Annotated in this window: 54 protein-coding genes, 2 tRNA genes and 3 pseudogenes (1 of these 59 running past the window's edge); 10 read left to right on the forward strand and 49 right to left on the reverse strand. The window is 46.0% G+C overall.

Annotation, left to right across the window (positions count from 1 at the left end; translation table 11 throughout):
* Positions 1-230 precede the first annotated feature (230 nt).
* Entirely contained in the window at positions 231-1001 is a 771-nt protein-coding gene (locus BLV54_RS03865; RefSeq protein WP_090568057.1) for a TIR domain-containing protein, read from the reverse strand.
* Between the two features lie 708 nt (positions 1002-1709).
* Here BLV54_RS03865 and BLV54_RS03870 point away from each other — a divergent pair.
* Entirely contained in the window at positions 1710-3038 is a 1329-nt protein-coding gene (locus BLV54_RS03870) for a hemolysin family protein (protein ID WP_090568059.1), read from the forward strand.
* Between the two features lie 247 nt (positions 3039-3285).
* On the opposite strand, the gene BLV54_RS03875 is transcribed toward BLV54_RS03870, so the two are convergent.
* From BLV54_RS03875 to BLV54_RS03910, 8 genes are all read right to left on the reverse strand, one after another.
* On the reverse strand, positions 3286-4494 hold the full coding sequence (locus BLV54_RS03875; protein WP_090568062.1) for a glycosyltransferase: 1209 nt from the start codon (positions 4492-4494) through the stop codon (positions 3286-3288).
* Positions 4495-4807: 313 nt separating this feature from the next.
* Positions 4808-6166 (reverse strand): APC family permease, encoded by a 1359-nt coding sequence (locus tag BLV54_RS03880; protein ID WP_090568065.1) that lies wholly within the window; start codon positions 6164-6166, stop codon positions 4808-4810.
* A 9-nt stretch (positions 6167-6175) separates the two neighbouring features.
* A complete protein-coding gene (locus BLV54_RS03885; RefSeq protein ID WP_256329104.1) occupies positions 6176-6943 on the reverse strand; it encodes a protein-L-isoaspartate(D-aspartate) O-methyltransferase in 768 nt (255 codons plus the stop codon).
* A 285-nt stretch (positions 6944-7228) separates the two neighbouring features.
* A complete protein-coding gene (locus tag BLV54_RS03890) occupies positions 7229-8224 on the reverse strand; it encodes a hypothetical protein (protein WP_143032412.1) in 996 nt (331 codons plus the stop codon).
* Between the two features lie 96 nt (positions 8225-8320).
* Positions 8321-9196, reverse strand: a complete 876-nt coding sequence (locus BLV54_RS03895) for a class I SAM-dependent methyltransferase (RefSeq protein WP_090568071.1) — start codon at positions 9194-9196, stop codon at positions 8321-8323.
* Positions 9197-9992: 796 nt separating this feature from the next.
* Positions 9993-10550, reverse strand: coding sequence for an elongation factor P (gene efp, locus BLV54_RS03900; RefSeq protein WP_046849733.1), 558 nt, complete (start codon positions 10548-10550; stop codon positions 9993-9995).
* 153 nt (positions 10551-10703) lie between these two features.
* Positions 10704-11900 (reverse strand): elongation factor P maturation arginine rhamnosyltransferase EarP, encoded by a 1197-nt coding sequence (gene earP, locus BLV54_RS03905; protein ID WP_090568074.1) that lies wholly within the window; start codon positions 11898-11900, stop codon positions 10704-10706.
* A complete protein-coding gene (locus tag BLV54_RS03910; RefSeq protein WP_090568077.1) occupies positions 11900-12082 on the reverse strand; it encodes a hypothetical protein in 183 nt (60 codons plus the stop codon). The genes earP and BLV54_RS03910 overlap by 1 nt, the downstream gene beginning before the upstream one ends.
* A gap of 309 nt (positions 12083-12391) precedes the next feature.
* Here BLV54_RS03910 and BLV54_RS03915 point away from each other — a divergent pair, with 309 nt between their 5' ends.
* Together BLV54_RS03915 and BLV54_RS03920 are read left to right on the forward strand one after the other, a co-directional pair.
* A complete protein-coding gene (locus BLV54_RS03915; protein ID WP_176969665.1) occupies positions 12392-13240 on the forward strand; it encodes a GNAT family N-acetyltransferase in 849 nt (282 codons plus the stop codon).
* Positions 13241-13672: 432 nt separating this feature from the next.
* The gene (locus tag BLV54_RS03920; RefSeq protein ID WP_090568082.1) at positions 13673-15040 is read left to right on the forward strand and encodes an exonuclease domain-containing protein; all 1368 of its coding nucleotides are present in this window, start codon (positions 13673-13675) and stop codon (positions 15038-15040) included.
* A gap of 357 nt (positions 15041-15397) precedes the next feature.
* On the opposite strand, the gene BLV54_RS03925 is transcribed toward BLV54_RS03920, so the two are convergent.
* The 17 genes from BLV54_RS03925 to mraZ all read right to left on the reverse strand — a co-directional run bounded on the left by BLV54_RS03925 (position 15398) and on the right by mraZ (position 34092).
* Complete coding sequence (locus BLV54_RS03925) at positions 15398-15859, reverse strand: hypothetical protein (RefSeq protein WP_090568085.1); 462 nt, start codon at positions 15857-15859, stop codon at positions 15398-15400.
* 392 nt (positions 15860-16251) lie between these two features.
* Complete coding sequence (gene ftsZ, locus BLV54_RS03930) at positions 16252-17400, reverse strand: cell division protein FtsZ (RefSeq protein WP_090568088.1); 1149 nt, start codon at positions 17398-17400, stop codon at positions 16252-16254.
* A 68-nt stretch (positions 17401-17468) separates the two neighbouring features.
* Positions 17469-18707, reverse strand: a complete 1239-nt coding sequence (gene ftsA / locus BLV54_RS03935) for a cell division protein FtsA (RefSeq protein WP_090568091.1) — start codon at positions 18705-18707, stop codon at positions 17469-17471.
* 19 nt (positions 18708-18726) lie between these two features.
* A complete protein-coding gene (locus tag BLV54_RS03940; RefSeq protein WP_090568093.1) occupies positions 18727-19503 on the reverse strand; it encodes a cell division protein FtsQ/DivIB in 777 nt (258 codons plus the stop codon).
* On the reverse strand, positions 19493-20410 hold the full coding sequence (locus tag BLV54_RS03945) for a D-alanine--D-alanine ligase (RefSeq protein ID WP_090568095.1): 918 nt from the start codon (positions 20408-20410) through the stop codon (positions 19493-19495). The genes BLV54_RS03940 and BLV54_RS03945 overlap by 11 nt, the downstream gene beginning before the upstream one ends.
* Complete coding sequence (murB, locus tag BLV54_RS03950) at positions 20410-21375, reverse strand: UDP-N-acetylmuramate dehydrogenase (RefSeq protein ID WP_090568098.1); 966 nt, start codon at positions 21373-21375, stop codon at positions 20410-20412. Before murB ends, BLV54_RS03945 begins: the two co-directional genes overlap by 1 nt.
* A 70-nt stretch (positions 21376-21445) precedes the next feature.
* Positions 21446-22864 (reverse strand): UDP-N-acetylmuramate--L-alanine ligase, encoded by a 1419-nt coding sequence (gene murC, locus BLV54_RS03955; RefSeq protein ID WP_090568101.1) that lies wholly within the window; start codon positions 22862-22864, stop codon positions 21446-21448.
* Complete coding sequence (gene murG, locus BLV54_RS03960; protein ID WP_090568104.1) at positions 22861-23928, reverse strand: undecaprenyldiphospho-muramoylpentapeptide beta-N-acetylglucosaminyltransferase; 1068 nt, start codon at positions 23926-23928, stop codon at positions 22861-22863. The genes murC and murG overlap by 4 nt, the downstream gene beginning before the upstream one ends.
* Positions 23929-23974: 46 nt before the next feature.
* Positions 23975-25135 (reverse strand): putative lipid II flippase FtsW, encoded by a 1161-nt coding sequence (gene ftsW / locus BLV54_RS03965; protein ID WP_090568106.1) that lies wholly within the window; start codon positions 25133-25135, stop codon positions 23975-23977.
* Positions 25136-25138: 3 nt separating this feature from the next.
* Entirely contained in the window at positions 25139-26548 is a 1410-nt protein-coding gene (murD, locus tag BLV54_RS03970; RefSeq protein WP_090568109.1) for a UDP-N-acetylmuramoyl-L-alanine--D-glutamate ligase, read from the reverse strand.
* Positions 26545-27630 (reverse strand): phospho-N-acetylmuramoyl-pentapeptide-transferase, encoded by a 1086-nt coding sequence (gene mraY / locus BLV54_RS03975; RefSeq protein WP_090568113.1) that lies wholly within the window; start codon positions 27628-27630, stop codon positions 26545-26547. The genes murD and mraY overlap by 4 nt, the downstream gene beginning before the upstream one ends.
* A gap of 83 nt (positions 27631-27713) precedes the next feature.
* Positions 27714-29096: a UDP-N-acetylmuramoyl-tripeptide--D-alanyl-D-alanine ligase gene (gene murF / locus BLV54_RS03980; protein WP_090568117.1), complete on the reverse strand. Its 1383-nt coding sequence runs from the start codon at positions 29094-29096 to the stop codon at positions 27714-27716.
* Positions 29090-30655, reverse strand: a complete 1566-nt coding sequence (locus tag BLV54_RS03985; protein WP_256329109.1) for a UDP-N-acetylmuramoyl-L-alanyl-D-glutamate--2,6-diaminopimelate ligase — start codon at positions 30653-30655, stop codon at positions 29090-29092. Before BLV54_RS03985 ends, murF begins: the two co-directional genes overlap by 7 nt.
* A complete protein-coding gene (locus BLV54_RS03990; RefSeq protein WP_090568120.1) occupies positions 30652-32379 on the reverse strand; it encodes a peptidoglycan D,D-transpeptidase FtsI family protein in 1728 nt (575 codons plus the stop codon). Before BLV54_RS03990 ends, BLV54_RS03985 begins: the two co-directional genes overlap by 4 nt.
* 2 nt (positions 32380-32381) lie before the next feature.
* Entirely contained in the window at positions 32382-32681 is a 300-nt protein-coding gene (gene ftsL / locus BLV54_RS03995) for a cell division protein FtsL (RefSeq protein ID WP_090568211.1), read from the reverse strand.
* Positions 32682-32685: 4 nt separating this feature from the next.
* Positions 32686-33630: a 16S rRNA (cytosine(1402)-N(4))-methyltransferase RsmH gene (gene rsmH / locus BLV54_RS04000; RefSeq protein WP_090568123.1), complete on the reverse strand. Its 945-nt coding sequence runs from the start codon at positions 33628-33630 to the stop codon at positions 32686-32688.
* Between the two features lie 15 nt (positions 33631-33645).
* Positions 33646-34092, reverse strand: a complete 447-nt coding sequence (gene mraZ, locus BLV54_RS04005; RefSeq protein WP_090568126.1) for a division/cell wall cluster transcriptional repressor MraZ — start codon at positions 34090-34092, stop codon at positions 33646-33648.
* Positions 34093-34412: 320 nt separating this feature from the next.
* Between mraZ and BLV54_RS04010 the strand changes: the two genes are divergently transcribed.
* On the forward strand, positions 34413-35048 hold the full coding sequence (locus tag BLV54_RS04010) for a DNA-3-methyladenine glycosylase family protein (protein WP_256329111.1): 636 nt from the start codon (positions 34413-34415) through the stop codon (positions 35046-35048).
* A gap of 46 nt (positions 35049-35094) precedes the next feature.
* Here BLV54_RS04010 and BLV54_RS04015 read toward each other — a convergent pair whose 3' ends face one another.
* Both BLV54_RS04015 and BLV54_RS04020 read right to left on the reverse strand, forming a co-directional pair.
* Positions 35095-36072: an ABC transporter permease gene (locus BLV54_RS04015; protein WP_090568132.1), complete on the reverse strand. Its 978-nt coding sequence runs from the start codon at positions 36070-36072 to the stop codon at positions 35095-35097.
* A 23-nt stretch (positions 36073-36095) separates the two neighbouring features.
* Positions 36096-38267, reverse strand: a complete 2172-nt coding sequence (locus BLV54_RS04020; RefSeq protein ID WP_090568134.1) for an ABC transporter substrate-binding protein — start codon at positions 38265-38267, stop codon at positions 36096-36098.
* 277 nt (positions 38268-38544) lie between these two features.
* On the opposite strand from BLV54_RS04020, the gene BLV54_RS04025 reads away from it, so the two are divergent.
* Positions 38545-39330 (forward strand): SDR family oxidoreductase, encoded by a 786-nt coding sequence (locus tag BLV54_RS04025; RefSeq protein ID WP_090568136.1) that lies wholly within the window; start codon positions 38545-38547, stop codon positions 39328-39330.
* Positions 39331-39345: 15 nt separating this feature from the next.
* Here the strand turns inward: BLV54_RS04025 and BLV54_RS04030 are convergent, their stop codons facing one another.
* The 9 genes from BLV54_RS04030 to BLV54_RS04070 all read right to left on the reverse strand — a co-directional run bounded on the left by BLV54_RS04030 (position 39346) and on the right by BLV54_RS04070 (position 44761).
* Positions 39346-41226, reverse strand: a complete 1881-nt coding sequence (locus BLV54_RS04030; RefSeq protein ID WP_090568139.1) for a SurA N-terminal domain-containing protein — start codon at positions 41224-41226, stop codon at positions 39346-39348.
* Between the two features lie 79 nt (positions 41227-41305).
* Positions 41306-41382, reverse strand: a tRNA-Asp gene (locus tag BLV54_RS04035).
* Positions 41383-41416: 34 nt separating this feature from the next.
* Positions 41417-41492: transfer RNA gene (locus BLV54_RS04040), tRNA-Val, on the reverse strand.
* 23 nt (positions 41493-41515) lie between these two features.
* Positions 41516-41788, reverse strand: coding sequence for an HU family DNA-binding protein (locus BLV54_RS04045; RefSeq protein ID WP_090568142.1), 273 nt, complete (start codon positions 41786-41788; stop codon positions 41516-41518).
* A 280-nt stretch (positions 41789-42068) separates the two neighbouring features.
* On the reverse strand, positions 42069-43058 hold the full coding sequence (locus tag BLV54_RS04050; protein WP_090568145.1) for an NAD(P)H-dependent glycerol-3-phosphate dehydrogenase: 990 nt from the start codon (positions 43056-43058) through the stop codon (positions 42069-42071).
* Positions 43055-43516 (reverse strand): SH3 domain-containing protein, encoded by a 462-nt coding sequence (locus tag BLV54_RS04055; protein WP_256329112.1) that lies wholly within the window; start codon positions 43514-43516, stop codon positions 43055-43057. Before BLV54_RS04055 ends, BLV54_RS04050 begins: the two co-directional genes overlap by 4 nt.
* Positions 43517-43528: 12 nt before the next feature.
* The gene (secB, locus tag BLV54_RS04060; protein ID WP_090568147.1) at positions 43529-44005 is read right to left on the reverse strand and encodes a protein-export chaperone SecB; all 477 of its coding nucleotides are present in this window, start codon (positions 44003-44005) and stop codon (positions 43529-43531) included.
* Positions 44006-44068: 63 nt separating this feature from the next.
* Positions 44069-44326, reverse strand: coding sequence for a glutaredoxin 3 (gene grxC / locus BLV54_RS04065; RefSeq protein WP_090568150.1), 258 nt, complete (start codon positions 44324-44326; stop codon positions 44069-44071).
* Positions 44327-44344: 18 nt separating this feature from the next.
* Positions 44345-44761, reverse strand: a complete 417-nt coding sequence (locus BLV54_RS04070; RefSeq protein ID WP_090568153.1) for a rhodanese-like domain-containing protein — start codon at positions 44759-44761, stop codon at positions 44345-44347.
* A gap of 384 nt (positions 44762-45145) precedes the next feature.
* On the opposite strand from BLV54_RS04070, the gene gpmA reads away from it, so the two are divergent.
* The 4 genes from gpmA to BLV54_RS04090 all read left to right on the forward strand — a co-directional run bounded on the left by gpmA (position 45146) and on the right by BLV54_RS04090 (position 49468).
* On the forward strand, positions 45146-45895 hold the full coding sequence (gene gpmA / locus BLV54_RS04075; protein WP_090568155.1) for a 2,3-diphosphoglycerate-dependent phosphoglycerate mutase: 750 nt from the start codon (positions 45146-45148) through the stop codon (positions 45893-45895).
* A gap of 62 nt (positions 45896-45957) precedes the next feature.
* On the forward strand, positions 45958-47175 hold the full coding sequence (locus BLV54_RS04080) for a murein hydrolase activator EnvC family protein (RefSeq protein ID WP_090568158.1): 1218 nt from the start codon (positions 45958-45960) through the stop codon (positions 47173-47175).
* A 46-nt stretch (positions 47176-47221) separates the two neighbouring features.
* Positions 47222-48649 (forward strand): S41 family peptidase, encoded by a 1428-nt coding sequence (locus BLV54_RS04085; RefSeq protein ID WP_090568161.1) that lies wholly within the window; start codon positions 47222-47224, stop codon positions 48647-48649.
* Positions 48650-48691: 42 nt separating this feature from the next.
* A complete protein-coding gene (locus BLV54_RS04090) occupies positions 48692-49468 on the forward strand; it encodes a HesA/MoeB/ThiF family protein (RefSeq protein ID WP_090568164.1) in 777 nt (258 codons plus the stop codon).
* Between the two features lie 27 nt (positions 49469-49495).
* Here the strand turns inward: BLV54_RS04090 and BLV54_RS04095 are convergent, their stop codons facing one another.
* The 6 genes from BLV54_RS04095 to BLV54_RS17170 form a co-directional block, all read right to left on the reverse strand.
* The gene (locus BLV54_RS04095) at positions 49496-49669 is read right to left on the reverse strand and encodes a hypothetical protein (protein WP_218132307.1); all 174 of its coding nucleotides are present in this window, start codon (positions 49667-49669) and stop codon (positions 49496-49498) included.
* Positions 49669-49896, reverse strand: a complete 228-nt coding sequence (locus tag BLV54_RS15425; RefSeq protein WP_143032413.1) for a hypothetical protein — start codon at positions 49894-49896, stop codon at positions 49669-49671. Before BLV54_RS15425 ends, BLV54_RS04095 begins: the two co-directional genes overlap by 1 nt.
* Positions 49897-49929: 33 nt before the next feature.
* On the reverse strand, positions 49930-50784 hold the full coding sequence (locus BLV54_RS04100; protein WP_090568167.1) for a polysaccharide pyruvyl transferase family protein: 855 nt from the start codon (positions 50782-50784) through the stop codon (positions 49930-49932).
* Positions 50785-51129: 345 nt separating this feature from the next.
* Positions 51130-51273 carry a hypothetical protein gene (locus BLV54_RS15945; RefSeq protein ID WP_176969666.1) on the reverse strand — a complete coding sequence of 48 codons (144 nt, stop codon included), beginning with the start codon at positions 51271-51273 and terminating at the stop codon, positions 51130-51132.
* A 22-nt stretch (positions 51274-51295) separates the two neighbouring features.
* Positions 51296-51628 carry a hypothetical protein gene (locus tag BLV54_RS16370; protein ID WP_143032414.1) on the reverse strand — a complete coding sequence of 111 codons (333 nt, stop codon included), beginning with the start codon at positions 51626-51628 and terminating at the stop codon, positions 51296-51298.
* Positions 51576-51947, reverse strand: coding sequence for a transposase zinc-binding domain-containing protein (locus BLV54_RS17170; protein WP_218132308.1), 372 nt, complete (start codon positions 51945-51947; stop codon positions 51576-51578). Before BLV54_RS17170 ends, BLV54_RS16370 begins: the two co-directional genes overlap by 53 nt.
* 357 nt (positions 51948-52304) lie before the next feature.
* Between BLV54_RS17170 and BLV54_RS17175 the strand changes: the two are divergent.
* Positions 52305-52660: pseudogene (locus BLV54_RS17175) on the forward strand (ThiF family adenylyltransferase).
* Positions 52661-52751: 91 nt separating this feature from the next.
* Here the strand turns inward: BLV54_RS17175 and BLV54_RS04125 are convergent.
* From BLV54_RS04125 to BLV54_RS04155, 6 genes and pseudogenes are all read right to left on the reverse strand, one after another.
* A pseudogene (locus BLV54_RS04125) lies at positions 52752-53183 on the reverse strand (ATP-binding cassette domain-containing protein); the annotation flags it as partial.
* A 544-nt stretch (positions 53184-53727) separates the two neighbouring features.
* The gene (locus tag BLV54_RS15435) at positions 53728-54621 is read right to left on the reverse strand and encodes a hypothetical protein (protein ID WP_143032416.1); all 894 of its coding nucleotides are present in this window, start codon (positions 54619-54621) and stop codon (positions 53728-53730) included.
* A gap of 10 nt (positions 54622-54631) precedes the next feature.
* Entirely contained in the window at positions 54632-55405 is a 774-nt protein-coding gene (locus BLV54_RS04145; RefSeq protein ID WP_143032417.1) for an FkbM family methyltransferase, read from the reverse strand.
* A 3-nt stretch (positions 55406-55408) separates the two neighbouring features.
* Positions 55409-55525: pseudogene (locus tag BLV54_RS17180) on the reverse strand (IS481 family transposase); the annotation flags it as partial.
* A 48-nt stretch (positions 55526-55573) separates the two neighbouring features.
* Complete coding sequence (locus BLV54_RS04150) at positions 55574-57523, reverse strand: glycosyltransferase (protein ID WP_090568194.1); 1950 nt, start codon at positions 57521-57523, stop codon at positions 55574-55576.
* 4 nt (positions 57524-57527) lie between these two features.
* Positions 57528-57671: the 3' portion of a glycosyltransferase family 2 protein gene (locus tag BLV54_RS04155; RefSeq protein WP_090568197.1), read on the reverse strand. It continues 771 nt past the right edge of the window; 144 of the gene's 915 nt are visible here — the last part of the coding sequence; the start codon falls outside the window, past its right edge; it ends in the stop codon at positions 57528-57530.

Below are 57671 nucleotides of genomic sequence, written 5' to 3' on the forward strand. Positions count from 1 at the left end.
TCGAATATTGAGTGCGCTTCTTACTCATCGTCATTAAGCTCCTTTTTAATTTTGTCAGAGCTTAACAATCTGTACAGTTTTTGGGGACCACTTCAGATTGTTTTCTGGGAAATTCTCTTTAAGAATATCTATAGCCTTATTTAATTCACCTTCATTCTTATAACATTCTGAAATTATTTCAATAAGGCCATTATCTAATGGTTTCTCTTCTAAAGCTGCTTTAGCAATCTCTATTGCTTTTTCGTTATAATCCTCCCAGTGCAGAAATTTGCAAATAAGCTTAAGAACTTCTGAGTTGTTTTTATTTTTTTTGCTAATTCATCTAAATCGTGAAGACCTTCTTTATTGTTTATTTTGAAATTGATATAAGAAAGCGAAGCTTGGCATTTAAGCAATTCGACTCCAGATTTCTCACTCAAAGCTTTCTCAAGCTTTACTTTTGCTAATTTATAATCTTTGTTAATAAAATTATTTATCCAATCATCTGTTGATTCATTTTGTCTTTTGGTTGAATCTTCTGCTATATCCTTTTCGGTCACAGGTCTGATAAGACCTAATTTTTTAATCTGATTTCTTATCTGACTACATACAGCCCCAGATGCAGCCTGTAAGCTTCCATCTTCTCTATGAGGATTATATTTACCTGGTGTTATGCCAATTAAATCACTAGGTATGTGAATGTTAACTCCATCTGGAATAACAAAAAATACCCTATCTCTACCTAACTTTCCTATGAATAGCCCTAATTCAAATAAAACATTATCCCTAATCGTTTTGGAATTTTTTCCCCTCATCTTGATTTCATCATCAGGATGGAATACGAACACACCGAAATCAACAATATTTAATACTTGATCCAAAGACTCGATTGTAGTTTTTGATAATTCGAATACTCCCTGATCCCATACAGTTGCCTCTGCATCGTATGTTAAGTTCTGTTGTATTGCATATGCGACATTCAAACCCTCAACTGAAGAACCAATAAATATCTTTGGTTTCATACCAATCCTTCTGAAATTAATTTGCTGAATATTTACCCACTAAAGCATCTACGAACCATATTTAGAAAAATATGATACAAAGCTTGAATGAATTATTAGTTTTTATTGCAAGCTGCTAATTGTTAATGATAAATCTCTTGAGTTACTATTGCCATTTAGTAATACTAATTTTCAGAACCAAATCAATACTTGATAGTCTTAATAGATGGGGTTAAGCTTATTTTTATTACCACTGAGGAAATACTACAAATTGCCACAAAAACAGCATAGGTAATCACAGTATGGTTGATTTATTAGAAATAGCTGAAGGTTCAATTCTCGCCGCCTCTACCATTAACAAACACTAACCATTTATCTTTTCGGTTTTTTGTATCTTCTCCCGCGTGTCTGCGCTGGTTCTTAAGGGTTCTTGCATACTTCGAGGTTTCAAGAAATCCCATAAATTTGCTCATTTCTTCTCTCTTTGCACCATTTTTCTCTCTAGCGTCGCTGCCAAGAAATGTGTGAAGTCCACATAGAGTAAAATAATATTATTAAATATAAATAGCTTACAATCTTACTAATCAACTAGTTTTTTTCTTAGCATTGGTAGGCGAAGGAAACAGCTTGCTTATAGAAAATAGATGTGGTTAATAAATTAATAATTTTTATTAATATTTTAGAAATTACTGATTTGTTAACACCTGAGCGCAACTGGGCGCTCTAATTATGGAAATTGCGCTACTTTTTGGGCTTATTATTCTTAACGGCATTTTTGCCATGTCTGAAATTGCTCTTGTCATGGCTCGCAAGGCTCGTCTGCAAAAGCTCATCAATGCAGGCGATGGCGCTGCCAAAGCTGCTTTGGAACTAGGCAACGACCCTAATAAGTTTCTCTCCACCGTGCAAATCGGTATCACCTCGATTGGCGTCATGAATGGCATTATCGGTGAAGCAACATTAGCCGGACCTTTGAGTGCCTGGCTCACTACGCTAGGCATACCCTCGCCCCATGCCGGCTATCTGGCCACCGGCCTCGTGGTCGTGACCATCACCTACTTCTCTATCGTGCTGGGCGAACTCGTTCCTAAGCGTTTAGGGCAAATTAACCCCGAACCGCTTGCGCGGTTGGTGGCTCGTCCCATGATGTTACTTGCTACCCTAGTGAAGCCCTTTGTATTTCTGCTCTCGGCTTCAACGCAACTCTTATTGCGTCTGTTCGGTATTAAAGATACTGGTCGACAAGCGCTGACGGCGGAAGAACTGCATCTGATGCTGGAGGAAGGCTCCGAAGCGGGCATTATCGAGCAGCAAGAGCACCAAATGGTAAAAAACGTATTCCGCCTGGATGATCGCCAGATCGCATCGTTCATGGTGCCGCGCAGTGAAATCATCTATTTCGATGTCGAAGAAAGCCTGGAAGAAAATCTGCAACGTTTTGAGATGAGTCCGCATTCCCGCTTCCCGGTAGTGCGCGGTAACTGGAGCGATATCTTGGGAATAGCAAACGCACGCCAAATGCTGGCACAGACCTTACGTGGCGAAAAGCCGAATCTGATCGAAGGCTTGCAACCCGCCATCTTTATTCCGGAATCACTCACCGGTATGGAACTGCTCCAGGAATTCAAGAATTCCGGTGTGCAGATGGCCATAGTGGTGGATGAATATGGCGAGGTGCAAGGTATCGTCACGTTGCAAGATGTCATGGAAGCGATTGCCGGTGAATTCAAGCCGCACGCAATTGAAGAATCTTGGGCAGTACTGCGTGGTGACGGTTCGTGGTTACTTGATGGCCTGATTCCGATTCCTGAGCTTAAAGACCGGCTTGAGATGAATGCAGTGCCAGAAGAAGAGCGCGGCCGCTACCACACGTTAAGTGGCATGATCATGTTGCTTTTGGGAAAAATCCCACAAACTGGGGATCGGTGTGAGTGGGAAAAATGGACCTTTGAAATCGTCGATCTCGATGGTTTGCGTATCGATAAAGTCCTAGCAATGCCTAAAGCCGCTTTTGATAAAGAAAGTGATGCGGACAAGGCGGAACACCTTGAATTGTAATCCAATTTTTACAACTCACGTACCCTCGCACTATAGAAAAACGATCAAGCCATTCGCAAGGTAATCTGGACAACTGCACTCGAACGCGCCAATATCCTTTACCGCGCAACCCTACCAAACTTGCCACACTTTCGCCCCCACGCTCCTTTCAAGAGGCGAAACCCTTAAGCTTTTGCACACAATAGAATGACAAATCACAGCGTGCATGGCGCGTAAAAAATAGAGTACTTTGGCTAAATTTTGTTATTCAACCATGTCTACCCACGCCCTCCAGCAGCCTGCGATAACCCGCGACGGTAGCGTCGACTGAAAACTCGGCAGCACGTGCTCGTAGGCGTGCAGCATCCGGCGGAGCTGCCAAGGTCGCAAGCATTGCATCCGCCATCGCTTCAGGGTTTCCGATCGGCACCAGCGCACCATAGGTATCGTCCTGCAGGATCTCACGCGGGCCGTTCGGGCAATCGGTACTGATCACGGGGCAACTACTTGCCAACGCTTCGAGCAGCACGAGTGCAAACCCTTCCCATGCCGACGACAAGACGAATAGCGAGGCGTGACTCATCCAGGCGAAAGGATTGTCGACGAAGCCAGGCATGAGGACGTCGCCCTGCACGCCAAGCTGATGGCAAAGCGTATCGAGCACCTTGCGCTCGCTGCCCTCGCCCACAATGACCAGTCGCAGATCGCGTTCCTTGCGCGCAATGGCAAAGGCGCGGATAAGCGTAGGGAAATCCTTCTGGCGGTGCAAGCGCCCCACACCGAGAATGAGCGGACGTGAGCGGTCAGTAAGCCAGGGATGCTCGACCGGCATCTGACCGGCGCGAGCGACCGCTTCGGCATCGACAGGGTTATAGACCAGCGTAATCAGTTCCTCAGGAAGGTGTGCTGTCTGAGCCAAGTCCCGCGCGACTCCGCGAGATACAGCAGCGATTGCGTCGGCTTCCGGGTAGAAGCGTCGAATGAGTCCAGGGTAAGCCCGCCGGAAGAGACCGTGGCCGTGATGTGCCACGACTGACAGCGTATTATGCTCGCTGACCACCAGCCGAGCAGGAATACCAGCGGCAGCGCGCGCAATGATTGCCGCAAGATTGGACTGGGTTCCTGCTGCTAGAATAGCATCGGGTTTCGCGGTACGCAGATACTCGATAAACGCAGGCAGGCGCCAGAATATGTCTGGCTTCAGGGGGGTCAGAAGTGGCAACAGCTGGAGCGCGTCATGAGGACGCGCCTTGAGTAATGCAAGACTGCTGGTGAGTGCATTGCTGTGGGGCAGACATCGAATACTCACGCCTGGCGGTAGTTTGAATGTTGCTCCAACGCCATGGCCCGTCACGACCTCCACCTGAATACCGCTCTTCGCAAAAGCTTCAGCCAGCAGCAGAACGATGCGCTGCATTCCACCACCCTCGAGTGTGCGCACAATCAGTGCGAGCGAACGAATTGGCAGAGCCGCCATGATCGTCAACCTCCAGGGTCAACAAGTGGAACTTTAGCAGCAGCGCCTCGGCGTAGAAAAGATATAGACGCCCCTTCTCCCTGAGAATTGGGAGTTACCCTTGCTGCTAGCTGTCTCTGGGTGGTATAAGCTCTCACGTTTAAATCAAATAGTTATTAAAAGGAGGCTTCTCTGGAATAAACTATACTCCAGGTGAATTCAGATGTCGATGATACGCAGCATCATGGTTCAGCATTGAACAAAGCGGTCGATCAGCTCGTCCGAAATGGGCGTTTCTTGATTAATGCGACAGAGACGGCATCTTTGCCGCGAGTCACGTGCCTCCTTTCTCGGCACGACGGAATCGACGCCAGAGCAGGTATAGCGGTGTTCCAGCTAAGACAGTCGCGATTCCAACACCACCTTCTAACGGTCGTTCATAGAGCACGCTCCCAACGATGACAATTGACACAACCAGATAGAATACCGGGATAAACGGATAAAAAGGGGTACGATAAGGGCGGGGTAAGTCCGGTTCCCGTCGACGCAGAATCAGTACTGCTCCCACTGCGAGTGCGCTGAAAATTACCAGCGCGAAACCGCTATAAATCACCAGTTGCTCAAAACTTCCCGATAAAATCAGGGCTGAGGCCCAGAGGCTTTGTAGCAGAATGGCGTTGAGCGGGGCGCGTTGCCTGCCAGAGATGTTCGCAAAGACGGAGGGAATCAACTCGTCTTGTGCCATGGCATAGTAGACGCGTGATCCGACCCATACCATGGCGCTCACGGCTCCTGCGATCGAAAGGCACAGGATAGCAGTCACGAACCGGCTGGCTTCGAGACCCAGCATGGCTCGCGCAACTTTATCCGCAACGGGCAAGAGCGGCGGCGTGGCTAGCTCGGTCACTGGCAGAGCGTAGAAGTAGAATCCATTTAGCAAGAGATAAAGCAGAGCAACGAAGAGCGTGCCGCCAATCATCGTCCGGGGAATAGTGCGGGCAGGATCAGTGATCTCTCCCGCCAGATACGCCGCGGTATTCCAGCCAGAATAGGCATAGAGGACAAAGATCAACGACACGACATAGGATCCAATGGTGAGGGCAGGCTGAGTATTTGTGGGAGCAAGATGGGCCCAGTCGCCCGTCCCGAACATCAGCCCTGCTATCATGAATAAGAAAATAGCACCCACCTTCAGCACCGTCAGACTTCGCTGGAGAGCGCCTCCTGCCCCACCGCCAGCCAGGTGGAAGCCTGTGATAGACCAGAGAAGGGCTAAGGCTAAGGCGGTAGATAACGGGCCTCTCTCGTCATCAAGCGAAAAGAGTTGGAGGAAGTAGGCGGCAAAGCTCACTGCGCCTGCTGCAATGGCGGCGCTGAAACCGATGGTGAAAGACGTCCACCCACTGAGAAACCCGACGAACGGTCCATAGGCTCGGCGAAGATACGTATATTCTCCGCCGGCGACTGGAAAGGCTGCGCCCAGCTCACTATAGGAGAGGGCTCCTGCGAGCGCGATCAGCGCCCCTACCAGCCAAACTGAGAGGATCAACCCCGGATGGCCAAGGTCACGGGCCATGAAGCCGGTGGTGGTAAAGATGCCGGTACCGACAACGCTGCTGACAAGGACACAACTGGCCGTAAACCAGCCGATGTGACGGGGAAGTGTGGACGGATCTCGCTCCGATCTCTCCATCGGCACGGTCTACTCTTGTTGTCTCTCGCGCACCAGCGGGACAAACCGCACGAGCGTGATAATTTTGCGCTCATAACCTTTTGCAGTTCGGCGATGGATCTCCAAGGTCTGGTAATTACGGCCAACCGGTAGAATCAATCGTCCTCCAACGGCGAGTTGATCAAGCAGCGGTTGCGGTACATGATCGGATGCAGCGGTCACGATAATGGCGTCGAAAGGAGCTTCTTCCGGCCAGCCTCGATAGCCGTCGCCAACGCGTGTGTGGATGTTGCGGTAACCTAATTCTGCCAGTGTGCGCGCGGCCTTTGTCGCCAAGGGTTCGATGATTTCTATGGTAAAGACATCAGATACAATCTCAGCCAGAACCGCAGCTTGGTACCCTGAGCCGGTTCCTACTTCAAGCACCTTCTCGGGCACCTTCTTGGCTCCTTCTAATGCGAGCGCTTCGGTCATAAGCGCAACGAGAGAGGGTTGCGAGATAGTCTGGCCATGGTCAATCGGGAGAGGAATGTCATTATAGGCCATGGCAGAGTAGCGGGAGGGAACGAACTTATGGCGGGGAACACGGCGCATCGCGGCGAGGACCTTTGGATCCTTGATGCCATGGGAAATGATCTGTTCATCCACCATCTTGTCGCGTTCGGCTTGGCGCGTTGGATCTTTTAACAGCGAGCCGCCACGAGAAACCCCGCTGCACCCGGTAATAACAGCCAGGCAGAGGGTGAGTATGACGCTGGTCAGCCATAACGATGTCAACGCACGAACTGGAGAATTCATAAGAAATACAGAGTCCAGGTAATGAACTCTGACAGAATAAACAAGCCTGTGTCTAGAAAAATAAAAATCATTTTCTATTAAAGCAAAATATAAATAAAGCCAAATATGTAGGCACCTATTCTGTTAAACGATTCCAAAAAATCCTCTCTTTTTCGCTTTAAGGAGCATAAAAAATCGGGTTATGGCTTCGAGGCAAACGAGCTCAATACCCTTTGCAGGAGATTGCGACGGTACATCATCATTCTCTTCTGATAGGATAGCTTTCTTTTTTTCTGACCGACGTAGTCAATCTACTGGCAGTTGGCATTCGATCCCGTTCTCCATACTCTTCATGAAAGCACTGACCGCATGGCCGCTGATGTCGATCCTCTGCATGCGGTTTTCTAGCGACAAGCCGAAACCGCCCCGTTCCTTTTCCGTGCCGTTGTGGGTGCATTGCAGTTTGAGCAAGTATGCCAATCCCGTGCAGATGCAGTGGTGATAGCGTTTAGCGCGCTTATCGCCTGAGGCGGATACCAACGCGTAGGCGTCGTTGAGGCCTTCCAGGGCGCAGGCTATCTCCACTGATACCTGCAGGGTCGGATGGTGCTCGATGTTCTCGTAGAAGCCCTGTTGAATTATCTGGTCGTGCATGCGGCAGACATAGTCAGTGATGTCCTGCTTGATTTCGGCGCTCTGAGTGTATTCGAACAAGAGACGGCAGGCTTGGGATTGCCAGTTGGCAAAGAAAACAAGTATATTCTCTGCAACGCGAGCATGCTGGAAGTACTGCCTATCATAATAGGAGAAGGCGCATTCCACGCTTTGCAAGTAGCGAGCATCCTTCAACTGCCGGTAGGTTTCCAGAAGGGCGAGCATGGCTTCGCCGGCGTACAGCTCTTCGCCCTCATCTGGCAGATCATGGAAGTACACTTTATATGAGCCATCTGACCTCTGCTGCCGCAGTATCCCCTGGGCAAGGGCGGAGATCTGCTGAATCCTGCGGGGTGGAGGGGCATGTAGCAGAGCCAGGATCATAAAGGCGCTATGTGCGATAGACGAAGGCTCCTCTAAACGAATGGGGGCGAGGATCAGGTATCCTTCGCGTTTCATGAGGCAATCACCGTAATGCTGCAACGAGTTCTCGATCAGTGGCCGGAGCTCATCCTTGTTGAGGAAATCGCTAAGCATTTCCACATCCCACACAGAGGCGATGTCCCGGATGGGGGATTTCTCATGGACGAAAGTATCGGTCTGGGGGAAGTAGAGGTATTCAAACATCCCCGTATCCGGATTAACCATGCTCCTATACCACCGGTACACGAGCTGTAAACGCTGCCTTAACAACTCTGCCGTTTTCATGGTTTATCTCTTTAGTCATCTAACTCGAATGTTGCATTAGAGTTGGAGGAGATCTTCTGTTTCTTTTCTTGCTCTAGATTTCTTATATAGACCTATATGGATATGGATTTCATCATCATATGGAATGATATGACCCCAGTCTTTAGCGAATTTCTCCGGATTACCAGCGCAGCCCAAGAGCTCGAATAGCTGATAGACCCAGCCCTGCTCAAAACCGAATCGATAGACATCGTCGATAGAATCGAAGATCATACGTTTGCGGATTTCGATAGAATCGGCTTCCTTAAATCCTAAATCAGTCAGCTTGCTCCTCAATTCTTCTGAGCTCTTGGGTATGTAGTGCTTAGCAGAGCTGGGACTTAATCCCAGTGACATTCCGAGTTTTTGTCCTTTAGGCCAGGAGCTGAGAAGAGACGACGCTATTGAGATATACCCATCCGGCTTAAGCAGCTGTGAGACCAGCGGCAGAAGCTTATCTATGGATACATATGACAAGAGAAAGTGAATAAAAACCAAATCAACTTTATGATGTATGAAATTCGACATACTCAGTGCGCTAGCCTGGACCGTCTGCATTGGAGGATACTTTTCTTTGGCAATTTCCAGCATCTTACGGGAAATATCGATTCCATATACTTCATCCAAGGATCCAAAAAAATTTTTTGCCAGCAGAATATTCTCACCCGTGCCAGTCCCTACATCGACAATCGAAGGAGAACTCAAAGGCAACTGTGAGAATTGAATTTCAATCTCATATTTAACGCGCTTAAAAATCCTACCGTAATCATTGTCATAACCCGCCGCTATCTGGTCGTAGATTTGGCTGTTCGCCGTTTCGTCTTCCTTTCTCTGGTATATACTGCTCGTCGCAATCTTAGCGAGATTCGTGATCGTACTGGGCTTAACTCTCATTATGAATTCCCTTTTATGAATTCCCTTTCAACAATCAAGAAACGGAAAGTCGCTCCCAAGAGCAGGGGAACGCTACGAAATCAGGAGCGACAACAACTCAGCAGCGCTCCTTTTAGCCTTCAATATCTTTCTTGAGATTACCAAAAACCCCCTGGAACTTAACGATGTTCTTTTGAACATTTCATTCAATCTTCAATATTTATCGTTCAGTATCACGCCGATGACTTCCCTGATCTTACCTTTGATTATTTTGCCTAAATTTTTTTGATCCTTTTATAGAATCTTTGTTCAGAAAATCACCTGATTATTAATTTAGTCATGGCCAGAGGATGAAATAATGTTTCTCATCGACAAATTGAATTATTACGCCTAAACTAAACTTGGCCAGCGTTGCAACGAATGGCTACGTATTAACTCTACGCAACTACTATTCGACTACTATTTCTCTTTGATCTAAAAAACGTCTAACTTTAAACATTGAAAGTCAAAGTCTCCGTCTAAAGTTGTAGTTTTTTACCTTTTGAGAGAAATAAACTGATTGAGAGACAATTTATCCGTTATTCAGAAATCCCAGATTGGCGGGACGGATATGTCAGAAAAAATGAATATCCAACGAACTCCAAAGGACTAGCTTAATTCATCCGCGAATCTCTGGAACGATTCGTATGCGCATGGTATCAGAGGGAGGAAATAACTTTTTCAGCAAACTGATAAAAAAACATTTTATTTGTACTCATACCCTGAAAAAACAAAGGAGCCTATTGGCTCCTTGTATTTTTTTCTGTGAGCGGGGAAATTACTTGGCCCGGCTGCGATATTCCAGCGTACGGGTATCAATTTCGATCTTGTCGCCGATTTCGCAGAATAACGGTACCGGCAATTCAAAGCCGGTGGCGATTTTAGCAGGCTTCATTACCTTGCCGGAGGTATCGCCCTTGACGGCGGGTTCGGTATAGGTGATTTCGCGTACTACCGAGTTGGGTAGTTCGACCGAAATGGCCTTATCATTGTAGAACACCACTTCGCAAGGCATGCCATCTTCCAGGAAATTGAGCGCATCGCTCATGGTTTCCGCTTCAACTTCATACTGGTTGTATTCAGCATCCATGAATACATACATGGGCTCGGCAAAGTAGGAATAGGTAACCTCCTTCTTATCCAGCACGACTATGTCGAATTTATCATCTGCTTTGTACACTGCCTCACTGGGTGATTCGGTAAGCAGATTCTTGAATTTCATTTTTACCACGGAAGAGTTGCGGCCGGATTTGGTAAATTCTGTTTTCAGAACGACCATAGGGCTATTGCCAACCATAAACACGTTACCTACACGAAGTTCCTGGGCTGTTTTCATCTAATAATTCTAGGGATAATAAATATTTATATTATACTCCGAGCACTTTTAAAAATTCAATTCTCATTATTATACGAGCCATGCTCACAGAGAATTACTCCTACATATCAAACACATAGCACACAAAAATTTTTCGTTCACATCTTACCCAGCTTAAAAATTTGAATTTTTAGAGGATATTTGATTCTTGCAAAAACTTACCAAGTTAGACGCGAGATCAGTGATTTTAGCAAGCTGCCCGGCCCAAGCCATAGCATGGTCTTGCAACACCGTGCGATGCTGCCAGAAATCATCCCAATCCAAGCGCCTACCGCTGTTCCAGTTATAGTAAAAAATGCGCAATGCGGCAGCGGCCTCTTTTGCTAATCCCTGGCAATAGCGGTCAAGAAAAGCATTGAGCTTGACCTGGTGCACGTTGTCCTGTTGCGGGTAGATTTGCCAGATTAATGGTCGTGCTGCCCACTGCGCTCGCACGAAGGAATCCTCGCCGCGCACGAAATTGCAGTCGCACGCCCATAGCAAGCGATCATAATCTTCCTGCGGCATAAAAGGGGTGACGTGCAAGACCAAATTGCCACGCTGCACGCTATCGCCTACTGCCAGGCTTGTTCGTCCAGCCCAGCTCGCTATCTGTTCTAATGCTTTGCCCTCTGGTAACAGGCAGCGTACCGCTGTGGTTGAAACCGCCCAAGCATCCAGCAGGTTTCCTATCGGCGCACTGTCATAACAAAACAGCGAAACGATGGTTTCGGGGGAAAGAGGAAAAGGTAGGCCAAATCGATCCCACAACTCTGCCAGATTGTGTTGCGATACATTCCGTTGCGCCAACAGTCCTTTCTCTCGGAGCAACCCACCATTAGCTGGAGTGAAGCCGGGGAAGAAGAAATATTTGGTCATCGGTAAGCGCGGATGTGGCGAAGGCAGGCCATGACAACCTTCCACCCATTGCTCCGCCGATAAGTATTCCAGATTGATCCATACCCGCTTTACTTCCTCTCCCCGTGCAGGAGAAGGTCTACCCCACACGTGGTTTGTGGACTGAAGTATGGAGGGGGCCATCGCCGCCATATAATTCTCCGGCAACTCGCAACCAAATGCCTCAATCACCACTTCAGCCGGCACCAAGTCAGGAAATGGCTCAATCCAGCGCCACACTTCTACTCCTCGACAATTTTGCACTTCCAGGGTGGCATCGACATCCGGGCAAATGCGCTGCAGGCTAGCTACATCATCTACCCACAGCCGCACTGCTATGCCATGCTCTGCTGCTAATTGCCGCGCCAATCGCCAGCACACACCGATATCGCCATAGTTATCTATGACACGACAAAAAACATCCCAGCGTACCATCAACTTTGTGTTTGATAAGGGGCTTGCAACACCTTGTATTTTTCTACTCCACCTGCTGTTTTTAGGTTGAAACAGTGCCTTTCACTTTTTTCATCAGCACGTGCACCCGCAGTAAGATCAAGCTGATACAGCCTTTGGATAAATCCAATTGCCCTGGCCGAAGATGCGATAAAGATGGGCATGTTTGATATAGCGGTGAAATAAACATCTTTTTCAACAACATGAATTTATCGATAACTTTATATGCTATCAAATACACCAATGAATGGTTCAAAAAAGTAACTTTTCTAATAAGATAGCGGAATATTCGAACGATTTTGCTATGCAGCAACCTTTATTCAAACAATAAATTGCTGTGAAATACCCTTGGAGATACTGAGCCCAAATACCTCTAAAATACAGTACCAGAGTCATTTCAACAGCGAACTTGGCATCAAGAGTTATGTAACTTTTTTATTTAAATGCAAACCCAATGAGCAAAGGAGAACATCATGAACGACACCTACGTTATAAGAAGGATGAGCAGAAAAGAGTTCGATTTCGCGATTGAATTAGCCGCATCTGAAGGCTGGAATCCTGGTTTGAATGATGGCGATTGTTTTTACGCAGCCGATAACAGCGGTTTTTTCTTAGGCTTACTTGACAATGAACCTATTGCCTGTTTGTCTGCAGTTAAATACAGCGATTCCTTTGGTTTTATTGGGCTTTATATTGTTAAAAAGTCGTATCGTGGCAAGGGTTATGGCAGCAAGATCATGAATGCGGGACTTGATTATCTTAAAGGTTGCAATATCGGGTTGGATGGTGTGCTTGCACAGCTGGATAATTATAAAAAATACGGTTTTCAGCAGGCATATCGCAATATTCGTTATCAAGGGCTAACAGGTGGTAAAGTTCCAAATAATTCAGGAATAATTAAACTTACAGATATTCCTTTTGAGCAGATTAATTTATACGATTCAGTATTTTTCCCCACTGATAGAGCTACATTTCTAAAATTGTGGCTTGCTCAACCAGATAGCGTAGCACTTGGCATTATTCAAGAAGACAAGCTGGTTGCCTGCGGAGTAATTCGCGCTTGCCGCGAGGGCTATAAAATTGGTCCACTGTTCGCAAATAGCCCAGAATTCGCTGAAACTTTATTTTTAGCACTCAATACAAATGTAAAAGCAGGGCAGCCCGTTTTTCTGGATATTATGGAAAAAAATCCCAATGCGCTTGCACTTGTTCAGCGCTATAAGATGCAACCAGTTTTTGAGACGGCAAGAATGTACACCCAGCAAACTCCTGCCTTAGATTCTGAGCGATTATACGGTGTAACCAGTTTCGAACTGGGTTAGTTTGCGTTATCCTAAAAACAGCAGTTGGATGGAGTGGAGCGTCATACGATGCACCCCGTAGCGGCTTCCCATTCTGGTGAATGGTAAAATTCAGAGAATGCCTCTATATGTCATGGATTTAACTCTCCAATCAAGCGGTCAGCTGCGGTTTTTAGAGTTATATGCCATCTAAGCGAGCTAACCTTTGACGTGATATACTTTGCCAGGGTAATTCAGTCAAGTAGTTTTTTCAGTTTCGCTTATTCAATTTTCACCTGGATTCCAGTAATTCAGAGTTATGTATGTAAATGATGTTTGCTGCACCACAAAGCAAAGTAATGGAGCTCACCTTTTCTGGTCTCATTTCCTCATCAGGAGTAGCGATTTATTCAGAGCTGCTTCATGACTTTTGGTTACTGTTTAGTTGTTCAAGTTTAGCGGAGAATCCGGCCAATGCGGCCCCTAGCCTTCGTTGATCTTGAAACCACTGGCACCACCGCCTCTGTCGACCGGATCACCGAAGTCGGCATCATCTTGGTTGATGGTTCGGACATTCAGGAATGGAGTTGTCTGATCAATCCGGAGACTCGAATCTCTGCATTTATCGAGAGGTTGACCGGAATTACGAACGAAATGGTAGCAGATGCCCCAACTTTTGCGGAAATTGCCCATCAAATATTCTGCATGCTGGAGGGTCGTCTTTTCGTTGCGCACAACGCCAGATTTGATTACGGATTTCTGAAACAATCATTTAAACGCGAAGGTTATGATTTCCAGGTAACGACGATCTGTACTGTTAAACTTTCCAGACGGCTATTCCCGGGCTACCCTAAGCACAATCTGGATTGTCTGATTGAACGGCATGGCTTAAAGGTAAACGGTCGTCACCGGGCACTGGCAGATGCGCAACTCATTCATCAGTTTTGGCAAAAGATTCAACAACAACTCCCTGCCAACCAAGTTACGGCTGCGATCAAAGCCTTATCTGGGCGCCCAAGCATACCGACCTATTTGAACGAACAGATGCTGGATAGCCTCCCTAAAGGTCCTGGGGTCTATCTATTCTACGGAGAGAATGAGCTACCACTCTATGTTGGCAAGTCAAAGAACCTTCGCCAACGGGTTCTTTCCCATTTCACCGGCGACGTTTCGTCAGCAAAAGAAATGAGCCTTTCGCAACAGGTACGGCGAATTGACTATATCGAGACAGCGGGCGAGATCGGTGCACTGCTCAAGGAGGTCGAGCTGGTGAAAAAGCTTCAACCGATGCATAACCGCAAGCTTCGGCACAATAATGAACTCTGTTCGATCTCGCTCAAGGAAACTGAAGCAGGATTGAATGTCAGCATAGCTTATGCGCATGATTTAGATTTTGGTCGGCAATCAAATCTTTATGGTCTATTCAAAAACTTACAAGCAGCCAACAAGGCACTGGCCGAACTGGCAGACGAGCATGGACTTTGTAAGGCAATCATTGGACTGGAGAAGGTTAAGGCTGGCAATCCCTGCTTCGCTCGGCAACTCAAAAAATGCCATGGTGCGTGTGTTGGAGAAGAACCGTTAGTTATGCATGCACTGCGCCTGATGGAAGCCCTGTCCAAACTACGCCTCCATGCCTGGCCATTCACCGGCCCCGCCTATCTCAAGGAAAATGATGATCTGATCGTAATAGATAACTGGGCTTATCTTGGCACTGCCAAAACAAAGGAAGAACTCTGGCAACTGTTGGACTCACCAAAACCTCAATTCGACAAAGACTCCTATCGAATATTACAGAAAGCCATAAGGTTATTGCAGCCTATTTATGATCCAGCCAAGTAAAGTTTCAGTTATAAGAGCCGTTATAAATTACTCAAGAGTCAATAGTTTCCTTACACTCCTTATAAAATTCGAAGCCCCACCGGATTGCTGTGGATCTGGTGGGGTTTTCTTATTGGAGCAACTTTCCAGAACTAAAAGAATCGCTGACCAAAATTCGCATTAACCTGTTTACCACTAGCATATGCTCACTTTTAAAGCGCTTAGAAAGAATCAGTCAGAAGAGCAGTGCCATCAGATGCATCAACTCGGGAATACTGGCAGTAATTCACAAGTTAACAATAACGAACAAAATGGAATTTATGCATGAGCCAGCTTTCTCAAGGATCATGCTTGAGAAGAATTGCAGGCTCATTTCCCTTAATGATTATTACCTTTACTGGTATTGGCAGTCATACTACTATCTTCTTTGCTCTGCTGGTCAATCGTATCTGGGCGCTCAGGACGTGTACGACCAGACTTTATGAGAAGTTGCTGATTGATGCCTGCACTACCACTCGTATCTACAGCTGCACCAGTATCAGTACCAAAAGATTGCGATTTGACATCAGGATTGGGAAAAGAAATAGAATCGATCAAATCGTTATTTGTTTGCTGGGGCGCTGTTAGATTGCTATTTTGAGAAAATAGGATGCCAAGCGCCATACCGGTTATGCCAAGTACAAACAAATAATTAATACCTTTCTGCAACTGCTGCTTTGATTTACGGCTGTTCAGATTATTAACTGATAGCATCTTCAACAGACTAACTACTATGACCAGTACCAATCCGGTCAATATCCAAATATTATCCAGATATTTCCAGAAATTAGAAGCTTCCATTTGCTGCCCTCTTTACTTCTTCGATCGCCTAATTTTGCCTGATTGAGGCACAATTACGATAAAGCAAAATAATTAACTATTTTTTAAAAATATTCTCATCTTACACTGAACGATAATTCTCGCCTTCAGAAAAATTACCCACTCCGAAGAACGGTCATTTCTTGTTATATTTGATAAAACTTAAGAGGAAAAGTTTGACAAAACTTTGTGCTTAGTGGTTTAGCTTAGCGATCAGCTGGCTATTTTATTGGTTCGGATAAATTAAGGTGCCAGTAGCAATACTGCCTCTACTGTAATCAGTAGAGGCAGCGTAACATGTGTTTAGGAGCTACAAATCCAGAATCAGACTATCAAGTTTCTTTCAGGTCAGGTATTGATTTTAAAGCCAATTTTCAATCTGCTTGCCTTCTCAGGAACGCGGGAATATCCATCGGATCGACACCTGATTGCTGCATTGCCGCTACCGTGGCACTGCTTCTCCTGCCGGTACGCATCACAGCCGGCTCCTCAATGTGCATAGTGGAGGTTCTGTCGTCTGTTCCAGTACGAGTATGGATAACGGTAAGAGGTCGGGTTTGGGTTTGAGTAACGCTTCCCAATCCAGTGGCGACGAGCGTTACACGCAAGTCATCGTTCATTCCTTCATCGATTACTGTTCCGACAATAACGGTCGCATCTTCAGCTGTCAGCTCTTTAACCGTATTCATTACTTCATGCACTTCACGCATTTTCATGCCTGAGTTGGCGGTGATATTCACCAATACCCCGCGCGCCCCTGATAGCGTTATTTCCTCCAGTAGCGGACTAGCGACTGCCTGCTCTGCTGCCATGCGTGCACGGTCGACTCCACTTGCCACAGCTGACCCCATCATGGCCATACCCATTTCCGACATGACGGTTTTAACGTCAGCAAAATCGACATTGACAAGCCCAGGGCAATTAATCACTTCGGCAATGCCCGCTACAGCACCGTACAGCACGTCATTGGCTGCCTTGAACGCGTCCAGCATACTGATATCGTTACCCAGCACCATCATCAGCTTATCATTGGGAATGACAATCAAAGAATCAACATGCTGTGCCAGGGCTTCCATGCCAGCTTGGGCTGTTTTCAGGCGTTTTCCTTCAAATGAGAAAGGTTTGCTGACCACGGCAACGGTAAGGATACCCATTTCCTTGGCTATTTGTGCTACCACCGGTGCAGCCCCTGTTCCGGTACCACCACCCATGCCGGCTGTTATAAATAGCATATCGGCACCTTGAATCAATTCCGCAATGCGGTCTCGATCTTCCAAAGCAGCTTCACGCCCGACTTCCGGATTGGCGCCCGCTCCCAATCCTCTGGTAATACCTGTACCGAGCTGAAGCAAAGTTGGGGCACGACTTCCTTTGAGCGCCTGCGCATCAGTATTAATGCAAATGAATTCAACCCCTTTTGTTTCATTCTGGATCATATGATCGACTGCATTACCACCACAACCTCCCACACCGATCACTTTAATGACTGCTTCCTGACTATCGGTATTCATGATTTCAAACATGATACTTCTCCTTTAGCATGTTAAATTTTGGACAACTTCGTTTTAATGCGCTGTTGACAACGCTATGCTCAAAAATTTTTCTGAAACCAACTTTTCATTCTTGCGAAGACCTGCTTAGCTGCCCCCCCTTGTAAATGATTGTGATGATGGAGCCTATGCTCCTCCATACCAGCCATAATTAAACCAATACCTGTGGAAAATCTGGGGGTTCGAACAACTTCCTCCAGGCTTCCTTTATAATCGGGTATCCCCAAGCGTACAGGCATATGAAATATTTCTTCACCCAGTTCTACCATTCCCTGCAAAGAGCTACTACCACCGGTAATGACAATTCCCGACGATAACAGCTGTTCAAAACCGCTACGGCGTAATTCAGCTTGTATCAACAAATAAAGCTCTTCTACGCGTGGCTCAATAACTTCTGCGAGCGTTTGCCTGGAAAGCTGGCGTGCTCCTCGATTACCTACGTCCGGCACTTCCACCACCTCACGCACATCAGCTAGCGTGCGTAAAGCACATCCATAACGACATTTGATATCTTCGGCATCTTTGGTCGGTGTCCTTAGCGCCATAGCAATATCATTCGTGATTTGATCGCCGGCAATTGGAATGACTGCAGTATGGCGAATTGCCCCATTGGTAAATACCGCGATATCAGTTGTCCCTCCCCCGATATCCACCAGGCACACACCTAAATCCTTTTCATCCTCAGTTAAAACGGCAATAGCCGAAGCAAGTGGTTGCAAAATCAAATCGCGTACTTCCAACCCACAACGATGAACGCATTTAATGATGTTTTGTGCAGCTGATACTGCGCCAGTTACTATATGCACCTTTACTTCAAGCCGTATCCCACTCATGCCAATAGGTTCTCGCACATCTTCCTGCCCATCGACAATAAATTCCTGATTAAGGATGTGCAGAATCTGCTGATCAGCTGGGATATTGACTGCTTTGGCAGTTTCCATCACTTTCTCCACATCCAGCGCCGATACTTCTTTATCCTTGATCGCGACCATACCGTGTGAATTGAACCCCCGAATATGACTGCCTGCAATTCCGGTATAAACCCCACTAACCTTACAGTCTGCCATCAATTCAACTTCTTCGAGTGCGCGCTGGATTGCAGTGACCGTTGTTTCAATGTTGACCACAACCCCTTTCTTCAATCCACGTGATAGATTACTCCCTAAGCCAATAATTTCAAAACCACCCTCAGGTTTTACTTCAGCAACAATGGCCACTATCTTTGAAGTGCCTATATCCAGACCAACGATCAGGTCTCTGCCTTCTTTGGCTTTATTCATTTAACATACCTCCCTGAGTTCACAACTTCTTCCCGGCACCGGTCTTACGCGGAACCTGTGGTATTGCTTCAGACAGTCGTATAGCAAATCCATTTGGATAACGCAAATCCACATAATCCAGAGGAATTGACTGATTCATGTTCACAATACTTTGGCTATAGACTGAAACATAACGCTTCAGCCGAGTTTCAATTTTTTCACGACCCAGTTTTAACAATGTTCCATTTCCCAGACGAACAAGCCAAGCATGCCGTGGTGATAACGTAATCTCTGCAACACTTTGCTTGATTGGCTCTAATAATTTGTTGAAAATCTCATATTGATCAATAATCACGAATACGCTTTCTTCGCTAGGACCGATAAAAACTGGCAATATTTGGTCAGTCGAGGCGCGAAATATTTCTCCTTGCCTATTCACTAACGCAGTATCGCCCCAGTACGCAAACGCGCTATGTTCTTCAAGCATCACTTTCAGTCCTGATGGCCAGGTGCGCTGAATCTTTGCTGCCCGCACCCATGGCAAATTTTTAAACGCCTCGCGTAATGCATCCAAATTAACTGTAAAAAAATTTCCTTTCACTTCATTTTGAACAATACTTTCAATCTCTTGGCGAGTGATATACCGCAGTTTAGTACTTTCCAATTGATTGGCACTCATTCCTTCCACACTAATTTCCCTTAATGTAAACAGGGGTAATTTTATCACCCTTGAACCAAGGACATAAATTGCAGCCAATATCACGCCTGTAAACATCATGTTGGCAAATAAATTCAGCATCCGATGATTATTCCACATAGGACAATGCCAAGATTTTTACGACCAAATCTTCAAACGAAATACCTGCAACTTTCGCGGCCATCGGCACAAGGCTATGATCAGTCATGCCTGGGGAAGTATTTGCTTCAAGAAAGAAAGGTTGATCATTTTTATCCAAGATTAAATCCACCCTGCCCCATCCTGCGCATCCCAAAATTCTGTGTGCCTGCAAAGCCTGCTCCTGTAGCTGATGACTTAGCTCATCTGGTAAGCCGCTTGGGCAAAAATAACGGGTATCATTAGCAAGATACTTGGCGTGGTAATCGTACAATTCTCCGGCTACTTCTATGCGGATCAGTGGCAACGGCGTCTCACCCAGAATTGCGGCGGTTAATTCCTTACCCTCAATAAACTGCTCTGCCAATACAATCGAGTCGTGCTGTGCTGCTAACTGATAAGCATTTGAAAAATCTTTCTTTGCCTTAATCTTGCTAAGACCTATCGTTGAACCTTCGCGTGCAGGCTTAATGATTAAAGGGAAATCAAGATAAGCTGCAACTTCATCAAAATCACTTTGAGCATCGATTATGAGGTAACGGGGCGTGCTGATTCCCACAGCCTGCCAGATCAATTTAGTGCGCCATTTATCCATTGCCAGTGCGCTCGCAAGAATACCACTGCCTGTATAAGGCAACCCCATCAGTTCCAACGCTCCCTGAACCGAGCCATCCTCTCCGTAACGACCATGCAATGCGATGAATGCCCGATTGAATCCTTGTTGCTGCAGTGCCTCCATAGGCTGATGAGCCGGATCGAAAGGATGCGCATCCACTCCTTTACTCAGCAGCGCCTTAAGTACTGCCGCGCCACTTTTAAGCGAAATTTCACGCTCTGCTGAACGCCCACCTAGCAGTACTGCAATTTTTCCAAAATCAGGCACACTCATTATCTATCATTCCCGACATCACCAATAATCCTAACTTCCTGAATCAATTCAATTCCTGTTTTTTTCTTCACGGTGTCGCGTATCATGTTAATAACCGCCTCGATATCCGTAGCAGTAGCGCCCCCATCATTGATGATAAAATTAGCATGCTTGCTTGAAACCATTGCTCCACCAACACGATAACCCTTGAGACCGGATACTTCGATCAAGCGTGCTGCATAATCACCAGTCGGGTTACGAAAGACCGAACCTGCATTAGGAAAATTCAAAGGTTGACTACTCATTCGTGCTGCTAGTAATGCTTTAATTTTTTGCCGAGAGTTGTCATGATCACCTTGTTGTAATCTGAACCAGCCACCGACAAACCATTCTTCATCGTTGACGCTATCGAATTCTTGTTGTAAAGCGATATGTCGATACCCGATAAGATAATCTTCTGGGTTCCGTTCATGTAGCTTACCTGCTCGATTGATCGTTTTGACCTTCTCAACAATTTGCCAAGTTTCTGCACCATAACATCCCGCATTCATTGCTAAGGCTCCCCCCACCGTCCCCGGAATTCCAGCTAGAAATTCCGCACCAGACAGGTGATATAAAGCTGCAAAACGTGCCAGCTTGGCGCAAGGCACTCCCGCCTCGGCATAAATTAAGTCACCTTCTTCATCTTGCTTGATCAGAAGCAAATCATTGAGCCGGGCATGCAATGCCACAACTACACCGCGAAGCCCCTCATCACGAACCAGCAAATTGCTTCCCAATCCAATCATATGAACCCGCTCGGCTCTGGGTAAATGGCGTAAAAATATGACAAGATCTTGCAGATCAGCCGGTAAGTAAAAATAATCTGCCACACCTCCAGCGCGCCAAGAAACGTGCTTTCTCATCGGTTCACGCACACGCAGCTCACCCCGTAGCAAACGGGTATCGATCACACCAATAAAATTATCCTGCTCTGAAATATTCATAGCTATCACACTCGACCGAGATGTTGATCGACTAAATTTTGTATGGCGCGATATCAGAGTGTTCATTGATTCATTCACCGATGACAGCAAATTTTTTCATAGCTTGCTTCACGCGGACAGCCACTTTCCCTATCGAGCCAGCACCCATGATCAATACGACATCCCCATCTGACACAACCCCATGGATCATTGCAGGAAGTTCATCCACGTTCTCGGTATAAATGGGTTCCAATTTTCCCAGTACTCTAATGGCACGGGCTAGTGATTTACTATCTGCAGCAATGATAGGATCCTCTCCTGCCGCATATACCTCGGTCAGCAGCAATAGATCAGCGCTGGATAATACTCTGACGAAATCTTCAAACACATCACGCGTACGAGTATATCGGTGGGGTTGAAAAACCAACACTAAGCGGCGCCCAGGGAATGCACCGCGCGCTGCCGCCATGGTTGCAGCAATCTCTACCGGATGGTGACCATAATCATCTATCAAGGTAAAACTACTTTGCCCAGCCAATTTGATCTCACCATAACGCTGGAAACGGCGCTCGACACCGCCGAACGTCGCCAGGGCGCGAACGATAGCAGCATCAGAGACACTGAGCTCATTACAAACTGCTATAGCTGCAAGCGCATTCTGGACGTTATGGATGCCTGGCAGATTGAGCATGATATTAATCTTGCGTGACGCACCATTTACACCTATACGTGCACAAAAATGCATTCTGCCGCTATCGTGACGAATATCGGACGCACTGATATGTGCACTCTCTGACAAGCCATAGGTTGTCACTGGCTTGGTAGTAGCCGACGTGATGTCGCGCACATTTTTATCATCGATACACAATACTGCCATGCCGTAAAAAGGTAAGTGCTCGATAAATTCGACAAATGTCTGTTTGAGCTTAGTGAAATCATGACCATAAGTAGCCATATGATCAGCATCGATATTAGTCACTACTGCCAGAATAGGCTTTAAATAAAGAAAAGAAGCATCAGACTCATCTGCTTCTACAACGATAAATTCCCCACTACCGAGTTTGGCATGGCTGCCCGCTGCTTCGAGCTTGCCACCAATCACGAAAGTCGGATCAAGTCCTGCTTCTGCCAGAATACTTGCAATGAGGCTGGTTGTAGTCGTTTTACCGTGGGTACCCGCTACAGCTATTCCTTGCCGTAAGCGTAATAACTCTGCCAGCATCATGGCACGGGGCACCACCGGAATACGACGTTCACGTGCGGCTGCAACTTCAGGATTGTCCGGCCTTACCGCGGTTGAAGTCACCACAACATCAGCAGATGCCACATTCTCCTTGGCATGGCCGATATGAACTATGGCGCCCAGCTTCTGCAAACGCTCAGTTGTCAGATTTTTGCTCAGATCTGAACCGCTTACCTGGTAGCCTTGATTAATCATGACTTCAGCGATCCCCCCCATCCCTGAGCCACCAATTCCAACAAAATGCATATGCCTAACCTTATGTTTCATCTAGCAGACGCCCCTATTCCCAGACAAGCTTCTGCGACCATTCTGGTTGCATCCGGTTTTGCCAGACTGCGTGCAAGTGTTGCCATTTCCAGCAATCTTTCACGAGTAAACTTCCTGATCAAATCTGCCAGAACCTCTGGATTCAATTTGTCTTGAGGCAGTAACAATGCAGCATTATGCTTGCTCAAAAATTGAGCATTAGCAGTTTGATGATCATCCACTGCAAAAGGATAGGGAATAAGAATACTGGCGACACCCACCACTGCTAGCTCAGATATGGTCAACGCACCAGCCCGACAGATGACCAGATCACATTCAGCATAACTTGCAGCCATATCTTCGATAAAAGATACCAAATTGCCCTCTACCCCACATTCAGCGTAATTCCTTTGTAATTCATCCAAATTATTTTTTCCTGCCTGATGCGTGATCCAAGGACGTTCATTTTCTGGAATTAACTTTAATGCCTTTGGTATGGTTGTATTGAGTATGCGGGCTCCCAAACTGCCCCCGATCACTAATAACTTGAGTTTTCCGCTACGACCAGCAAAACGTTGTTCAGGTACCGGCAGTCGCAAAATGTCATCTCGCACTGGATTTCCAGTCACCTGTACTTTCTCGCTTTTGCCTTTTATAGCAGCAGGAAAACCCAGCAAAATTTTGTCAGCAATTTTTGCGAGAATTCTGTTCGTAAGACCAGGAATTGCATTCTGTTCATGGATCAAGAGTGGTTTATTTAATAATGAAGCCATGATACCGCCCGGAAAAGCAGGATAGCCGCCCATTCCTAATACCACATCGGGTTGAGTGCGGATAATTATTCTGGCGCTCTGCCAGAAAGCCATTAACAAGCGCCATGGTAACCATAGCCGATTCATCGCTTTTTTCCCGCGCAAACCAGAAAATTCAATAAGTTCAATGTGATATCCATGCCGTGGTACCAGCGCTGCCTCCATCCCATTATGCGTGCCCAACCAGACGATATTCCAATCTAATGTTGTCATATGATCAGCCACCGCCAATCCTGGGAAAACATGACCACCTGTTCCACCAGCCATAATCATGATTGTTCGCGCCACTTTCACATCACTAGAATAGTTGCCCAGGTAATCACACGCTTAATCCTTTTATTTTTTGTCTGTTCTCCCAATCTACCCGCAGTAAAACAGCAAGTGCGATACAAGTAACGACGATACTACTTCCACCAAAACTCATAAGTGGTAGTGTCAATCCCTTAGTCGGTAACATCCCCATATTCACTCCCATATTGATAAAAGCTTGGAACCCCAGCCAGACTCCAATACCTTGTGCTACCAGGGCTGAGAAATAGTTTTCCAACATAGTTGCTGTGCGGCCGATAATAAATGCGCGCACAAGTATACAGGCAAACATCGCCATCACCGTTGCCACACCCACAAATCCTAATTCTTCAGCAAGCACAGCAAACATAAAATCAGTATGTGCTTCCGGCAAATAAAACAACTTTTCTACACTTCCACCCAACCCTACTCCAAGCCATTCACCTCGCCCAAACGCAATCAATGCATGGCTTAACTGATAACCCTTACCATAAGGATCAGCCCACGGATCCAGGAAGCCATCAATACGGCTACTACGATAACTTACTGATATAATTAATAAACTCAAGCAAGCGACGAGCAGTCCTGTCACTCCGACAAACAACTTAAGACTCATACCACCCATGAACATAATTGCAACTGCAATGCCGGTCACGACTACAAATGAGCCGTAATCGGGTTCCCGTAGTAACAAAAAACCTACTGCGGATATCAAAGCCAGGATAGGCAAAACACCTTTACGCCAGTTATCGAGGTAAGCTAATTTACGAACTACATAATCCGAAACATAGATCACCATCAAAAGCTTCATCAGCTCAGATGGCTGAAAATTGACTATTCCCAGTGAAATCCAACGCTGACTGCCATTAATTTCACGGCCAATTCCTGGAATCAATACCAGAATTAATAATATAGTCCCCACTAAAAACAGATGGGGGCAATATTCCCGCCATGCACGCATAGGAAATTGGAAAGCAAAAAATCCGATCACTAGGCCCAGAAACAAATAAATGCTATGGCGTATCAAATAATAGTACGAGCCACTTTCACCATATTCCGACTCAGCGATTGCGATTGATGCAGAATAAACCATGACCAACCCAAGGCTTAACAATACCAGTGCCGACCAAATCAGATAGTAGTCAAAATCGGTTGTTATTTCCTGGCGATTAACAGCGGGCTGGTCAATCATGGATCAATGACTCTCCTGATCAGAAAAAATAAATTTCTCCTCAATTTCTTTGACAGCAGCAATAAAAACCTCCGCCCGATGGATGTAATTTCTAAACATATCCAGACTGGCACAAGCTGGGGACAGCATTACCACATCACCTGGTTGTGCCAATAAAAAACTTATCCGTACTGCCTCGTCCATCGTTGCAGCATAATGAATTGAAGGTTGGCAATCACTGATCACTTCAGCGATCTTTTTGGCATCACGACCAAGCAATACCACTGCACGAGTAGAGTTAGCCACAGGTTGCTTTAAAGGAGAAAAATCTTGCCCCTTCCCATCACCCCCCGCAATTAGCACCGCGTTTTTTTGCATCCCACTCAACGCTGCAATAGCAGATCCCACATTAGTACTTTTGGAGTCATCATAAAAAGTAACATTATTGATCACAGCAATTTTTTGCATGCGATGAGGCAATCCCTTAAACTCACGCAAAGTTTTCAATAAGGGCTCATAGGGTAATGTGATAGCGCGACATAACGCCATCGCTGCCAACGCATTGGCAATGTTATGCATACCCGGAATCATCATCTCATTAGCTTTTAGTAAGTACATTCCTCCCTGAACCAGCCATAGATCTGCGCCACTTTGTAACAAGCCAAAATCCATATTTGAGATGGGTTCATCCAGACCAAAAGTCATTTGTTTTCTGCCAGGTAATGCCATGGCACACACAGTTTCATCATCCCGATTCAGAATTTGGACACTTTTCTTATCTCCGATAAACAGTCTTGCTTTGGCTGCTGCGTAGTCATGCATGCCAGCATAGCGATCGAAGTGATCTTCACTTAAATTGAGTACTGCTGCTGCATCAGCACCAAGATTTTGTGTTGTCTCCAATTGAAAACTGGAAAGCTCCAGCACCCAATACTGTGGCAATTTACCCAAATCCATGCGGCGCATCAGTGATTCCAATACTGCCGGACCAATATTACCCGCCACTTCAACATCCCATCCTGCATTTCTGACCATCTCACCCACCATCGTCGTGACAGTAGTCTTTCCATTCGAACCGGTAATGGCCAGAATTCTGGGTCTTGGTTGCTCAAGCTCTTCTAGTGCTTGGGCAAATAATTCAATATCTCCTACCACGGGAATATCGCGCTTCACAGCTTGTTGTACCAGCGGCTCAGCCAATGACACACCTGGGCTGATCGCAATGAGCTCAATATCATCAAATACTTCTGCTCTGAATGGTCCACTGTATATTTTTTCAACAGGAATCAACTGTTCCAGTGCTGCACGATTGGGAGGGGAGGTACGATTATCAGCAGCACGCACCTCTGCGCCTTGGCGAGTCAACCATTTCACCATAGATAGACCTGTTTCACCCATTCCCAAAACAAGCACTTTTTTATTACGCAAATTCATCGTAACTTCAATGTTGATAATCCCACTAACACTAAAACGATCGTCAGAATCCAGAATCTGACCACCACTTGATTCTCTTTCCATCCTTTCAATTCAAAATGATGATGAAGGGGTGCCATACGGAAGATACGCTTACCAAATAGCTTAAATGAAGCTACCTGTAACATCACAGACAAAGCTTCCATCACAAATACTCCCCCCATGATGACCAACACGATTTCCTGGCGAACAATCACGGTTATCACACCTAATGCTGCACCCAGTGCAAGCGCACCGACATCGCCCATAAATACTTCTGCCGGATAAGTGTTAAACCATAGAAATGCCAAACCAGCACCCGCAAGCGCACCACAAAAAACAGCCAGTTCACCTGCGTTAGGGATATAAGGAATACCCAGATATTTTGCAAAAACAACATGACCGGCTACATAGGCAAAAATCGCCAGAGCACCACTAATCATAACTGTCGGCATAATGGCAAGGCCATCCAGCCCATCTGTCAAATTTACTGCATTGCTCGTTCCCACAATAACGAGATAAGTCAGCAACACAAAGCCAAAGATACCTAGTGGAATCGCTACCTCTTTAAAAAATGGCACAATCATAGTAGTCTGTTCTGGAAGTTCAGCTATCGTGACGAGATACCATGCCACACAACACGCTATGACTGATTGCCAGAAAAACTTGGCTGAAGCAGACAGGCCTTTGGAATTACGATGGACTACTTTACGATAATCATCTACCCAGCCAATGACACCAAATCCCAAAGTAGTCAATAAAACGATCCAAATATACCGATTAGTCAGGTCTGCCCATAATAGCGTTGTAATAATAATCGAGACGAGTATCAGCGCTCCCCCCATTGTTGGCGTGCCCGCCTTAACAAGATGAGTTTGCGGACCGTCATCACGTACGGATTGGCCGATTTTATACGCCGTTAACTTGCGTATCATGGTTGGACCGACAATAAATGAAATTACCAAGGCGGTAAGTGCAGCCAACATCGTGCGTAAGGTAATATAATTAAAAACATTAAATGCACGAATATCCTGGGCAATCCATTGAGTGATTACTAATAGCATTTTTATCCTTAGAACAATACTGGTTGCTGATATTGCATTAATTACTTACTGCTATTTACTTTTTATCAAGAAACCATATAACATCAAGTCTCTAACTGTTTTATCACGCGTTCCATCTGCATGAAACGCGAGCCTTTTACCAGCATGTTAACGTTGATGTCCAATAACTTTTCCGCTTCTTCCAGTAAGGCATCCATACTTGAAAAATGACGGGCACCTCTACCAAATCCAACTGCAGCATGCTTGCTTAGATTACCCAAAGTAAGCAATTCATCTATTCCGACATGACTCGCTTCCACGCCAATCTGGAAATGAAAATCCGCCGCATTCGGACCTAGTTCTCCCATATCGCCAAGTATCAGCACTTTTTTTCCAGGTTCATTAGCGAGTACCGCAAGCGCCGCTCTCATTGACTCCGGGTTAGCGTTATATGTGTCATCAATCAAAGTTGCTTTGCGCAAGCCAGGTTTCTTTTGCAGACGCCCCTGCACGCCACGAAATGCTTGTAATCCTGCTGCAATCGTCTGTTTATCAATACCGACAGCAACCGCCGTCGCTGCTGCTGCCAAGGCATTGTAAATATTATGCTGACCGGGTACTTGTAATCGTATCTCCTCACTTCCGTCAGGAAGTTTCAGCACCCACCTACTTTTGGAAGAATCAGATTGGTAAAAAGCAGTTACTTGTGCAGAGCCATTCAAACCGAAATCAATGATGTGCCTGTTTTCTGCTAGTCTGCGCCATAATGAAGCATGATCATCATCTGCATTGATAATGGCCACACCCCTATCACTCAATCCCTCAAAGATTTCACCCTTGGCCCGCGCAACCGCTTCTACCGAACCAAGTCCTTCAATATGAGCTGCACCGGCATTCGTAATAACTGCTACAGTTGGTTTAGCCAGCCGGGTTAAATAAGCGATCTCCCCAGCGTGATTCATACCCATTTCGATCACGGCATATGCATGTTGCTCGCGCAACCTTAACAGCATTTGTGGCACACCAATATCATTGTTGAGGTTACCGATAGTTGCCAGCACTTTATCTGAAATCGAATTGATTTCATCGGTCTCAGCCATAATTGCCTTACGAAAAATGGAGGCAATCATTTCCTTGACAGTTGTCTTACCATTACTTCCAGTAACTGCCACGAGTGGCAATGAAAAACGCGTGCGCCAATAAGCTGATAATTGACCCAAACTTAATCGAGTATCAGAGACTTGTATCCAACCAAATCCTGATAGAGACCGTCCAATATCAGTCTTTTTTCCTACTAAGGCAGCAACTGCTCCTTGATCTCTTGCGCTGGCAATAAATTGATGACCATCGAATCTTTCGCCGGATAATGCCACAAATAGGTCACCATGCTTGATAGTTCGACTATCGGTGCTCACACCTGTGAATAAAACATTTTCACCATTCCACCCTGCGGCTAGGGCGCACGCAGCTTCTTGTACTGTCAACATCTCTGCGCCTGCAATTTCAGGTTGGCCAGGTCATGTAGTACTTGTTGCGCGATTTCACGATCATCAAACGGAAATTTTTGTCCATCGATTTCTTGATATGCTTCAGATCCTTTGCCAGCAATCAGCACTACATCACCTTTGCGCGCATTATGTATAGCCTGATAAATCGCTGATGTACGATCTTCTTCAATTGAGTAATTGTGATGTGAGATACCAGCTACTATCTCGTTTATGATGGCACGGGGATCTTCACTACGTGGATTATCGCTGGTAATGATGACTTCGTCAGCAAGCCTTGTGGTAATTTCACCTGCTAAAGGGCGTTTCCCCCGATCCCGATCACCCCCGCAACCAAATACACAGATCAGTTTCGGCTTTCTTAAATCGAATTTATTTCTAACTTGGCTGCTATAAACCGTTTCTCGCAATCCCATCAACACTTTCTCCAGAGCATCCGGAGTATGTGCATAATCAACGATTACCACGGGTTGATCGCCTCCGCCAAACCTCTCCATTCTACCCGCGATCGGTTTAATCTGTGATAATGCCGCTGCCGCCTCATGGAAACCAACTTCATTCGCAAGCATAGTAGCCAAGACAGCCAACAAATTTGAAGCATTAAATCTGCTCGTGACATGAGCTCTCAAATTTTCCCGTTGCCCTTCAAACTCAACATCAAACTCCAGTCCATCGATATTCGCCTTAAGGTTTCTTCCTCGCAATATCCTCAAATTTTGTGGGTATCTCCCCATATTGTCTGGTTGGTTAAATCCATATCCAATTACTTGCATATTTTTGTGTACAAGCTGTTGAGACAACTCCAAACCCAGTACATCATCTAGATTTAATACCGCGCATTTGAGTGTTGGCCAGAAAAATAATTTTGCTTTAGCGGCAGCATAGGCATCCATGCTGCCATGATAATCAAGATGATCACGTGATAAATTAGTAAACACTGCTACGGCAAACTCAGCACCATTAATTCGCCCCTGTACCAGACCATGGGATGAAACCTCCATCACCACACCCTCTGCACCATTTTGTAAAATCTTTGCCAATTCCGCTTGGAGCGACACTGCGTCTGGTGTCGTATTTACCGGCTGCTTTAGTGAGCCTAAGAATCCATTTCCTAACGTGCCAATAACTGCCGTTTTTTTCCCCAGGGTTGTCATTGCCTGAGCATACCAATGACTACATGAGGTTTTACCATTAGTGCCAGTAATGCCTACCAGCCCTAATTCTCGCGAGGGATATCCATAAACATGACTGGCAATCATCCCAGCCTTGGCTTGCAATCCTGATACAGCACAATTAGGTATTTTCCAAAGAGGATCCCATGTAAATTGATTCTTCTCCCAAATCACAGCATTGGCGCCTACTGCAATAGCCTGAGGAATATCTTTGCGTGCATCATATCTCTCACCGGCATAAGCAAGAAAGGTATCGCCTGGTTTCAACTTACGACTGTCTGCTGTTAAACGCTCCACTGGCACTCCAAGTTGACTGAGAAGTCTGGTTGCAAAATTTGCATCCGATTTCCTCATTGGTCCTGGTGTCATCCTTCACTCTCCAGCTTAACAGGCAAGGGAGAAGTTACAATATTGCCAAGCGCATCATGTGGAACACGCAATTGTCGCAAAGCACCCGACATCACTTGACTGAATAAGGGGGCTGCCACCGCCCCTCCGTAATATTGTCCCGCCGAAGGTTCATCAATCATGACTGCAACGACCAGACGAGGATTAGATACTGGCGCATAACCAACAAATGTAGAGATATATCGGTTTTTCGCATAACCTTTCATACCTTCCAATGGCTTATGCGCTGTTCCGGTTTTGCCAGCAACCCGATAGCCATTGACTCTGGCTTGTAATCCAGTACCGCCAGGCTGTACTACTGTCTCCAGCATTCTACTCATAGCCAGCGCCGTTTCACGTGAAATTACTTGCTGACCAACAGGTGGAGTATCCTGTTTCAATAGCGATATAGGTTTTAGCTCCCCGCTAGCAGCAAAGATAGTGTATGCGCGTGCTAATTGCATTAAATTGACTGATATTCCATGGCCATAGGACATAGTAGCCTGCTCGATTGGTCGCCACTTATGATAAGGACGCAGTCTACCGTTTACTTCTCCCGGAAAGTTTGCTCCCGTTGGCATACCAAAACCAGAACGACTCAGCATTTCCCACAATGTCTTAGGAGGTAACATCAAAGCAATTTTTGCTGCACCTACATTACTTGATTCCTGGATAACTTGTGATACGGAAATTGTTCCTTTATTACGGACATCACGTATGGTAGCGTTTCCTATCTTAAGGATACCTGGAGATGTATGAAACAACGTATCAGGATTAATCTTGCCTATCTCCATCGCAACAGCGACAGCAAATGGCTTTAGTGTCGAGCCCGGTTCGAAGACATCAACTAACGCCCGATTACGGGTTGTTCCAGGCCGTATACTTGATCGCTGGTTAGGGTTATATGAGGGATAATTGGCTAAGCTCAGCACTTCCCCTGTCTGTACATCCAGCACAATAACACTTCCCGCCTTAGCTTGATTAGCTTTAACTGCTCGCTTTAATTCTCGATGAGTAAGATACTGTATTTTACTATCAATCGATAATGCCAAATTTTCGCCAGGTCTGGGCGAGCGAATTTTCTCGACACTCTCTATGACGCGCCCGATACGGTCCTTGATTACGCGACGACTACCGTGCTCACCTGTAAGGATATCCTCCCATCCCAGCTCCACACCCTCCTGCCCCTTCCCATCTATGTCAGTAAAACCAAGAATGTGGGCAGCCACTTCACCTGTTGGATAATACCGATAAAATTCCCGCTTAACATATACACCGGCTATTTTCAAATTAGCTACACCAGACGCCATTTCCGGTGATAACTGTCTCCTTAGATAAACAAATCTCTTATCCTGATCAAGAACTCGCTTATGTAAGTCTGCCACATCCATTTCGAGCAATTGAGCTAATGCCTGTAATTGCTCCGGTGTAGCGTTTACTTTTTGCGGATCGGCCCAAACAGATTTTACTGGTGCACTGATCGCTAGTATCTCACCATGCCGGTCTGTTATTTTTCCCCGTTGCGCATTCAATTCCACGATACGACTGTAGCGTGATTGCCCTTGCTGTTGAAGAAAATCCTTATTCAGTCCTTGCAAGTAAATAGCGCGCCCTGCCAGTGCGACCAAACCCAACAGCAATAGCATTATCAGCAATCGTGAACGCCATAGAGGTAAAGCCAAAGACGATGCAGGATCGTGCCTCATGATCAAGGAAGCTCCTTAGAATAGGACCGATTTGAGGCATGATCGGGCAAAATAACCCGAATGCTTTGGGGTGCTGGCACAATCATGTCAAGTTTCCCTCTGGCAATTTTTTCAACATGTCCATGCATCGCCCATGTCCTCTGCTCAAGTAACAACTGATTCCATTCTATGGCCAATTGATCAGCCAACTCCTGCTCTTTCTCCAGCAATATAAAAAGCTTACGTGCCTCATGCTGCGAGGTGACGATGCCTAACCCACAAATAATAAGAATCACAGTCAGATAAATATTCAGTTTAATCATATAATTACCCATTAATCATGATTCTTTCTGCCACACGCATGACCGCGCTTCTCGCTCGCGGATTAACCGCTATTTCCTGTGCGCTCGGCCGCAATGCCTTACCTACTAATCGCAACCGCTGTTTACTTAACTCTTTCACTTCTTTATCACGCAAAGGAAGTTTGTGCGGCAACCTGTCTGAACTCGCTTCTGTGCGCATGAAACGTTTTACTATACGATCCTCGAGCGAATGAAAACTGATAACAACCAGCCGCCCTCCAGGATTTAATAGATCTACACATTGCGGCAAAGTTAACGACAATTCTTCAAGTTCTTGATTAAGATATATCCGTATCGCTTGAAAAGTGCGCGTCGCCGGATGCTGCTTACCCTCCCACTGATGCCCTCGCGTACGCACGACCGCTGCCACAATTTCGGCAAGTTGAATCGTGGTAGAAATGGGATGCTGTGCTCGGGCCATAACAATTGCTCTTGCAATCTGCTTAGCATACCGTTCTTCACCATAGCTTCTAATTACCTCTTCTAATTGTGATTCTGTAACAGAATTAAGCCACTCTGCTGCTGTTTCTCCACGGCTGGTATCCATCCGCATATCAAGCGGTCCTTCCGAGCGAAAACTAAATCCACGTGCGCTTTCATCCAATTGAGAAGATGACACCCCGAGATCCAGGAGCACACCATCTACCCGCTCCACTTTTAATGCGAGCAATTCATCTCGTATTTTGACGTAACTGCTGTGCCTTATACTGAATCGCTTATCATCAATCGTCTCTGCCGTTTTGATCGCAGCCAAATCTTTATCAAATGCAATCAAACGACCCTTTTTACCCAATCTGGATAAAATCAAACGACTATGTCCACCACGCCCAAATGTGCCATCTACATAAGCTCCATCTGTTTTGATTGCTAACGCATCAACGGCTTCATTTAGCAGAACTGGTAAATGCACAGCAATACCACAGCGTTACAATGAGAAACCTTCCAGCTCGGGCGGCATATTGCCATCTTTGTATACAAGCGCTGCCTCAATTTCTTGATTCCATTTTTCAGCATCCCACAACTCAAATTTTTCACCCTGACCAACCAATACAATATCCCTGATCAAACCGGCAAACTGGCGTAATGGCGTCACGACAAGTATCCGTCCAACACTATCCATCTCAACATCGCAGGCATTCCCCACGATAAGACGCTGCAAACTACGACTCTGAGGATTAAAACTAGAAAGACTATTCAGTTTTTTTTCTATGGGCTCCCAGGCAGGCTGGGGATAAATCAGTAAACACCTTGAGGGATCAGCAGTAATCACTAAATTTCCGGCACAACTGGATGACAACTCCTCACGGTACTTCGCAGGCACCGCAAATCTACCTTTGCTATCCAAGCACAGTTGTGTAACGCCACGAAACATGCCATCCCTTTATTTTTATTGGAAGCTCACGCTTTATTCCAAATATTTTCCACCATCTCCCACTTTAATACCCTTTATTCCACTTTTCGCCACTCTAATCAAAAAAATGAGGGCAGTCAAGTAGAAAAATATGCACTTTTCACTTTTGTGACAAAGACTTAAAAGGGGACAAGCAAGGCCTGCAAGGCCTTAAAAATAAATAAGATAAACGTGATTTTGAGGATAAATTGCCAATTAATATCGATGGCATATCATGTAAAATGAATAATTAGCCAATTGCTTTTAACTACCAAACGCAAATACCGCGAAGGATGGTTTTATTGAAGGAAGAACAACGTAAGGCGCCTACATTCTGGCAGCAAGCGATGGATGATTTAGCGAAAAGGGATCCCGTCATGCAACGACTTGTTAGTCAGTATAACGACTCAACACTTCATTCACGTGGAGACGCTTTTACTACCCTGGTTCGCGCCATTATTGGTCAGCAGATTTCAGTCAAAGCTGCAGCAAGTGTATGGCAGAAACTAGCTGACACCTTGTCCAAAATTACACCTGAGAGTCTGCACAGCATCGATCCAGGTACATTACGAGCATGCGGTCTATCTGCCAGGAAAATAAGTTATCTGCAAGATTTATCCTTGCGATTCATAAATGGTGGATACGACGAAACAGTTTGGCAAAAAATGAATGATGAGGCACTCATTGCTCACCTCATCCAGATAAAGGGTATTGGTCGCTGGACTGCAGAAATGTTTCTGATCTTTTACATGCAGCGACCAGATGTACTACCCTTAGCTGACATTGGATTGCAACGAGCTGTGAGTATTCACTACAACGCAAATCAACCAGTTGAGAAGAATAAATTACAGACAATTGCGACAAACTGGCGACCCTGGCGTTCGGTAGCAACCTGGTATCTCTGGCGCAGCCTTGATCCTATACCTGTTGATTATTAGGCAGATAGCGTTCCAAGAAACATAGATACAGAATTCATCACACATATTACTCCAGCTTGATTCTTGGATCCACCAGAGTATAGGATATATCGGTTAATATCAGACCTACGATATAAAGTAATGAGCCCAGAAACACCATGGCTCGCACTACAGCAAAATCCTGCGAATTGATTGCCTCGATGGTATAACTTCCCAATCCTGGTATGCCAAAAAATGATTCAGTAATCAGACTGCCAAGAAACAATAATGGAACCACTACCACCGCACCCGTGAAAATTGGAATCAGGGCATTCTTTAGCACATGCCTGAATAACACAATGCTTTCTGGCAAACCTTTGGCGCGTGCAGTTCGAACATACTCCTTATTCATTTCTTCCAGAAAAATTGTGCGATACCAGCGCACATTCGCTCCAGCACTACTCACCACCCCAATGATAACAGGTAATAGCAAAAACCTACCCGCATCCAGACCACTACCATAACCAGAAATAGGCACCAAATGCCATAACTTACTGACAAGAAATTGGCCGCCAATAATATAAAACAAACTTGAAATCGACATGAGCGCCACACACAATACGACACTCCAGAAATCTATATAAGTCATGCGAAAAAAAACCATAATCAGCGCAAAAGTAATATAAGTTAGCAATCCCAATAAAAATACTGGTAGCGCAATGGCCAGACTAGGCAGTATCCGTGATTTGATTTCATATGCAATATCGCGCCCATCATCAGCATGACCGAAATCAAATACAAACATTGCGACCGATTTTTCATAGAAAATGGTGCTTGTCAGTTTTGCAACTCCTTCAGCTTCCGTGTTATACAGCAAAGGCTTGTCATAACCATGTTCTTGTTTCCACTTTACAATTGCCTCATCAGTCACATGCTTAATTCCTAGATGCATCCGCGCCATATCATCAGGCGTATTAACTACAAAAAACAAGGTGAAAGTGATGAGATTAACCCCCACCAAAATTGGGATTGCATAGAGAATGCGTCTAATAATGTAATTAAGCATAGCGACTTAAGCATTACTCCAGTTTATGCAATTGCTCCCCTGAGCCCGACAGTTCGTTGTCTGCGACGATAGACAATGATTCCAGGAACAAGGCTTAAGGCAAGCACAGTTACCGCCGCTCCAATTGGCCATATCACCGGTTCATTCCATTCACGCCGCTTTTGCTCACGCAAAACAGGGTCAATACGTAAATATTTCATGTTGTTATAAGATAATTTATTGGTTTTTACATTTTTGTACCAGGCATGATATAAAGCATAATCTTTCGGGTGATACCCCCACAGCCAAGGTGCATCCTGGCGCAGGATCTCAACCATACGAGCGATGATTTGCTCCCGTTTTGGACTATCTTCCATCTTTTCCATCTGCTCGAACAATCGGTTATATTCGGCACTATCATAATTAGCAGCATTATTCCCGCTATTATTGCCAGCTTTACCCTGAGGACCATACAGTAGAAACAGAAAGTTTTCTGGATCAGGGTAATCTGCATTCCAACCCCACTCAAAAATCTGGGCATTACCCTTGCGTATCTTGTCCTGAAAGCGATTATAGTCAGTGCTCCGAACGATTAGCTGGATATTAATTTTTCTGAACTGTTTACGCATCCAGTCAAGTATTGATTTGTCATCGGCACTGCGCGCTGTCACATCGTAATACAATACAAGTGGTGTGCCAGTCTTACTATCTATTCCGTTAGGATAACCAGCCTCCGCCAACAACCTCTTTGCTTCTTCAATGGTTCTGCGTTGCGCCTTTCCATCTTGCCATTTATAGACAATTGAATTAATTCCCTCCTTGCCTTCTCGATAGCCCGTAATTCCGGGTGGAATAGGGCCCTGTGCAGGAATACCTCGACCATTGGCAAATATCGAGACATATTCTTCATAATCCACTGCTATTGAAATTGCTTGTCGTAATTTACGGGCAGACTTCTTTTCTTGCTCAGTACGGCCTCCCACAACCGGATCCAGCATATTGAATCCGATATAATAAGTAGAAGGCGCTACGGCTGTCTCCAATCGTATCCCTTGCGCCATCATTGCTTCAGTAACTGTTGCCTCGCCTTGCCCTGTGAATTGTACTGCTTGATCAAAACTGTCAGAACCGATCCCAGAAGCATCATAATAGCCTTGGAGAAATTTGTTCCAACGCGGAATATTTTCCTTCTCGCGACTAAATATAACCTTGTCTATGAAGGGAAGCGGTTTACCAGCATCTTCCAATAACCCCTTTTCTTCATCATCAGGCATACCTTCAGATGGAAAAAGCTCTACATGAAAATTTGGATTTCTTTCCAGGATCATGATTCTATTAGGATCATTCTCTGTAAGCATGTAAGGTCCAGTCCCTATAGGGTACCAATCCAGGGTTATATTTTTTTTTGCAAGCCCTGCTTGGGCGTAAAAGCGATCAGCCTCCCAGGGAATGGGTGAAAAAAATGGCATTGCCAACCAATACATGAATTGGGGATACTTACCTTTTATTTTGATACGATAAGTATAATCATCTACCTTCTCAACTCCTGTTAATGGAAAATTGCGCAAATCAAGGTGCGAATCCTTAGGAGTAGCACCAGCTTCCTTTCTCAATGTTTCGGCATATTCCCTCAGACCGACGATATAATCTGCCATTAAGCCAAATATGGGTGAATGCAGTCTTGGATGCGCCAGTCGTTTAATTTGATAAATATAATCTTCCGCCAACAATTCCCGTGTACTCATTTGAGAAAAATCAGCAAGCTTGAAAACTCTTTGTAAATCCTCTCGAGTCAGATCATGATAGAGAAACTCTCCCTGATCACCCCTAGCAAATGCCGGATGAGGTTGATAAAAGATACCCTGCTTAAGAGAAAGCTCATATACGGAATACGCAATGTCAGCGCTTTCATTATCAGTTGGTAAAAGATTCCCTTGCTCGTCAAAATATTGCACGACTGGCATTTTGTTTACTGTCTGCGGGATAAATGTAAACGGACGTTTCAAATAATGGTACTGCAAAGGAGGTTGGTATATCTGAGCAGTAAACAAAATTTCATTAGAGCTATATGATTGAACAGGATCAAGATGTTTGGGACGTTCAGCGAATGCATTGTAAAGAATATTTTTACCGGAATCACCGCTTGGATAGGGATTATTCCATATAGTCCCACTGCAGGCCGTCAGAAATAAAATCAAAACAATAAGTGGATTCATCCTGAGGAACCCTTTAAAAAAGAAACTAGAGATCTGGAATGGAAAAACATTTAATCATATCACTGTAGAGAAATGAATTTCAGCATAAGTATAGACGATGGGATACTGTATCCACATTATTCAGCTTATATTTCATGCTATTTTCGCAGAAGATGTAGAGTAGAAAATAAGATAAAGACAATCTATACCTTGCGGCAATCTGACTGTTTTCGCCACACTCCTCTTTATCATAATCCTTAGGTTATAATTCCAGATTCGACTAGGAGAAGAACATATTATGGGATTTCTAGACAATAAACGTATCCTCATCACCGGACTACTCAGCAATCGATCTATCGCTTATGGTATAGCCAAAGCCATGAAGCGCGAAGGGGCACAACTTGCCTTTACTTTTCAAGGAGAAGATATAAAGGATCGCGTTGCAAAACTGATTGGTGATTTTGACAGCCATTTGCTGTTTCGTTGCGATGTCAGAAATGATGAAGAAATTAATCAATGCTTTACAGATTTGGCCAAAGAGTGGGATGGATTGGATGGTATTGTACACTCTATCGCATTTGCGCCACGCGAAGCATTAGCAGGTGATTATCTTGAAAGCGTTAATCGTGAAGCATTCAATATTGCCCATGAAGTCAGCTCTTATAGCTTTGCGGCATTAGCAAAAGCTGGCTTGGCATTAATGGAAGGAAGAAATGCCGCACTTCTAACGCTCAGTTATCTGGGCGCTGTCCGCGTTATGCCAAGTTACAATGTAATGGGCCTGGCTAAAGCCAGTCTGGAAGCAAATGTGCGTTTTATGGCTTCCAGTCTAGGTAAAAAAGGTATACGCGTAAATGCAATCTCAGCGGGGCCGATTAAAACACTGGCGGCATCTGGCATAGCCAGTTTTGGTAAACTGCTGGGATATGCTGAGAAAGTTGCGCCATTACGAAGAAACGTTACAACTGAGGAAGTTGGTAATGTCGCTGCTTTTCTCTGTAGTGACTTAGCCAGCGGTATTACGGGCGAAATTACTTATGTTGATGCCGGATTTAATACAATCGCTTTTGATCTTGAGGAATAATAATCTATTACATTATCAATAGCTTTCTTCTCGGATTTTAACATCGTATCGCTGCCTGAGGCCAAGCTGATACGATGATAATTCCTCCTGAACAATCATCTGTTTTAACTGATTACTAAAAACTTGGTATTGAGCTTTATCCAAAGATACTGGTTCAATAACACGATTAATACGGATCAGATTAAAACTTCCGTCTGATCCCGTTATACCTGTATAAGCTGGTAATTTACCAATTTCTGTCTGGAAAATAGTACGCAAAGTATCTATCTCCATTCCTTGGGGTCGCATATAAGATACCTCTTTAGCATCACCCCATGAAACCAAGGCATCCTCACCAGCCTGTAATTGAGCTAGTTTGGCTCTGCCTTCTTGTTCAGCCAGTTCAGCAGCAAACTGTTTCTTAACGCGATCGATGATCTCATCTCTGACCACATCTAATGATTGAATCGCCGCTGATTTGTGCTCCAATACTCTGGCAGAAACTAAAGTATCAGACATGACTTCTATCGCTTCTGTATTGCGTTTATCGTTAATTACATCGTCTGAAAAAATTGCTTGCAGCAGTTTTTCATTAGTAACGATTGCAGGCTCCTTCGATTTTTTATCGATCCACCCACTTTGCTTTATTGGCAAGCCAAATTTTTCTGCAGCTGGCTGCAAAGAATCACTTTGCTCGTATACTATATTGCTGAAATCTTCCGCAATTTTACCAAAACTGCTTGCTGCCTTCTGGCGTTTCAAAATCTGCTCAATATCATCTCTTACTTCTTCCAAGGATGCTATCTTCGCTGGTTTTATTTCAGAAAGTCTAATGATATGAAAGCCAAAAGCTGTTTCAACAGGACCCCGAATTTCATTAGGCTGCATTTGAAATAGCTCATCTTCAAATTCCTTAACCAATATACCACGTCCTAAGAAACCTAAATCTCCTCCTACTTTTGCTGAGCCTTGATCTTCCGAATTCTCGCTTGCCAGTTCAGCAAATTTCTCTGGCTCTACTTTTAATTGCGCCAGTAAATTCTCCGCTTTATCGCGTGCCGTGGCTTTTTCATCATCAGAAGCTGTTGCAGGAACAGTAATTAAAATATGACTGGCTTTTCGCTGTTCTTCTTGACCGAACTCACTTTGATGTTCATCAAAATAATTTTTAATTTCATCTGCCGTAACTTCTTCTTGCTGAGTCAATTCTTCTAAAGACAATACCAAATATTCAATGCGCACTCGCTCGGGCAGAAGAAAATCTGTTTGATGATTATCATAGTAAGACTGTATTGCCGCCTCATCCGGGGTAATCTGCGATACGAAATGTTGTGGCTCAATCTTAACTTGATTTATTTCACGCTTCACTTCACTTAAGTGAGCTACATTCCGGGTTACAATGTCTGGAATCATTGCACTTCTGGTAATCGCTTCCAATAATTGCTGCTGCATAATCTCAGCTACCACACGTAATTCAAACATTGCTGGCGTCATTTCCTGACGGCGCAACAACTCTTCATAACGCTGATAAGAAAATTTTTGATCCTCGTGGAAAGCTGAAATATTCTGAATCTCGCGCGCTAATTGTGAATCCAAAACAGTTAATCCTACATTGGCTGCTTCGCGTTTTAGCAATTTTTTCTGAATCAAACTTTCTAATACTGCCAAGCGCATCTGAGGATTATCAAACATGGTACTGTCGAATTTATCCCCTAGCATATTACGCATGGTCTCATGTTGATTCCTAAGCGCTTGTTCAAATTCTCTTCGCGGAATCTCTTCACCTTCAACAACTGCGACATAGCTCTCTTGACCATCAGTACGATACGACTGCACACCCCAAAACATAAATGGCAACACAGCTAGTAACAGAATAACCTGAACGATGATCTTTTTTTGATGAACAAAATCAAACACAGCTAAAACCCAGTGAAGTAAAAAATGAGAAGGAAGGCTACACTAATATACTATTTTAAGCTCGCCCTTAATAAGAAGTTGGCGGAGTGGACGGGACTCGAACCCGCGACCCCCGGCGTGACAGGCCGGTATTCTAACCAACTGAACTACCACTCCTAACCTATAAAAAATCTAACTCTTGCTCGCTGATTGGTGGGTGCTGACGGGATCGAACCGCCGACATTCGCCTTGTAAGGGCGACGCTCTACCAGCTGAGCTAAGCACCCAACCTTGCTCTGTAAGATAACGCTTAGTTTACCGCATCTTTGAGTGCTTTACCAGCGGTGAATTTTGGTACTTTTGCCGCTTTGATTTTTATGACTTCTCCAGTACGGGGATTGCGACCAGTACGTGCAGCTCTTTTTCCTATTTTAAAGGTTCCAAAACCAACTAAGGTGACACTTTCATTCTTTTTAAGCGCAGATTTAATCGCAGATAGCGCACCATTTAATGCATCTCCTGCAGATGCTTTAGAAATACCAGCAGACTCTGCAATGGCATCGATAAGATCAGATTTGTTCATTTAATTCCCCTTGTGCGTTATTGGGTTAGTGGTAGTTAAATCACAAACAAAAAATTCTGCAAACGCCCTTATATCAAGCCTTTTGCGCCTGGTCAAGTCATTACCTTAAAATTTCTTTTTTTTTGGGTATTTTTATCCAGAAAATATAGAGACTATCTCTTAAGGACAGCACATAAGGCGCAAGGAGCCAAACTCGACAAAATCACATTTTAAAAAAAGAGATAATCACCGCCAGAATTTAAAATTTACTCAGCACCTATAGTGCATATTATAAGCACTATCAATCAAACTCTGTTCTCGGTTCACGTTCGAGAATTTTCTTAACTACCATTTCAGCAGGCACCCCATCATAAATAACACTACATACTGCTTGTGTCACGGGCATCTCGATCTTTAAGTGTCGACTCATTCGCTCCGCCTCTCGTGCAGTATGCACTCCTTCTGCTACATGACCGATTTTCTGTAAAATATCAGGCAGCAATTGGCCAGCAGCTAACAGCATCCCTACTTGGCGGTTACGCGACATGTCACCCGTGCAAGTTAAAATCAGATCACCAATGCCGGCTAATCCCATAAATGTCTCTCTGCAGCCACCCAATGCCACACCCAGACGCGTAATTTCTGCTAAACCACGTGTTATTAATGCTGCCCGTGCATTATTGCCCAGTTTTAATCCATCAGAAATCCCGGTGGCAATTGCAATAACATTCTTTATAGCTCCACCGGTTTCTACACCAACCACATCGTTGCTCGAATAAATACGTAAGCAAGTTGTGTGAATTTTACCAATAATATATTTAGAAAACTGATCGTCATCTGATGCTAATGTTAGTGCTGTAGGTAATCCTTGCGCTACTTCTTGTGCGAAGCTTGGGCCTGATAAAATACCACAGGGCGCTGTTTCAGAATAAACTTCCTGCACTATTTGATGAGGCAGCAACGCCGATTGCGCCTCAAACCCCTTACATCCAAGAATTATTGGCAATGCTTTACTTATTACTCTAATTTTTTGCAATAACTCACGCAATCCAGCAACAGGAACAGCAATCAGAATAAATTCAGCAGTTTTGACAGCAAGCTCAAGCTCTGATGTCAATTTCAAGGAATCAGGTAAAAATAAATCAGGAAGATAGCGTCGATTAACCCGCTGCGCTAAAAGCTCAGCCAACTGGTTCTGATCTCTCGTCCACAATGTGACCTGATGATTTACTGAAAGATTGATGGCTAGGGCTGTGCCCCAGGCACCTGCTCCTAATATGGCAATTTTCATAAGCCCCAGACCTGATTAGATCTGATATAACCAATCTGACCGTCACGATGACGTACTTTAACCCAGTCGGCAACATCGGAGCTTAACCATTCTATAACCACATTTTTTTGGGCCTGAAAAAGTAAGGGCGAATGAACATCTGGCGACTGATATACATCAGCTAATGGAGCAGTCACAATAACAAAGCGCTTATCACTTAGAAATTTTCTCTCTACCCACGCAACCCCACCACTACTATCGCGTACTTTCACCCATCCCTCAACTTTCGCTATTACTTTTAGCGGTAGATGAAGACTTACTACATATAATTTTTCAGCATTCAGCGAAGGAGCGTCATACATTATGACAGCATTCTCTGAGACAGAAAAAAATTCTGTTTCTGCAGCCACACTCCAACACGGGAAAATAAGCAAAAAAAACAGAAAGAAACTTTCGATCAAGCCCCTTCTTTGTAGCAAGTGAACCTCCTTTTAATGGACGCTTTCTGTTTCAGATGTTTTTTGAGTCATCTCGGTTTTTGATTCAGCCTGCTGCTTTTTCTGATGATAAATGACTTCAAAATTGACTGGATTAAGGATGACTGGAGGAAATCCTGCGCGCACCACCGTATCCGACACAGTTTCACGCAAATAAGGAAATAAAATATTTGGACATACGATCCCCAGTACAGGATCAATATCATTTCCCGGCACGTTACGTATCCGAAAGATCCCAGCCTGTTGAGCCTCAACCAAAAACATGGTTTTCTCCTTAATTCGAGAAGTAACAGTGATCGTCAACATAACTTCGTATATATCTCCCTCAATACATGTATCTTGAGTACTTAACTGTAAGTTAATCTCGGGAACCTCCCGATCAAGAAAAATATGCGGTGCATTTGGAATTTCAAGGGAAAGATCCTTGACATAAATTTTCTCAATGGCAAATACAGGTTGTTGCTCACTCATATTAGATTCTAATTGGAATAATTGATAATAAAGATTATTAAACGATAGAGCATCACTAAAAAATCAGGTTGATAACAGTTTTATGACTCCCCCTTGCTGATCGAGTCGCGCAAGATCATCATAGCCTCCTATGTGGGTTTCCCCAATATAGATTTGAGGTACGGTGCGTCGCCCAGTTTTTTTGATCATTTCAGTACGTTGATCGGGATGTAAATCAACTCTGATTTTATCAATTTCCTCAACACCTCTGGATCGCAGCAACTTCTCCGCCATCGCGCAATAAGGACAAAAACCTGATACATACATGACCACCTTTGCCATATTCACTTTCTACCCATTTTAGCGATCTTTTACCATTGGAAGATTTTCTCGTCGCCATGTATCGATACCACCGCTAAGATTGTAAACCTTCTTGAAGCCATTTTTACGTAAAACTGCACCAGCATGACCTGCACGTAGACCAGGTTGAAATATCACAACAATAGGTCTGTCCTTGAATTTCTCCAGTTCATGCCAGCGCTCCCCTATCCTCTCAACAAAAATATGTTTAGAATTCGGAGGATGACCTTCAGCATATTCACGATCATCCCTCACATCAAGGATTACCGCATCTTCGTAATTAATAAACCTGATTGCTCTCTGAGCATCTATTTCTTTAGCAGAATTGCGTGAAAGCATTGGCCATAACAACATACCGCCACTCATCATAGCAGCAACAATAAAAAAAACATTATCCTGTAAAAAGGTTGATTCCATATAAGTAAGCGCCCGCTCCAGTTTTCGTCATTCAGTTTTTAATAATTTGTTATTTTAGCAAAGTAGCATTCAAGAATCTCCATCTCTTAAAAAATCTAAAATCTGGCAGCGACGATAATAGCAAAATAATTCATCATGAAAACGCTGATAATCCACAGCATGCTTTACACAATTTTATCCTCAAGATTTTTATTAGAATTTGACTACATTAATAACCACTTAAGCAGAAATGGAATAATATTTTTATATGACTATAAAGTAATTTAATACAACAAAAAACAACGAAGATCACAGGGATATGCTGCGTTCTTTGTCAAAATATAATAAAATTGTGGTACATCAATCGCTTTTACAAACTACTCGCTTCTTCTTTTGAAGGTCAACATGAAAAAACTCGTTCTCCTGCGGCATGGAGAAAGCATTTGGAATAAAGAAAATCGCTTTACTGGCTGGACAGATGTAGATTTAACCCCAAGGGGACAGGAAGAAGCCAGATCTGCTGGTCGGCTCTTGCAAGAGAATGGATTTATTTTTGATGTAGCTTATACTTCAGTGCTAAAACGTGCCATTCGCACGCTTTGGATTACACTTGATCAAATGGATCAGATGTGGGTTCCAATTAATCTTAGTTGGCGATTAAATGAACGGCATTACGGCGCATTACAAGGGTTGAACAAAGCAGAAACAGCTACTCGTTATGGCGAAAAACAAGTCTTACTATGGCGGCGTGGCTACGATATTCAGCCTCCAACTCTTACAATTGATGATAAACGCTACCCCGGTTTTGATCCTCGCTATAGCAATGTATCCAAGCAGGATATTCCTCTGACTGAGAGTCTCAAAGATACAGTCACTAGATTTTTACCTTTTTGGATCCAAACTATTGCGCCGCAAATCAAAGCAGGGCAACGCGCAATTATCGTAGCGCACGGTAATTCCTTGCGAGCGCTCATTAAATATCTTGATAATATTTCAGATCAAGATATTCTTAACTATAACATACCTACTGGCGTTCCTCTGGTTTATGAGCTAGACGATAACTTAAAACCCATTCGCAACTACTATCTCGGTAACTTGGCTGAAATTGAAAAAGCCATATCAACTGTAGCAAACCAGACCAAAGCGGATGTTTAACTTAACGTATCTGGAAAATCGTGCACCCATAGACATTGTGCACGATATATCTGAAATAAATCATGTATTCCAATGGAAGTGATACACTGCGCAAAATCATTACGTTTTTTTTAGCTCTCATATGCACAGGCCAGCTTTATGCCAACCCCCAAGCCAGCAAAGACTTAAAGCAGTTACAAAATCGCATTAAAGCTTTACAAAAAGATCTGGCAAGCAAGGAAACATCTAAAACTGAAGCAGCAGATGCTTTACGCGAATCAGAGCGCACTATTAGCAAAACCAATCGAATATTGCTAATGCTTGCTCAACAGCTGATTGACGCCAATAACAGTCTTGATCAATTATTAGATCAATCTAAACAGATTCAAAGTGAAATTAAAATGCAGCAAGAGCAACTCGGTAAGATGCTTTACTATCAATACATAAACGGACAGCAAGATTACACGCAGTTGCTGCTCAAACAGCAAGATCCCAATCAAATAGCACGCAATCTTCATTACTATGGATACCTCAAGCGAGCACGCTCTGAAAATATTAATACCTTACGTACTCAGCTTGAACAATTGGACATATTAACTCACGAAAGCCACGCAAAAAAAGAAGAAATTGTAAAAATTCAAACTGAGCAAACTAAACGAAAGCAACAACTAGAACAAGAAAAAATCAAACGAGAAGAAATTCTAGCAAATCTTTCCGAAGAAATTACCCAGCAACAGCAAGAAATCAGCAAGCTCAAAAGTGATGAGCAGCGGTTGTCTAATCTAGTAAAAGAAATCGATAGACTGCTTAGCCAAAAAAAATCTACGCCCCCAGTCACGGATAAACCTTCCCAATCTTCGCTCCATAACAGCTTACTTCCTGATTCTTCTGCCAGCGGACATTCATTTGCATCACTCAAAGGCCAACTACGATTACCAATAAGAGGGGAACTTGTTAACCGTTTTGACAGTCCACGGCAGGAGGGAGGAATTAAATGGAAAGGATTATTTATTCGCTCCCAAAATGGCAATGAGGTGAAAGCAATAGCGAGCGGACAAGTTGTATTTGCCGATTGGTTGCGTGGATTTGGTAACCTTATGATTTTGGATCATGGCAACAACTATATGAGTCTTTATGGTTACAATGAAGCTATTTACAAACGTGTTGGCGATCAAGTTCGAAGTGGCGATACGATAGCCACTGTAGGAAACAGCGGTGGTCACCGTGAATCAGGTTTATACTTTGAATTGCGACACCAGGGTAAACCATTTGATCCGTTGACTTGGGTAAAAATAGAATGAAATTTATGGTAAAAATAGTAAAGTTGATAGGCGCGGAGAATATGTGATGCATAATTTTATGAAGAAACTCAGTTTAATCCTCTTGGGAGTTGCTGCTGGAGTAATGATCAGTCTCAACTTTTCCGCTGTAGCTGATAAAGCACTCAAAACGGAATTGCCTCCTCTCCCAATCGAAGAATTACGAGCCTTTACCCAGGTATTTGGTCGCATTAAAAGCGATTATGTCGAGCCAGTCGATGATAAGAAACTTATCACTGAAGCCATCAACGGCATGCTGGTTGGCTTGGATCCGCATTCTGCCTATTTGGACAGCGAAGAATATAAAGAACTGCAAATCGGCACCCAAGGTGAATTTGGTGGACTCGGCATCCAGGTTACCATGGAAGATGGCTTGGTCAAAGTCATTTCACCCATTGAAGACACGCCAGCATTTCGGGCTGGTATCAAAACAGGTGATCTGATCATCAAACTGGATGATACTGCAGTGAAAGGTATGACCCTTAACGAGGCGATCAAACGCATGCGTGGCAAACCTGATACCTCGATTACACTTACTATCGCTCGGGAAGGTGAAAATGAGCCGCTGGTATTCACATTGGTGCGCGCCATTATCAAAATTGAAAGCGTTAAAGCAAAATTAGTTGAACCTGGCTATGGTTATTTGCGAGTCACACAATTCCAGGAACATACAGGTGAAAATCTAGCTCAGGCAATTGAGAAGCTATTCAAGGAAAGCAAAATTCCCATGAAAGGGTTGGTGCTTGATTTAAGAAATGATCCCGGTGGATTACTCAACAGCGCTGTGGCCGTATCGGCAGCATTTCTTCCAACTAATGCGCTCGTCGTCTATACAGAGGGACGCACAAGCGATGCAAAAATGCGACTCATGGCCAGTCCTGAATATTATCTGCGTGGACCAGGTAAAGATTATTTGACAGGATTACCACCGGCAATTAAATCAGTGCCCATGATCACACTAGTAAACGGGGGTTCAGCTTCCGCCTCTGAAATTGTTGCAGGTGCGCTACAGGATCACAAACGCTCCATCGTCATGGGCACTCAGACATTTGGCAAAGGTTCAGTGCAGACTATCCTGCCCCTTGGCAACAATACCGCAATTAAGCTGACAACAGCCCGGTACTACACACCTAACGGACAATCCATTCAAGCTAAGGGCATCACGCCGGATATTATCGATGAAACGGATGATGCATCCCGGCAATTGCGTGAATCAGATCTTAGTCGGCATCTGCGTAGTAACAAAGTTGATGAAGTCATGAAAATTGATGCAGATTCACAGAAAGCCAATGGATCGGAAGATAAACCCAAAGACAAAAAATCTACCACTAAGAAAAGAACTACCCCTCTTGAGTTTGGTTCTAGTGATGATCTTTTGCTTACCAGAGCCATTCAGCATCTGAAAGATGGAGAAACAAAAAGAAAATCTACAAAAACTGCAAAGAAAAGTAGTTAATTCCTTAGCAATGCAATAGCTGAAAAGTGAGGTGGGAGGATCGTGAATGACAGTCAGCTATTGCGTTATAGTCGCCATATCTTGCTGCCTCAGATTGATGTAAGGGGACAAGAAAAGCTAACGCAATCATGTGTACTGATCGTTGGGGCAGGGGGACTGGGTTCTCCTGCTGCGCTTTATCTTGCTGCTAGTGGTATCGGAAAAATCGTTATCTGCGACAAAGATAACGTCGACCTAACCAATCTGCAAAGGCAAATCATCCACAACACCGACGCTATTGGTGAACCTAAAACGACTTCTGCCCGAAGGACTCTTCACCATATCAATCCAGAGGTCGAAATCATGACCTTACAAGAGCAGGTAACAGAAGAAATGCTGGTGCATCTGCTTTCTTCCGCTGATGCAGTAGTAGATGCCAGCGACAATTTTGCCACTCGTCATGCCATCAACCAGGCATGTATTATTCAAAGAAAACCTCTGATCTCAGGTGCTGTTGTGCGCTTTGACGGACAAGTCTCCGTATTTGACCTGCGTTATGCCGACAATCCCTGTTACCATTGTCTTTTTCCCCTTTCTGGCGAAGATAATGATCCCAATTGCGCTGTCATGGGTGTATTTGCGCCTTTAGCCGGAATCATCGGCTGTATGCAGGCAGCAGAAACAATCAAAGTTTTGCTGGGTATTGGCAAAACACTTAGCGGTCGTTTACTTTTACTCGACGGGCTGACAATGAAATGGCGAACAATCAACTTAAAAAAAGATCCTGCATGCGAAGCTTGCAGTCCCAGTGCAGCTGAAAAAAACAATGAAAGCTGGTAGATTAGCTTACAGTGCTCTACCACTCATTCATTTCAGGTCAAACTGCAGCGCTGCCAATCGTGCATAAAGTTCACTGGTTGCCACTAATTCCGCGTGCGTGCCTAGCGCTTCTAAACGTCCTTGATTAAGAACAGCGATCCTGTCCGCTGATTTGACAGTACTCAAGCGATGTGCAATTGCTATCGCGGTACGATGTGCCATCAACTGTGATAGCGCTTGCTGTATCCAATATTCACTTTCTGCATCCAACGCACTGGTCGCTTCAGATATTCTTCAGTTGTGATCCCGAGCGCCAGCGCGGTGGAAAAAGGAGATACTTCCAGGTAGATATTGAAATCTTCGGCTGGCACACCAAGCCGGTTGCGTGCCAGCAGTTCACAAAGAAAGTGGCTGCCACTGCGTGGCAATGTAGCTATGATGCAATCCATCTTTAATGACCTCTATAATGAACGGAGCCGATCTCAGTCGGAAAGAAAATCATGTATCCAAGCACGCAAATAGATGCCAAGTTTTATAGAATCGATCTTGCTGTACTGCTTCAGGATAGAAAGATATTTAGGTTTTTTCATGTTAACTGAATTTCGTTTGTACCACTCACTGGCATCGACTTGATGATTCTGAAAAACAACACTTGAAGAAGGCAGGGAGATACTCTCAACCCAATCAGCCCATTTTGTTTTGCAATCAATATAGCCATTAGAAAAAAAACCGAATGGGACGCCATATGCATACGCAACAATCGCGGCGTGCATAGCACCCGTTAGTACAAAATCAGCTTTCACGATTTTTGAAATTATTTCAATCAAATCCTGAAAATTTCTTGTTTCCGGTTGCAATAATTCATCACAACCAAATTCAACTGGAGAGTAATCTTTTCTCTTTGGGTCCAATATATGAGGAATAAGAATCTTCTTGCCATAGTTGATCCTTTGTTGTTGTACAACCAGTGGCAAAATTATTGCTGGATCACCAGTCACAGAAGTTTTTAAGCCAGCATTTTCTAATGCAACTTTTGTTAAAGGCCCCCTACAACCATAAATATCAGATTGCTTTACTAACTCAGGGGACAACTCTTCGCCACGATAGCCACAACCAATAAATACAGGCCTTCTCCCCTTTTTCAATAATGACTCGATAATTGGATCATAAAGCACTGAGCCGAGTAAGGCATACGCCTTGGAACGGTCTGAACATATTCGCTGCCATGCTTTAGTTTTATATAGATTGCACCCAATTAAATGCGATAAATGATCACCAAAGTTATGGTAATTCAATGAAGGTATCCATTCATAAATCGAACTATCGTGATCAGACAAGTGGCCTCCCGCAGAAACCTTCGTAGGTGAACGAAATGTTTGAAGTGTAGTGAGTCGCCATCAAGGTTATGGTGAGGTTGACTCGTGTTTGGTTGATAATGGAGACCTCTGCATAACTATGTTTTTAGAGTTTTTTTGTGTATGTGTTACCCATAAAATCAATCACTTAAAAATACTAAATTATCCAAAAAGGCAGTTATGCAGAGGTCTCTAATGGCTAAAACGCATGGAAACATAAAGTGGACATGCTTGTCAAGGCACGATCTCACAACCGGCTAGCAGCGAATTGAGTAATTTTAGAAAATCTTTAGAAATCTTTTTGCCGAATAAAAAGTTTACTGAAGCTCAATCTAAAAAATTCTTACGCAGATGTTCAAGCCGGGTGCTGGCCAAAAACCAGTTCAGCGGGCGCAGCAGCGCGCGAACACGCTTGCGCAACAAGCCTCTCCTTGCCATGACACGGCCGAGGAGGGGCAGATGCATGGCCATCTGTTGCAAGACTCTCATAGGGTCATGTTCCGGTCAACCAAGCTCGAAGAGTGAAGCGCGACCTTTCAGGCTTCTCAGGAATCCGGTATGGCAACAACGCGGCGCGATCGATGGCTTGCCCGGCCGGTATCAGTGAATCGTCGCCGAAATGAAACCTGGCCTGGAACTGCCGGATCGCCTCCTGCTTCGAGACCCCGGGAACTGCAAAGTGAACGAGGAAGAAATCGGTGGGCGAGGAGAAGTGATAGGGCCTGGTGTTGAAGGTTTCGTAGGGGACGATAGCGTACAGATCCCCCATGTCCTCACCCTGGATGAGATTCCACACGATCTTGTCCTGGTCGCCATTGGTGAACATGCCGTACTTTCCCTCGTCCCACCATGCTTTCACCTGGGATAGATCCGTGGTCAACACACGTTGGAAGAATTCGTGTGTTTCCCGCGTTGACCTGAAGAAGAAGTTGTCCCCCGCACGAAGGACAGAAACCTCGCCGTTTGCAGGAAAAGGCAACCAGTTTTTCATGGCTGCAGTCAGCACAGCGCAGGCGCAGAAAGCCATGCGCTAAAATGCCACATTCAAGAAACGCATCGAACTCGTCTTTGACAAAATCGGGCAAGCCCAAACCGGTTTCCGTCTCAACTTGTGCAAAGAAGGTCTCAATGTGTTCTTGTACCAATTGGTACAGGGTGGTCCCGGCCGGTGTCGCTCATAATGAATGCGTTTCCCAGCATCCGTGTGGTGAGCGGATGCGTGTAGATTCTCTTGTGGGTTGCGGTACGCAGCCGTTGACATGATCTCTGAGAGTGATGTTCGTGCTCAATGTATCGACTTCTCGGGCCAGGCCTTGAGCTGCTAATTCACTCTGACGAAAAAGGGCATCTATTTCCCCTTTTCGCTAGCGCTGCCAGCAATAAAACAAGTGGCAAGCCGAGCTCGGAATTCATCAATGAAGATAAGTTGGTGGAAGTAACGCCACAATCCAGCCTGCGCAAAAAATTGTTAACCAAAAACGAAAGAAAACGCGCAGACATGGATGCGAAATAAGCCTGCTCTCAGCATCGGAAAAATCGTTATCTGCGACAAAGATCACGTTGATCTTACCAATCTGCAAAGGCAAATCATTCATACTGCCGATGCGATCGGCTTACCCAAAACGACCTCTGCTCAAAAAATGCTTTATCAGATTAATCCAGAAATCGAGGTTCTGCCTTTACAGGGCAGGTAACTGAAGATATGCTGCTGCGCTTAATCCTTTGCGATGATGCAGTCGTCGACGCCAGCGACAACTTTGCCATCCGCCATGCACTCAATCAGGCGTGCATTCTCCATAAAAAATCCGCTCATTTCGGGCGCTGTCATACGCTTCGATGGGCAAGTTTCGGTATTTGACCTGCGTGAAGCCAACAACCCCTGCTATCCCCCACAGCAAGAAATATCAACTGAAAGTTAGTCAATTAGCTTTCAATGCCATACCACGCATTCATTGCATATCAAACTGCAGCGCCGCCAATCGTGCATAAAGTTCGCTGGTTGACATCAATTCCGCATGCGTGCCTAGCGCTTCTAAACGTCCATGATTAAGGACTGCGATCCTGTCTGCTGATTTCACAGTGCTCAAGCGATGTGCAATTGCTATCGTGGTACGATGTGCCATCAACTGTGATAGCGCTTGCTGTACCCAATATTCACTTTCTGCATCCAACGCACTGGTTGCTTCATCCAACAACAAAATCGGCGCATTGGCCAAAATGGCACGGGCAATCGCAATTCGCTGTTTCTGCCCACCTGACAATCCTAAACCTGCGTCACCCAAATGTGTTTGATAGCCTTGCGGCAGGTTAACGATAAACTCATGCGCGTAGGCTGCCTTGGCTGCAATCTCCACTTCTGCGTCCGTTGCATCCTGGGTCGCCCGCGTACAAGGTCATTCCGTGCACTTCGCACGTGGCGAGCGAACTCCGTTCCAGCATCGCGACAGCGACCAAGCCGGAGAGCGGTATGGCCGGCATCGCGGCACGCAGCTCTCGCCAATGCTCGGTTGCTACCGATTCGACGCGCTCTTCGGGCACCTGGGCCGCGGCCAGATAGGCAGCGCGATCAGCGGCGAAATCCTTGGTCCAGCCTCGCTCGGGCACCTGTTCGGTCGAATCGGGAACCGTGCCTAACACGAGCCGGGCGCTCGACGCCAGCGCGGCGCTGGGTTCGCCCCAGAAGGCAGTGGCCCAGAGAGGTCGGCAGGCAATGCATCGTCGTTGAAACGCAGGCTCAGGGCGTCCGGACGGACCCTGACCTCGCTTCCCTTCGAGGAGATGACTGCCACGTGGCGGCCCGAGACGAGTGAATCCAATGCCGGGTACGAATTCCCGAGGATGCTGGCTTCCTGCCACATGGCGAGAGGCAAATTCATACGGTACTTCTGCATTGCGTGAGATCAGTTGATTGCGCGAAGCTGGAGATCATGTGGCGTTCGGATCGAGCAAGGCGCGGTAGGCAGCCGTGAACTGGTCGTGTTGCTGGCGGACTTCCTCGAGCAATTGCGTAGCCTCTTCCACTTTCATGAACTCCTTCACTTCGGAGACGTAGTAGTGCCGCAAATGTTGCAGCCATGAATGGATTTTCTCTTCGCGGGTACCCGGATTCGCCGCGGCGAATCTGTCCCACGCGTCGTCGGACTTGTTGGGCCGACGACCCAGGCCGTCAGGGCGGCGCCGCAGAGCATCGAACAATGCGATGTCCTCGGAGTGCTTTTCCCGCAGTATCGTCATCGCTGCGGTGTCGCCTTGCGCCGGTGCGTTCCGTTGAGTGGCATTCTCGACACCGATCTCAGGTGCGGCAACCTCGAGCTTCTGTGCAATGTGCTCTGCAAGCTGCGGCAGGGTGTGCGGCAGGCCCACGAAGTCGAAGAGATCCAGGATGTCGAGCGCACAGCGGTGCAATGGCCGGCTGTCGTCGCGAAAGCTCGGGAACGCGCGCAAGAGTTCCTCGCAGATGGTGTTGCTCTGCGTCGCCGCATATTCTGCAAGCTCCATCGGCTGCTCGTGGATGTCCGCGCGCAGCTTGTTGATATGCCTGAGGTTGCTCAGCGACCTGTCGATCGGGTCCCTGAGGACGGTGAAAAGGAACACCCTGCGTCGCGGGTAGGCGGCAACCAGGTGTTCGTGCACGTAGTGCCCAAAAATGAAAAGCAGCCGGTCAACGGCCAACGGGCCGGGGACGATGAACTCGTTGTCGCGCAGCCGCTGGATGGCCGATGAGCACACGTACATTTGCCCGCGCTCGAGTTTCGAGCCGAAGGCGGTGTGCAGGGAGGTGCCCGCTGTACGGGTGATGTGCAGGCCGATTGCTGGCATAAAGGCGTTGTCAGGTGTTTTCTAGCAGCGTTTGCCTGAGAAGTTCGGCCGTTGGCGCGAGACTCTCGACCGGAATCGCCGCAAAGTACCATGGATGGCCGCTTTCCCGCAGATTTTCCCTCGTGACGAGATCGCCGAAAAGGTCGGCGAGCCCGTAACCCACGTCTTCGAACTGGTGGAAGAACTGTTCGTCCGAAAACTCGCCGACCTGCTGGCACAGCTCGATCGAGAACTCGAACACCACGATGGGACGCGCCGCCATGAGCGTTTCGCGCGCCCCGCGCAACACCGCTAGCTCGAAACCCTCGACATCGATCTTGATGAAACGTGGCCGTGACGCCTTCGGGATCACGCGGTCAAGCAACGTCTTGTACGAGCTGATCTTCGTGTACTTGTCCGACACGTCGCGCGGGGCGAGACCGGAAAGACCGTCTCTGGATTGGTGAATGAAGAAATCGCACGGGCCCTCCTCATTCGACAGCGCGAACGGAATCAGGTGGGCGTTCCTCGCGTTGTCGGCAGCAAAGCGCTTGCAGAAGTTCAGCGCACATACAGGCATCGGCTCGACGACGTACAGCGTTCCCGTTGGGCCAACAGCGTCCCGCAGCGGGAATGCATGGAGCCCCCAGTTCCCTCCTACATCGACCGCCGTATCGCCTGGCTTGACCACGCGCTTGTAGAACGCGCCGATCAAGGTTTCGAAGAAGCCCATGTCTTCTTCTTGAAGAGCGAAAGCGCGTTGCTTGCTGGCCGCGAGACGCCCTGGATCAACGAACTGTTCCATATGTGTGTTTAGTCCCACGGTGTGCTGGAAAGGATCAACATTAAAGCGTTCAGGTTCTTTTGTCCATATCTTGCAGATATATTCATAGGGCGTAAGGCCGTTGAGAGTTTTGAGGCAGCGTGCGACAAGTTGCGATGCTGCGCAGAGGGCGGACGCTACCGGTCATCACTATGCCCGACAGTCGTCCACGATCCGGTCGAATTGTCGCAGACCGAAGATCGTCCGCACCGGCACGAAGTGGTGCAAAGCCGGCTGTGACGCGATGCAGTCTTCGATCGGATGGTTCCCGAACAGGAGCACCTGTACGCGCCCAGGAGAGCCGATTGCCGAAAGCACCAGGTCGATCACCGTCGAAATTGCTTCGCCTTCCTGCACGAATTTCAGCTTCTTCCAGTCGTGGAGCAGCAATGCGCGGCGCGCGTAGGTTTCGCAGGCCTGTGCGAACTCCTGGTCGCCGGCGAAGCAGGCGTATTGACCGTTGATCGCTTCACGGCCGCCGACGGCGGCCTGGATGAAGGGTTCCCATGTCAGGTTTTGATCGAAGAGTCTGCAGAAGAAGGACAGCAGCGACCATTCCGCGGGAACAGCGCCCGCGTAGGCTCTGCGAAGCGTCGCCTGGAGCCGGCCACCCGATGGCGTCTCGGCCAGGCCGTTCCAGAACCGCTTCCACTCCTGGCTCTCGAAGTCTGGTGCCACGGCGGGGTGGAGCCTAATCATGTGCCGGTGTTGGGATTCCTCGGCCTCGTCGCTGTTGGCTACCGTGCAGAACAGGGGCAGGTACGCGCGAGCCGGATGGAACCGCTTCTCGGCGTCTTCCGAGCAGCGGATGACGAACTCGGTGACGCCCTGAAAACCGCGGGCGAGCGAGACCGAGGCGAGGATGCCGAGGTCCTCGAGCTTCGGGTCGTCGCAGCGAGTGTCGATCAGGATGGTTCTGCGCCGGACCGCGATCATCGAGCGCAGGCGCTGTTCGCATTCGTCGCGGTGCTCGCCGAACCTCAGCGATTCGCGCCTTACCTGGAGGAGCATTGGCAAACGCGAGGACCGCTTGAGCGCGAGCCTGCAGAGTTCCCGGGCCATGCTGTGGGCGTCCGCGAATCCCGAACCGATCCTAAGCGCAGCCTGCCGGATGACTGTGGACGACGCGAGCACGGGCATGCCCCGCCGCACGGCCTCGGTCAGCTTGATGTTCACGCCGGAGCCATCGAAGACCGGGACGACGACATAGTCGATGGCCGCATAGAAGTCATCGAGGTTCTCGACGAAACCAAGCGGGCGCACGAGGCCGTTCACGGAGGGGCGGCCCTTCAGCACTCTGGACACATTGCCGGCGACGAGCAGCTCGACGGGCGCCATCGTGCGTCCGACTTCTTCCTGCAATGCGTTCAGCAGGGCGTTAATGCCCGCGACATTAAACGGATGCGTCGAGCCCAGCATCCCGAAGGTCACCTTCTCCGGGTGCAGGTAGTCCACCCGCTGGCTGTCGACAAGGGCTTGGTTGTCCGGCACGGGATCGCAGGGTAGCAGCGCCGCGCGGGTGTTGCCGCTCGGTGGAAGTTCGCGGCGCAGGTACTCGTACTCCTCTTGCCCGATGGCGACGGCCAGATCCGATCGCTGGATGCCGAACATTTCCTCTTCCTTGGGAGAACAGAAGAAGTCCGGACGCACGCCGATGCGGTTGAAGCCCGCCGCGCGCAAGTGGAACACGTCGTGCACTTCCAGCCATTTCACCGCCGTCGGGGGGAAATAGGAGAAGGCTTTCGTCAGCCACACGTTGTGGACGACGATGATGTTGTACGAGGTCTTGCGCGCCAGCGCGTGGAAGAACGACTCGAACAGCGGCTCGAACCACTCGTCCAGGTGATGCAGGCCATGCGAGCCTTCGGGCGGGCGGCCGGCCTTCTCGGCGGGAAGGACGAACGTGCGGGTGAACATTGCGTTCACCGCGCGCACTTCGTCGCTGTCGATCTTCCATGCGTGCTGGCCCTCGAATGCGAGGAAGGCGCAATCGATCTCGGTGCAGAACGAGCGCAGGAACCGATTGACCTGCTCCACACGCACACGATGCCCGGCGTTGACCTCGGCCGGAGAGAACGGAGTGATGACGAGTGCCTTCATCGCTTCAGTCTGCGAAGCCCATCAGACCCCACTGCGTATGGAAATAGATCGCCGAGAGCTGCTGGTGAAACTCCTCGGCGGTGGCGCAAGGCTCATGCAGCAACCGCAGGGTGCGGGTTTCGGCCGGTGCCGCCATAACGCACTGCTT

It is taken from the genome of Nitrosomonas sp. Nm33 (assembly GCF_900107265.1).
In the GTDB taxonomy this organism is placed as follows: domain Bacteria; phylum Pseudomonadota; class Gammaproteobacteria; order Burkholderiales; family Nitrosomonadaceae; genus Nitrosomonas.

Bases quoted from the DNA above. Each gene is read 5' to 3' on its own strand.
- BLV54_RS03920 (WP_090568082.1), top strand. From the start codon at position 13,673: ATGCGGCCCCTAGCCTTCGTTGATCTTGAAACCACTGGCACCACCGCC.
- BLV54_RS03885 (WP_256329104.1), bottom strand. From the start codon at position 6,943: ATGAATTCTCCAGTTCGTGCGTTGACATCGTTATGGCTGACCAGCGTC.
- BLV54_RS03910 (WP_090568077.1), bottom strand. From the start codon at position 12,082: ATGCCCATCTTTATCGCATCTTCGGCCAGGGCAATTGGATTTATCCAA.
- BLV54_RS03945 (WP_090568095.1), bottom strand. From the start codon at position 20,410: ATGAGTGTGCCTGATTTTGGAAAAATTGCAGTACTGCTAGGTGGGCGT.
- BLV54_RS03915 (WP_176969665.1), top strand. From the start codon at position 12,392: ATGAACGACACCTACGTTATAAGAAGGATGAGCAGAAAAGAGTTCGAT.
- BLV54_RS04080 (WP_090568158.1), top strand. From the start codon at position 45,958: ATGTATTCCAATGGAAGTGATACACTGCGCAAAATCATTACGTTTTTT.
- murD (WP_090568109.1), bottom strand. From the start codon at position 26,548: ATGAATTTGCGTAATAAAAAAGTGCTTGTTTTGGGAATGGGTGAAACA.
- BLV54_RS04020 (WP_090568134.1), bottom strand. From the start codon at position 38,267: ATGAATCCACTTATTGTTTTGATTTTATTTCTGACGGCCTGCAGTGGG.
- BLV54_RS15435 (WP_143032416.1), bottom strand. From the start codon at position 54,621: ATGCCAGCAATCGGCCTGCACATCACCCGTACAGCGGGCACCTCCCTG.
- BLV54_RS03940 (WP_090568093.1), bottom strand. From the start codon at position 19,503: ATGTGGAATAATCATCGGATGCTGAATTTATTTGCCAACATGATGTTT.
- ftsW (WP_090568106.1), bottom strand. From the start codon at position 25,135: ATGATTGACCAGCCCGCTGTTAATCGCCAGGAAATAACAACCGATTTT.
- gpmA (WP_090568155.1), top strand. From the start codon at position 45,146: ATGAAAAAACTCGTTCTCCTGCGGCATGGAGAAAGCATTTGGAATAAA.
- ftsZ (WP_090568088.1), bottom strand. From the start codon at position 17,400: ATGTTTGAAATCATGAATACCGATAGTCAGGAAGCAGTCATTAAAGTG.
- BLV54_RS03990 (WP_090568120.1), bottom strand. From the start codon at position 32,379: ATGAGGCACGATCCTGCATCGTCTTTGGCTTTACCTCTATGGCGTTCA.
- murB (WP_090568098.1), bottom strand. From the start codon at position 21,375: ATGAATATTTCAGAGCAGGATAATTTTATTGGTGTGATCGATACCCGT.
- earP (WP_090568074.1), bottom strand. From the start codon at position 11,900: ATGGTACGCTGGGATGTTTTTTGTCGTGTCATAGATAACTATGGCGAT.
- BLV54_RS15945 (WP_176969666.1), bottom strand. From the start codon at position 51,273: ATGGCCATGCATCTGCCCCTCCTCGGCCGTGTCATGGCAAGGAGAGGC.
- efp (WP_046849733.1), bottom strand. From the start codon at position 10,550: ATGAAAACAGCCCAGGAACTTCGTGTAGGTAACGTGTTTATGGTTGGC.
- BLV54_RS04145 (WP_143032417.1), bottom strand. From the start codon at position 55,405: ATGGAACAGTTCGTTGATCCAGGGCGTCTCGCGGCCAGCAAGCAACGC.
- BLV54_RS03985 (WP_256329109.1), bottom strand. From the start codon at position 30,655: ATGACACCAGGACCAATGAGGAAATCGGATGCAAATTTTGCAACCAGA.
- mraY (WP_090568113.1), bottom strand. From the start codon at position 27,630: ATGCTATTAGTAATCACTCAATGGATTGCCCAGGATATTCGTGCATTT.
- BLV54_RS04150 (WP_090568194.1), bottom strand. From the start codon at position 57,523: ATGAAGGCACTCGTCATCACTCCGTTCTCTCCGGCCGAGGTCAACGCC.
- ftsA (WP_090568091.1), bottom strand. From the start codon at position 18,707: ATGAATAAAGCCAAAGAAGGCAGAGACCTGATCGTTGGTCTGGATATA.
- BLV54_RS03865 (WP_090568057.1), bottom strand. From the start codon at position 1,001: ATGAAACCAAAGATATTTATTGGTTCTTCAGTTGAGGGTTTGAATGTC.
- BLV54_RS03880 (WP_090568065.1), bottom strand. From the start codon at position 6,166: ATGGAGAGATCGGAGCGAGATCCGTCCACACTTCCCCGTCACATCGGC.
- BLV54_RS04095 (WP_218132307.1), bottom strand. From the start codon at position 49,669: ATGGCACATCGTACCGCGATAGCAATTGCACATCGCTTGAGTACTGTC.
- BLV54_RS04015 (WP_090568132.1), bottom strand. From the start codon at position 36,072: ATGCTTAATTACATTATTAGACGCATTCTCTATGCAATCCCAATTTTG.
- grxC (WP_090568150.1), bottom strand. From the start codon at position 44,326: ATGGCAAAGGTGGTCATGTATGTATCAGGTTTTTGTCCTTATTGCGCG.
- murC (WP_090568101.1), bottom strand. From the start codon at position 22,864: ATGAAACATAAGGTTAGGCATATGCATTTTGTTGGAATTGGTGGCTCA.
- BLV54_RS03870 (WP_090568059.1), top strand. From the start codon at position 1,710: ATGGAAATTGCGCTACTTTTTGGGCTTATTATTCTTAACGGCATTTTT.
- BLV54_RS04070 (WP_090568153.1), bottom strand. From the start codon at position 44,761: ATGGAATCAACCTTTTTACAGGATAATGTTTTTTTTATTGTTGCTGCT.
- BLV54_RS15425 (WP_143032413.1), bottom strand. From the start codon at position 49,896: ATGGATTGCATCATAGCTACATTGCCACGCAGTGGCAGCCACTTTCTT.
- murF (WP_090568117.1), bottom strand. From the start codon at position 29,096: ATGTTGACAGTACAAGAAGCTGCGTGCGCCCTAGCCGCAGGGTGGAAT.
- secB (WP_090568147.1), bottom strand. From the start codon at position 44,005: ATGAGTGAGCAACAACCTGTATTTGCCATTGAGAAAATTTATGTCAAG.
- murG (WP_090568104.1), bottom strand. From the start codon at position 23,928: ATGATTATGGCTGGTGGAACAGGTGGTCATGTTTTCCCAGGATTGGCG.
- BLV54_RS04025 (WP_090568136.1), top strand. From the start codon at position 38,545: ATGGGATTTCTAGACAATAAACGTATCCTCATCACCGGACTACTCAGC.
- BLV54_RS03875 (WP_090568062.1), bottom strand. From the start codon at position 4,494: ATGGCGGCTCTGCCAATTCGTTCGCTCGCACTGATTGTGCGCACACTC.
- BLV54_RS03895 (WP_090568071.1), bottom strand. From the start codon at position 9,196: ATGAGAGTTAAGCCCAGTACGATCACGAATCTCGCTAAGATTGCGACG.
- mraZ (WP_090568126.1), bottom strand. From the start codon at position 34,092: ATGTTTCGTGGCGTTACACAACTGTGCTTGGATAGCAAAGGTAGATTT.
- BLV54_RS03925 (WP_090568085.1), bottom strand. From the start codon at position 15,859: ATGGAAGCTTCTAATTTCTGGAAATATCTGGATAATATTTGGATATTG.
- BLV54_RS04045 (WP_090568142.1), bottom strand. From the start codon at position 41,788: ATGAACAAATCTGATCTTATCGATGCCATTGCAGAGTCTGCTGGTATT.
- BLV54_RS04085 (WP_090568161.1), top strand. From the start codon at position 47,222: ATGCATAATTTTATGAAGAAACTCAGTTTAATCCTCTTGGGAGTTGCT.
- BLV54_RS04050 (WP_090568145.1), bottom strand. From the start codon at position 43,058: ATGAAAATTGCCATATTAGGAGCAGGTGCCTGGGGCACAGCCCTAGCC.
- BLV54_RS03890 (WP_143032412.1), bottom strand. From the start codon at position 8,224: ATGGTTAATCCGGATACGGGGATGTTTGAATACCTCTACTTCCCCCAG.
- BLV54_RS16370 (WP_143032414.1), bottom strand. From the start codon at position 51,628: ATGTTCACCAATGGCGACCAGGACAAGATCGTGTGGAATCTCATCCAG.
- ftsL (WP_090568211.1), bottom strand. From the start codon at position 32,681: ATGATTAAACTGAATATTTATCTGACTGTGATTCTTATTATTTGTGGG.